Here is a 55175-nt window from a genome sequence, read left to right on the forward strand (position 1 = left end):
AAATAACATCCAAGACCAAATTAATGGGCTGACACTGCATTCAACCCGTATTATCTACCCCCATGATGCCAAAAACGGGGTGACGTACACTATCACCAATAATACGGCGATACCGTATTTATTGCAGGCGCGCCTCTTGCCGTGGGAAGGGAATTCATCAAGCAAAACGGCGAACGAGAATACCGAAGCCGCCGATGAAAATTTGACGGCATTTATTGCTTTACCACCGTTACAGCGCTTCGAACCGGGTGAAACGCTCACATTGCGTATTCTTCAAAAACATCATTTACTCGCGCAAGATAAAGAGTCGATTGCGCAGTTGTCACTGACGGCGATCCCCGCGCAATCAAAAGAGGCGGCGGAAGGCGCGCAAATGATCCTTGCCGTACAAAATAATCTGAAGCTGTTTTATCGCCCCGCGGGATTACCGGAACATCATCTCGACAACATCGCCGAACAGCTGCAATTTCAGCGTACAAAAAACACGCTAACCCTGAAAAACCCGACGCCTTTTTATGTCACGTTAGCGTCACTGTCGGTGGGGAAGAACGCCCTGAATTTAAGTTCCTCACGCATGATCCCCCCCTTTGGGGAGGCGCAGTGGCCCCTTGATGCCAGCCATATGGGAAGCGACATTCATTGGCAGCTCATGGAAGACGATGGCGGAACCGACAAAATGAGAACACGCCAACTCTCAGCAATGTAACCACACCCGACAGATAAACACATTCACCCGATGCGCATTGGCAACGGGAGGATTCTTGCATTCGCAAGATAAAGGAAGACCATGAAAAAAGCCGATAAAATTGCTGAACACCAGCCAAAAAATCCTTTTTTCCGTTATCACCCGCTGGCGTGTGTATTGCTATTGGCGGTCGCGCCAACACAGGCCGAAGATTACTTTGATCCCAGTTTTTTAGGGGTTGCAGGTGAAAACACAGACGTGGATTTATCCGCCTTCTCACAAGCCGGTGGCGTTGCCGAAGGGGAATACACCGTTTCCGTATTTGTGAACCAACAGGACGTGGGGCAATTCACGCTTAATTTTATCAAAAATACCCACGGTGAAATCGCACCGGAATTAACCCCTGAGCAGCTCGACACCTTTGGGGTCAATGTGTCGCAAATTCCTGTCCTGAAAGACTTACCTAACGGCGAGTTTATTTCAGATTTAGGCGCCCTGATCCCACAAGCGACAACCCGATTAGATTTGTCACGCTTACGATTAAACATCAGCGTGCCGCAAGTGGCGATGCAATCTCAAGTCAACCGTAATGCGGATCCGTCATTATGGGACGATGGCATTCCGGCACTCATGGCGAACTATAACGTCAGCGCCGGTCGCACCACGAGCCGCTATGACCACGGCAAAAAAAATCAAAATACCAACGTCTTTGCGTCCGCACGATTGGGTGCCAATGCAGGGCCGTGGCGTCTGCGCAGTAACCTCACCCATTCCCGTTTCGAATACAGCGGGAGCGAGAACCAATCGGCCACGACCAACACCCAAACCTACTTTTCCAATACCACCCTATCACGGGATATTCGTGCATTACGCTCGACATTGTTAGTCGGTGAAAGCAGCACGGGCAGCGATGTGTTTGATGGTGTGCCCTTTAAGGGCGTGCAGCTAACCTCTAACGAGCAAATGCTGCCAAGCCAATTACGCGGCTATGCGCCGGCGATCAGTGGTGTTGCCAACAGCAACGCTCGCGTCACTATTCGCCAAAATGGCAATATCGTGTATGAAGCCTATGTGGCTCCAGGGCCCTTTTATATCAATGATATCCAGCAAGCGGGCTTATCCGGGGATTATGACGTCACGGTCACCGAAGCCGATGGCGCTGAGCGCCAGTTTGTAGTTCCCTACTCATCTTTACCCGTGATGTTGCGCCCCGGTGGCTGGAAATACGAAGTGGCCTCCGGTCGTTACAATGGCAACTTGACCACCAGCTCACGTCGTTCTGACTTTATTCTCGGTACTGCTGTTTATGGGCTGCATAACGATGTCACGGTGTATGGCGGCGCCTTGCTGGCAAAAGATTATCAATCTCTGAGTTTAGGAACAGGAGTCTCTTTAGGTGACTTCGGTGCTGTCTCCACGGACGTCACGCACTCATCGGCTAAATTTACTTATTCCAACCCAGTTACCAGCTCTAGCGAGCGAAAAACGGGGCAATCTTACCGTATCCGTTACTCAAAAAGCTTAATGGCAACCGGCACGTCGGTGGATTTAACTGCATTACGTTACTCCACCGAGCATTTCTATAATTTTAGCGAATTTAACAGCCAAGGTTATCGCCTTGAAGAGGGTCTTAGCCCGTGGACTTTACAGCGTCGTCGCAGCAGCTTCCAAACCCAGCTCAGCCAACAGATGCAACAGTATGGCTCACTGCATTTTCGCGCTAATCGTGATGATTACTGGGGCAGCAGCCGAACGTTAACGGGTTTATCCATGGGCTACAGCAACAGCTTTAAAGGGGTCAGTTACGGTGTGAACTACAATATCGACCGCGTCAAAGACAGTCGCAATCACTGGCCGGAAAACCGCCAGCTCTCTTTTAACTTAAGCGTGCCGTTCAGTGTGTTTACCCAAGACCGTGATTTACAGTCCATTTATGCCACCTACTCCATGAGCCATGACCAAAATGGGCGCACGCAAAATAATAGCGGCCTGAGCGGCAACATGCTGGATGGCAAGCTGTCGTATGGCGCGTCACAAAGCTGGGGAAATAAAGGGCAAATAGCCAACACCAACCTGAATGCGGGCTACCAAGGCGATAAAGGCAGTATCAGTACCGGTTATAGTTATAGCAATAATTCCCAGTCAATCAATATGAATGCCAGCGGCGGCGCCTTGCTCCACGCCGAAGGGCTAACCTTAAGCCGTTCGATGGGGGACTCTGTTGCACTGATTAGTGCACCGGGCGCCGAAGGGGTCAGTGTTAATGGTGGTTCTGCTGTCACGGATTGGCGAGGCTATGCGGTGGCACCTTATCTCTCCGACTATAACAAAAACAGCATTGGCTTAGACCCAAGCACACTGCCTGAAAACGTCGATTTGCCGCAATCCAATACCAACGTTTACCCCACCAAAGGCGCAGTGGTGAAAGCCAGTTTCCGTACCCGTATCGGCTACCAAGTGCTCATGACCTTAAAACAGGGGGCCAAATATGTGCCCTTTGGGGCGATTGCGACCTTAACCTCCGATAACAGCGCTGACAACATTAGCAGCATTGTCGGGGATGCCGGGCAGGTGTACCTGACGGGGTTACCAGAAACAGGAGAATTGTTGGTGAAGTGGGGAGAGACAGCCGCACAGCAATGTCAGGTGAAATTCGATTTACGCCATGTTGATGTCTCCGCGGATATGCCAATCCGTCAAGTCTCTTATCGCTGTGTCAGTGGGCAACCGCAAGCTCAGCCTATGGTATCGAATACACCAGAAACGCGTTAGTTATAGTCACCAGTAGGAGAAAAATAATGCAATTAGATCATCAAAAATGCTGGCGACAGACACCAGCGGAGGAGCACTATTATGCATAAGAATGAATCGTATTCTCGTAATAACACTTATTTGGGCACGGCTTGGAAATTGTTGTATGAGAAAAGTAAGTTAATGATATTAAGGTCTTACATATTAGCAATTTTTTATATTTTCAGTAGTCACTATAATATAGCTATCGCAGCAGAAACTTGGTCCGCCATATCAGGCAAAAGTACTTTGATACCTGATGTCGGATTGCAAAGCGAAAATCTTGAAGTAGGGGGTGGTAATTGGTTGCCTTATAATTACGTTTACCCTACCGCAATATCTATATCAACAATCAGTAATAGTGGTAGTTGTTCGTATCCGGAAAACTATCCTACATTTACTACGATTGATGGATATAGTGGGTTAAAAATTGCAGAGGGAATATTATTGATAATTGATGGTGCTGTTACAGGTACCACTAAGGCAACGACTAATTCAAACGCAACAAAAAACTTTACTATTAGTTTTAATGGAAGTGGTGGTGTTCCATATAGTTTGACTAATACTCTGAATATCCTTAGTACTGGATTATGTTCATCAGGGGTTGTACCACCGTCAGATAATCAATATACAGGGACAAGCAGTGTCAATGTACGTTACTCTTTGTATATTTCACCATCAGCGTCAGCTGGTACTTATGTGATCCCCGACTATTATTGGCGTAAAGAGTCGGGTTCTATTGCCTCGAAAATTTTTACTATTAGTAATAGCACTATTACTATTGAGAAACCAATGATGTGTACCATTAACACCCCGCCTAAGATTGATTTCGGTAAGGTCAATGTTTGGGATTGGGAAGGCAATACTTCCGGTACACCAGGGGGGAATCGTAAGGATGTTTTAGGGGTAGCTGATGGGAATTTTTCCATAAATTGCACAGGTGATAATAACGCTGTTACTCCTGCTAAATTAACACTTAAGGGAAACACTCAAGGTTATGCGAATGACTTAAAAATGACGATGGATGCCACCGGTGAAGTTGCTCCTGCAACCGTACGAGCGTCAATTAAATCAATCAAATCAGCATGCAGCTCTGACGGAATATATTTTGATCCCAGCACAAACCCTGAACCAGGAAATGTCGTGGATTTAGGTGGACTTACCGTCGGTTCACACCAAGTCCCTTACCGTTTTAGCCTCTGTGCGCTTGGAGAAGGCTTTAAATCTGGCGCCGCTTCTGCCACCGCCACCGTCACCATTGATTGGGAATAACCTAGGTGAGTTTTCTGGTCAAACAGTGATTATTCTAAATAATAACTAAAGCGGCTGATCATCATTTAAATTATGTTCTTTCCCTTTAAAAATTAACCATCTCTTTAAATTGTATCTAAAGAGATGGTTACAGCCATTCTCCACTATTCTTCTGAGATAAATTGTTCTTCATAAGCGTCTAGATGATGCTTAAAAAATTTCTCGAACTCTTCTGCTGACTCGACTAAAACCGTTACCTCGATGTATTGCTCACCAAACTTGTCTGAATGATCTTCAATCATGATAGATTTACAAAGGATCTCTTCATGGGTATCACTGCAATACAGTTTGCAGCTCACGGTACTGATATTGGGTTTATAAAACGGTGTTGGTACTAATTCACCAAAGACAAATCCCATTGGCGGGTCACTTTTTTCAAGTTCGCTCATCCCAATAATTTGGTCTTTGTAGATAATTTTATATTTCATTGGGAAGTCCTTTGTATCTCTTCACCATAAAATGTTATTTTAAAAAACCTCAAGCATTAAGAAACAAAATCACATCATAAAATTAACATTAAATAATAAACTTAAACATTACCCTCACAAAATCAAAACTAGCATATTATTTTATCATTACCAAATTAATTAGTTAATTTTAATGTGATAATGGTTTAATCAATATAATTTAGTTACCTTAATATAACTGGCTGATACTAAATATTAGCATTGAATTTTAATCAAGGGTCATACATTAAATGAGATGCTATTAATACCCTTCAGTATCACTATTAAAATTCTCTTACTGACTTTTAAAACTAAAGTATTAAGTCTTATTAAACTTCATGTTTAAGACATATTTTCACCAATAAAACGAGTATTTAATATATTAAAAATAATCATTACCTCCCCCAAGAAAACCCAATCAATAAAAAATTAAAAACCGAATATAATTCCAATAAAAACAACTAAATACAATAACACCACCAACAATTTAAATTATTTTCATCTCAACATTCAGATACATTCAAAAAGAAATATAAGGTACATAGAAAGCGAGCCACCTTATTAGATGCACCATCAAAAATTGCTTTTTATTACTTTTCTATATAACGAATTAAGAATTATCTTAATTTTTAGGCGGAAACATTTTTTACTAAAAAATTTATTACATACGTTTTTCTACTTATCCTAAATTTAAATTAGTCTAACTAAGTTAACTTAGAGTGATTCATTTTTATTTATTTAATTAGCCTTTTGATTTTTCAGAATAATAAGCATCACTTATTTATCATTAATTATTTTTATGCTTTAAGATTTTGTATCAAAATATGTTTAATTGTTTCAAATTGAAAGTATTTACATCCCTAAATTTGTTTTTCACACCTTTTAAGTGAGTATTAGTTATGTTAATATTTTTTTGATTTAAATTTCCTTGTATTTATAGGGATACATTTTTAAATGTGGTAACGATAATAAAGAAATGAAATTCATTCTCATAACTTTATTTTCCTAACAAAGAAAAATTAAACATCTCCTTTAAACATCTCTCATTAACTTATTAATGAGATGGCTTTTAGCATCTTTAATAAATAATGTATTAGTTTTTCTTGTATCAATTTAATACTTTTTTGTAAGCAAATAAAAATTACATATTTTTGAATGGAGAGAATGTAATCATGAATAAATATTTAGTTATCGCAGCCTGTATTGTTTCTTCTAATGCAATAGCTGCTTCTAATAATACAATACGTTTTCAAGGCGAAGTTGCTGATGAAACATGTACTGTAACAATTAATGGAAACACCGCGTTACCTGTTGTTTTATTGCCAACAGTATCAAAGAAAGACCTAGCATCATCAGGTAGTACTGCTGGTGAAACACCATTTACCATCGCAGTGAGTGGCTGTACAGGATCGACAACTACAGATACAAATATCAACACCATTTTTGTTGCTAACAATATTACATCCAGTAACCGCGTTGGTAATACTGGTACGGCAACTAATGTTTCTTTAGAACTCATTGAACCAACTGGTAGTAAAGCCGCACTTGATGTAACAGGTACTAAATCTAATGCTGGATTAGTATTAAAACAAAATGAAAAATCGGCAACTCATGACTATGCCGTTCGTTATTATGCTGAAGGTCAGGCTGAAGCGGGTACTGTGTTAGGAAGTGTTCAATATTCTATTTCTTATAATTAAGCCCCTAATCTCTCTTCTCAAAAAGAAGAGAGATTGTTTTTATAAAAAGAGCCAAATAATGAAAAAATTTATTTTTTTTATTCTTTTTATTTCTGCCTTTGTTTCAAGCGCATCAGCATCTGTCACGATGTTAAAAACTCGTGTTGTTTATCTGTCAGATACCAAGTCAGAAACATTAAAATTAAAGAATAACGACAATACCCCCTATATCATGCAAATCTGGACGGATATCGATAATCCGAATTCAACACCAGCCGATGCAGATGGCCCTTTCATTGTTCAACCGACAGTATTTCGTATTGAGCCAAATACAGGTAGAGACGCGAACTTAATTTATACCGGAGGAAGTTTACCTAAAGATAAGGAATCCCTATTTTATTTAAATTTAGTGCAAATTCCTCCTCGCGATGCTGCTTCAAGTGAGAATGAACTTTCTTTTTTAATTCGCCATCGTATTAAAATTTTCTACCGTCCAACATCACTCTCCTCAGGAGCCGATGACATAGGGAAACATATCTCATTTTCAGGCATAACGTCTTCAGGTATCGAAGTTAAGAACAACTCACCTTATTTTTTATCATTGAACTCTGTAAAAGTATTCGGTCAAGCAGGTGAAAAAATAGAATTAATACCAACAATGATCCCGCCATTTGCCAGTAAAAAATTGCCGCTTAAAGATGAAAAAACCATAAATTCAAAGCAAGACAAAGTCATATTCTCATTTACCAACGATTTGGGTGGTAATGTCGAATACACGTATAAATATAATTAGTGGATAAAAATAAGATGACAATCAGACGTTGTTCCTATTTAAGGAGAGAAAACCTATCGTTTAAATACAAGATTGCATCTTATTGCTTTATTGCTGTTTTATTTATCTCTAAAGCTAATGCTCAACATCATGAGCAATCATTTGTCTTTGACCAAAGTATGTTACTAGGTGGAGGGCAAAATATTGATATTAATAAATTTAGTGAGAATAACTATGTCCCAACAGGGCAATATTTAGTCAATCTTTTTGTTAACAGTAACTTCTATGAAAAAAAAGAGGTTGAGTTCAAGTTAGATAAGACAGATACCACCTCTCCATGTTTTTCACCTGAAGAATTAGAGTCTATGGGCATTTTGCTCAAAAAAGCCAATGCTTCCATAGAAACAGAATCCGCCCAATGCTTGTTTATTCAAGACATTATCCCTGACGCTAAAGTGAGTTTTGACTCTTCTAATTTAAGATTAAATCTCCTCATTCCACAGATTTATATCAAACAAGATGCTAAAGGATTTGTCCCGGAAAGTAGCTTAAATGCTGGAACAGCGATGCTTTTCGCTAATTATGATACCAACTATTACAAAAATAAGTCCAAAGGGTACAACTCTGATTATGCGTTTGCCAGTTTCAACGGGGGAATAAATTTAGGTTTATGGCAGTTTCGCCAACAAGCATCAATGAATTACACATCGACAGAAAATAATAATGGCAAAAAAACGAAATTTAATTGGATAAGAACTTATCTGCAACGTCCTATTGTTTCACTAAAATCGCAATTGTTAGTTGGTGAAATATCTACCGCTGGTTCAATTTTTGGCAGCCTTTCATTTAGAGGCATTCAGTTAATTTCAGATGATCGGATGCTGCCTGACTCGCAAAAAGGATATGCGCCCGTTATCCGTGGTGTCGCCACAACAACCGCTCGCGTCTCAGTAAAGCAAAATGGCGTTGAAATCTACCAAACGACGGTATCTCCAGGCCAATTTGAAATCACAGATTTATACCCAACCAGCTATGAAGGCGACCTGCTTGTTGAAGTTCAAGAAGCAAATGACAAGGTAACATCATTTGTTGTGCCTTTCTCTGCCGTACCTGAGTCTGTTCGCCCAGGATATACTCGCTATGCTATCGCGATGGGTGAATTGAAGAATTTCAACCGAATAAATAATCGGTTTGTTGATGCATCTTTTCAGCATGGTTTAACAAACATGCTAACGCTAAGCAGTGGTATCCGTGCAGCAGATAAATACTATGCGGCTTCTGTTGGAACAGTACTTGCGACTCAATTTGGTGCTTTTGGGCTACAATCCGCCTTTTCTAATGCTGATATCAATGGTGAAACTCATCAGGGCGCGCGAGTTGGCATAAATTACAGCCGTACTTTGTCGACAACAAATACGATTATTACATTAGCTGGCTATAAATATTCAACTGAAGGGTTTCGTGAATTAGCTGATGTTTTAGGTGTGAGAGGAATGAAATCAGAAAATGAAGTCTGGAACTCCAATACCTATAAACAAGAAAGCCAAATGGTGCTACACATCAACCAATCTTTAGGGGAGTGGGGACAAGTTTTTACATCGGGTTCAATCAATAATTATTATGGTAACCGTGAACGCGATACTCAATTCCAACTAGGGTATTCAAACACATATAAAAATATTGGATACAGTATTGTTTATAGCCAACAAAAAGTTGGACATGTTAACGACAATTACACGTATAGTGATCAACGTGATAATTCAAAAACCGATAAAATCGTGATGTTCACGGTTTCAGTCCCTCTGGGAGGGAGCTATGACTCTCCTATGCTGATGCTCGGTGGTACAAATAGCGACAGTAATTCCAGCTATCAAGCCAACCTATCTGGAATTATGGGAGAAGACCAAACACTCAGTTACAGCGTGAATGCCGACTATGATGCGAATAATAGAAATGTAAGCTCAGGAATTCATTTAACGAAACAATTTCCTGAAGCGACAATTTCCGGCAGTGTATCTAAAGGTGAAAATTATACTCAAGGCAGCCTTTCTGCTAGGGGAGCCATCGTTGCTCATGGTGGAGGAGTCACCATGGGTCCGTATGTTAGCGACACATTTGCGTTAGTTGAAGCGCAAGGCGCTAAAGGGGCTAGAGTGATTAATGGTTCTGGCGCTTCAATTGATAGGTTCGGATATGCAATTATCCCGTCTCTCATCCCTTATCAATACAATAACGTTGGCTTAGACAGTAAAGAAATTGAGGATAATCATGTTGCATTAGCTGAAAACTCCCAAAAAATTGCACCTTACGCAGGTGCCAACGTAAAACTGAAGTTTAATACATCCGTAGGTTATCCTATCCTTATTTCTATACCTCAATCTATATCATTACCTCTGGGTGCAGACGTTTATGATGCCAACAAACAAGTCGTTGGATTAGTAGGACAAGGAAATCAGATATACGCTCGAGTTGAACAATTGAATGGCACTCTATCCGTTGCCCAGCAATTAGGCGATTGCCACGTAACGTACAACATTCCTGATGACAAAAAAGCATTGAGTCTTATTTTATTAAATGAAACTTGCGAGTAAGTAAAGGCGATTAAAATGACAACATCTTCTTTTGCAAAAATATTGCTAGCCCTGCTACTTTCTTCTTTTACTACCTATACATTCGCAACATGCTATCGAATCACATCAATAAATACGAACTCTGGTAGCGTATATTATACCGAACCTGGAAAGGGAACGGCTGGTGCTTGGGGAGGGTCTACGGATTCATCGGGTACAATGGGTACAACGCCAAGAGTTATTAATATTAATAATAATAACTTTCAACCTTTAGGGTCTTTAATCGCTACAGGATATGTTTCTTTTTTAGATTCAGGTTCTGCACGTTATGAACCGGAACAAATTTTATTTCGTTGCACCGCTGATGAAGATGGGTTTTTAAAAGAATTCTATGCCACCAATGGTGATTCAGCATATGCTGGCATGTATCAAGCTAACCCTGCTTTAGGGCTCGATCAGACCTATACAACCATCGTTAATGGTGTCGGAATTAGAGTTAAGAATGTCAATACAGGGGAGTATTTTTCTCGCTATTGGAAATCTCGCCCACTAACAAATCTAGATAGAGATAGCCAAGGTTGGATTCTGGTTAAAGCCAAAAACTTTTCCGACTCAAGCATAGAGTTATTTAAAATTGACTATGGTTCAGGAGTTCCCGTGCCAAGCGTAACAACGGGGACTGTTTCTTGGACTCAACCTTCTACCTATACGGCGTTTAAATGTAAGCAATGCTCTTTAAACGTAACGGAGAATGCAGATTCCGCATACTACTATAATGGTTGGTATCTATATTGGCCCGGAGCCATTAATTTGCACCAAAACATCGTTGTTAGACGAGCCGCCACTTGTATGGTTGAAAACGTGACACCAAATGTATTTTTCCCATTAATCTCTAAGAATGAGATCGATAATAATGTGAAAGTCACCGCGCCTATTAATATTCGATTTCAGTGCCAATCCGGCTCCCCTGCAAATAGCGGACTTTCAGGGTTTGTCAGCGGAACCGCAAATACACAAACTGCGATGGGTTTTTTACCTAACCCAGCAAATATTACCTCTGCCATTCAAGAAAACTTAACCGTTAGTTCGGGATCCGGAGTCACGCATTTACTGTCAAATGGGTATGGCATGCCAAACATTGCAACAGGCGTCGGGGTTAGATTGTATCAACTGAACGGCACGGCTTTAAATTACCTATCGTCTTTATCAAACACCGGTCAAGGAGCGGCTAATGGGTGGTACCCTGTTCTGACCGATGCTATTTCTGTTGGTGTAGTCAATGGCGTGACGACGTATTCTAAAACAGTCAATGCCTCACTTGAAAAGATCCCAGGTAAAGTCGTCAAACCCGGAAAGTTTGATGCAACTGTTCAAGTGATTATTCAGGTTCAATGACAATGAAATCTACCTTATTCGCGTTAATGATCTTGCTTTCTTCTTATAGTCAGGCAGCAATGATGATTGAAGGCTCACGGGTTATCATCAAGCATTCTCAAAGAGAAGCAACATTGCCCATTAAAAATACCAGTAAATACCCAGTTATTATCCAAAGCTGGGTTGATGATGGGGCTCCCGATGGCACACCAGAAAAAGCAAGTCACTCTCCTGTCATTGCTATTCCTACTATTTTCCGCCTTAATGAAAACGAATTAAAATACATTCGGTTAGTTAATAAATTTATGCCATCTTCAACAGACAGAGAATCACTTTATTGGCTAAATTTATATGAAATCACACCGACCCCTGACAATGAAAAAGGCAATGCCAGTATTATCAATGTCGCAGTCAGGCTACAAATTAAGGTCTTTTACCGACCTGATAACCTTAACGCGACCATTGGTGAAATAAGCGATCAAATCCAATTTACGTTAGATAAAGGAAGCCAACGCTTAACTATCAAAAACCCCACCCCTTTTTATATTACGTTCAATAAACTACAAATGGGTAAAACAGAAGAACAACTACCGACCATGTTATTGCCCCCCTTTTCGGAGCAACAGACTGAAATTAAAAAAGATAATACTAATAACAAGATACTGTTTAGCCTCATTGATGATTCCGGTGAACAAAATCATTATGAAAAAGAAATAATTGTCCGCTGATAATTCAACTCACCATGCTTCGAATTGGTTTTTGAGTAAAAATAAGCAGTGAAATAGTGATAGATAAATCGCAAATAACCGTATTTTGATGATGAGCCTTAATAGGTGCTATCCCCTTTCGCCCTCTTATGCGGAATGATGTATACTTGCCGGCAGGAAATTTATTCACGGTTAATTAATGATGAAAGAAACTGAAAAAACACAGATTAAAACGCTTAGCGACCGCTTAGACCTTATTCGTCACCAAATGGCAAGTATGCAACTGTCGACCCAAGCGGAAAAATACGCCGAGCTCGAAAAAGAAAAAGCGACGCTGGAAGTTGAAATCGCTCGTCTGAAAGAAATGCGTAACAAGAAGCTAAGTAAAGAAGCACAGAAATTGATGGATATGCCATTCAAGCGCCCTATCACAAAGAAAGAGCAAGCGGATATGGGCAAACTGAAGAAATCCGTACGAGGCCTCGTTATTGTCCACCCAATGACAGCATTAGGTCGCGAAATGGAGTTGGATGCTATGACCGGTTTTTCTAAGACTGATTTTTAATAAGAAAAATTTGTCTTAGATCTTGTTTTGCCTAGATTAAAAAATGCGCGGTTTCTATATTGGAAAGCGTGCAGTTCTCTGACAAATTGTGTGCTGCGAACAGAACGGACGCGGTAACCGACCATAAGAATGGCAAGTAAACTATAGTAATCGACCTCTCTGGAAACCTGACCATTTCCCTCTAATCGAACTATCCGGAACTTCAGGATGATTGAGTTTTGAGCAAGTCTTTATAGATTAAGACAAACTACAAAAAATGGTATTAATACGAAGATAGAGGGAGAAAAGTGGCGGAAGATCACAGGAGTCGAACCTGCCCGGGACTGCTGGCAGCCCCAACTGGATTTGAAATCCAGCCGCCTCACCGGAGACGACGATCTTCCTCTATTTGGTAGGTGTTCGATTATAAACTGAATTATTTATTTTCCAAGGTATTGTGAGAACAACCATTCAAATTATTGATGCACGCCAATAATGCCACGCCATTCTCAAAAACTGATAACAAAAAGCACAAATGTGATATTGAGGTTTATACAATTGCCCCCATATACTTATTCATGTCTACATACGGCGCGCTGATTTCACAAATAGTCACCCCGCCAACACTTTCATTGTCAGCACAGTAAGCCTTGGCTCCCGAGCGCAAGCCTGCATTCAAGGATGTTTTTTTATGACAAACTCATTATTAGCCGATTCCGCATTACCCCGTTTTGAACATATTGAACCTGCACATATTTTCCCGGCAGTTGAACATGTTTTAGGCGAATATCGCCAAACCGTTGAAAATATTCTGGCAGCCAACAGCCACTATACTTGGGACAACCTGTGCCAACCATTAGAAGAAGCGAGCGATAAACTCTCCCGCGTTTGGTCCCCAGTAAGCCATCTGCATTCTGTTAAAAATAGCCCTGAGCTACGTGAAGCTTATGAGCAATGCCTCCCATTACTGTCCGAATTCAGTACATGGATGGGACAACATGAGCCACTGTATCAAGCTTATAAATCCCTCAAAGAAGACGCTGGATTTAATCAATTAAGCCAAGCTCAACGTAAATCTATCGAAAATACCCTGCGTGATTTTGAACTGTCCGGTATTGGTTTACCTGCTGAAAAACAGCAACGTTATGGTGAAATCGTCGCACGTTTATCGGAGATCGCCTCTAAGTTTGGTAATAACGTCCTAGATTCCACAATGGGTTGGTCAAAACTCATTAAAGATGAAAGCGAGCTGGCAGGCATGCCAGAAAGCGCCATCGCCGCAGCAAAAGCCATGGCGGAATCTAAAGGTGAAGAAGGTTATTTACTGACTTTAGATATGCCAAGCTACCTGCCTGTCATGACCTACGCCGATAATGCAGAGCTACGCCGCGAAATGAGCTATGCCTATAGCACTCGCGCCTCCGACCAAGGTCCTAACGCAGGTAAATGGGATAACAGCGAACTTATCGATGAGTTAATGGCGTTACGCCATGAGCTGGCTCAACTGCTTGGTTTTAAAAACTTTGCCGAAAAATCCCTCGCCACCAAAATGGCAGAATCCCCTGAGCAAGTTTTAGGTTTCCTGAATGATTTAGCAAACCGCGCTCATCAGCAAGGTAAAGAAGAACTCGCGGAACTGACCGCATTCGCGAAAGAAAATTATGGTGTTGAAACCCTCGAATCTTGGGATTTAGCCTATTACAGCGAAAAACAAAAACAGCATAAATTCTCACTTAATGATGAGCAATTGCGCCCTTATTTCCCAGAGCAGCGCGTGTTAAATGGGCTGTTTGAAGTCGTTCACCGTATTTATGGTTTAACGGCTAAAGAGCGCCAGGATGTTGAAACTTGGCACAATGATGTCCGTTTCTTCGAACTGTATGATGATACCAATACCCTACGCGGTAGCTTCTATCTCGATTTATATGCTCGCGAGCACAAACGCGGCGGTGCATGGATGGATGATTGCGTGGGTCGTATGGTGCATAAAGATGGTTCACTGCAAAATCCTGTGGCTTATTTAACTTGTAACTTTAATAAGCCGCTAGGGGATAAGCCTGCTTTATTTACCCACGATGAAGTCATCACCCTGTTCCACGAATTTGGTCATGGTCTACACCATATGCTGACCCAGATTGATGTTGCCGATGTGGCGGGTATCAATGGGGTTCCATGGGATGCCGTTGAATTACCAAGCCAATTTATGGAGAACTGGTGCTGGGAACCTGAAGCCCTTGAGTTTATCTCTGGTCACTATGAAACTGGCGAACCTTTGCCAGCCGATATGCTACAAAGCATGTTAGCCGCGAAAAACTACCAGTCGGCGATGTTTGTACTGCGCCAGCTTGAATTTGGTCTGTTTGATTTCACCTTACACGCGGAATATGACCCAGCAAAAGGCGCGCAAGTGATGCCAACGCTGTATGCCATCAAAGAAAAAGTTGCCGTGGTACCATCACCAAAATGGGGGCGTTTCCCGCACGCATTTAGCCACATTTTTGCCGGCGGCTACGCAGCGGGTTATTACAGCTATTTATGGGCGGATGTGTTGGCTGCTGATGCGTTCTCTCGCTTCTCTGAAGAAGGCATTTTTAATCGCCAAACTGGTCAATCCTTCCTCGATAATATTTTAAGTCGCGGGGGTTCTGAAGCGCCTATGGTACTGTTCGAGCGTTTCCGAGGTCGTAAACCAGAATTAGATGCGATGTTGAAGAGCTACGGTATTCATGGCTGAAAATATTGCTATCCAATTAATCTGTGAAGAGGGTGCCGATATTGGCACTCTCAATCAACTTGCTGAAAAATGGCAACTCACACATACACCTGACGCCTTGATGGCATTGGTGTTAACCCCCGAAAACCTGCAATTACGCAAAATGGATGAACCAAAATTAGGCGGCATCTTTGTGGATTTTGTCTCAGGCGCGATGGCGCATCGCCGTAAATTTGGTGGTGGACGCGGTGAGGCGGTTGCTAAAGCGGTGGGGATCAAAAAAGAGTATCTGCCCGATGTAATTGATGCGACAGCCGGTTTAGGGCGCGATGCTTTTGTACTGGCGGCTTTGGGCTGTAAAGTACGGATGTTAGAGCGTCATCCAGTGGTAGCTGCACTGCTTGATGATGGTTTACAACGTGGTTATCAAGACCCTGAAATCGGGGAATGGCTACAATCACGAATGTCACTGATCCACGCATCGAGCATTACCGCATTAGCCGAAATTACTGAAGCGCCGGACGTAATTTACCTCGACCCGATGTACCCACATCGGCAAAAAAGTGCATTAGTGAAGAAAGAGATGCGGGTGTTTCAGTCATTGGTCGGGGCTGATGATGATGCAGATTCTTTACTGGCACCAGCCATTGCGCTGGCAAAACGCCGTGTTGTGGTTAAGCGACCTGATTACGCCGAACCGCTTGCGGGGCAAAAAGCACCTTCAGCAGTCACAACCAAAAGCCATCGATTCGATATCTATCCCTGTATTAAACACAGCGATTAAAACGTAACGGCGAAGGGCGTTTGTACGGTTTATCACAGCGACAAACTTGTACGACCGCCCTTTCGCTTACGTTTTGAGTTAAACCTTACACAACGCCTTGTGCAAACATAGCGTCAGCGACTTTAACAAAGCCAGCAATGTTCGCGCCTTGGACGTAGTTGGTTTGTTTGGCTTCGCCACCGAATTCAACACAGTGGTGGTGAATGTCCAACATAATGTGGTGTAAACGCGTATCCACTTTTTCTGCTTTCCAGCTTAAGCGTGCTGCGTTCTGCGCCATTTCCAGACCTGAAGTTGCAACACCGCCAGCGTTAGCTGCTTTACCTGGAGCAAATAGAACACCTGCTTCAAGGAATAGCTCAGTTGCAGGAATAGTGGTTGGCATGTTTGCGCCTTCCGCGACAGCTTTAACGCCATTTTGGATCAGCACTTTAGCCGCATCTACATCCAGTTCGTTCTGTGTTGCACATGGCAGTGCGATATCCACTGGAACGCCCCAAGGTTGTTTACCCGCTAAGTAAGTTAAACCAAACTCTTTCGCGTATTCTTCAACACGACCGTAGTTGTTTTTAATAGCTTCTAAGCGTGCAAGTTTTTCAGGGGTGAAACCGGCTTCATCCACGACAGTACCGCTAGAGTCGGATGCAGTAACGACTTTTGCACCTAATTCCATACATTTTTCAATGGTGTATTGAGCAACGTTACCCGAACCTGAAACAGCCACTCGCATGCCTTCAAAACCTAAACCGTGGCGTTTGAGCATCGCGTCAGTGAAGTAAACAAGACCGTAACCGGTTGCTTCTGGACGAATTAAGCTACCACCAAATGACAGACCTTTACCGGTGAAAACGCAAGAGGTGTCATTAGACAGTTTTTTCATCATCCCAGTCATAAAGCCAACTTCACGACCGCCCACACCGATATCACCAGCAGGAACGTCAGTATCAGCCCCTAAGTGGCGATAAAGTTCTGTCATTAATGCTTGGCAGAAACGCATCACTTCACCATGGCTTTTTCCTTTAGGATCAAAGTCAGAACCGCCTTTTGCTCCGCCCATTGGTAGGGTTGTGAGTGCATTTTTAAGGGTTTGTTCGAAGCCTAAGAATTTCAGGATGGATAAGTTAACGGATGGGTGGAAACGCATGCCGCCTTTGAATGGACCAATCGCAGAGCTGAATTGAACACGCCATGCGCGGTTAACTTGCACCTTTCCTTGATCGTCCATCCAACATACGCGGAACTGGATCACTCTTTCTGGCTCAACGAAGCGTTCGAGAAGTGCTTGATCGCGATATTTTGAATTTTGTTCAATGAAAGGCCAAAGAGAAGTGAATACTTCACGCACTGCTTGTAGGAATTCAGGCTGTGAAGGATCTCTTTTTTGGACAGACTCCAAGAATGAAGATAGTGTTTGAGCCATCTTTGTCTTCCTTTTTCAATGTGGATATTGTTGTGAGGTGCCTCACTATTTCTTATCTTTTTTTTTAGGAAATGTGAGGTCGATTTGTGTTTGCCTATTGAATATATCATTAGTTTATATTCTCAATTCAAGGTTTTTTTTTACTCATTTGAAAAAAAAATTGCTTGACCTGCCAATCACTCCCTTCAGACGATTATTTTGCCGCAAAAAAAACGCCTGCATAAGCAGGCGTTTTCAGTGAATAATATTTCAATTTATCGATGAAGAATTATTCTTCTTCGTCATTCAGTGGAACAATCAGCATATCCACATGAACAGTATTGATTAGCTGGCGAGCCGAAGACATCAGCTTGCTCCAGAAATCTTGGTGATGTCCGCAAACAACTAAGTCCATGTCGTATTTTTTGATAGCATCCACTAACACCTGACCTAAGTCACCGCTACCGCTAAGGGTTTCTTGGATGTCATAACCCGCACCTGCGGAAAGGTCTCTTAGTGAATTACGAGTTTCGTCAGTGATGCGTTGTTGCATATCACCTAAATTCACATCGATAAGGCCGGTGTACAGATCCGAGTAATTAACATCAACATGGATCATAGAGACTTTGGCTCCGTACGGTTTCGCCATAGAAACTGCTTTATCCAGTAAAACTTTACTTTCAGGTGATAAATCAACCGCGACAAGAATATGTTTATAAGCCATAAGTAAACTCCTTCCAAATGCTGATTTAACTGGTGGTTAACGACGTTCACCAATATCTTATGAATATACTATACCTGCTAATCGCGATAACTAAGTGTCGTTTTGATCACATCTAGCAGATTAATTTTTAAGGATTAAAAGACAGAACATTTGATAAAACAATAACATCATTCATTCAATATTAATATATATCAGTTCAAAATTCGAATTACCGCAATGCCAGTAAGTGTAATCAACAATCTGTAAATTAACAGTTTATGACTCCCACTTTTTTGAAGTCAAAATTTGAACCATCTGCACTTTTTTTAAGCAATGAATTGTGTTTAAGTAACGACATGCCCTACAATGAAAATAAATGATGTTAGTGCAATATTTTGGCGGTATTTCCTTTAGTGACAACGGGGCAATTTAGGTTCGTTCTAAGGAGGGGATTATGTTCAGTGTAATTGCATTATTTTGGGCACTCTGCATTTTGTGCATCTTAAATATGATGCGCTATTTTTCTTCTATTCGCGTTTTATTATCTATTCTGAGGGATTCGGATCCTCTACTTTATCAATCCGTTGATGGTAATGGCTTTTTCACGACTCACGGTCAGCTTAACAAGCAATTGCGCCTTGTCCGTTATATCAATACCAAACAGTACCTTGAGCACTACGATCCTGATGTAATATTCCGTTGTGAACGTATTCGCAAGCAGTTTATGTTGATCAGCCGATTAAGCATTTTAGTCGTTGTGAGTTTGGTCTATATGGTGATAGCCAATTAACCTCGCGTTTGTTATTCCCTTTATTCAAGGCAAAAAAATAGTGATGACCGGAAACCGATCATCACTATTTTAGAATGCTTATGCTTAGAGTGTGCAGGAAGCCCTAACTGGGCTCCCTACCGCTGATTAGATAATCTTCAGCGCAATCCAGTACAGTACACCGGACAGAATGATGGAAACAGGAAGCGTCAGTAACCATGCAAGCGCAATGCTCTTAATAGTTTTACTCTGAACACCACCACCATCAACTACCATCGTACCCGCTACCGCAGAAGAGAGAACTTGGGTTGTTGAAACAGGCATACCTGTATAACTTGCCACACCGATAGATACCGCCGCAGTGACCTGAGCCGATACGCCTTGTGCGTAAGTCATACCTTTCTTACCGATTTTCTCACCGATAGTCACCGCAACACGCTGCCAACCGAACATGGTACCCAATGCCAGTGCTAACGCAACGGCAACGATAATCCATAACGGTGCATACTCAACAGTATACAGCAGGTCATTACTCAGCTTTTTCAGTAAGCTCGCATCTTTTGCGCTAGTTTCTGGTAACTTCGCCACAGCATTCGCAGTATCGGAGATACACATTAACAGGCGACGAGTTTGGTTGCGCTGGTCAGGTGTTAACTCATCATAGCTCTGAATGCCGCTGAGCATCTTCTGAGCTTGATTTAAGATAATTGGCGTACGCGAACTGTCACAATGGAACTCGCCTTCTTCTGGCTTGTTCTCCGCCATCATAGGCGTATTTTCAATTGCGTGGTTTAAGGCTGGTTTATGTGTTTCATAGTATTGTTGCAGATGAACCACCGCATCATGTGTTCTCGCGATATCATAACCGTTTGAATTCATGTTAACGACGAAGCCTGCTGGTGCAACACCAATTAACACCAGCATAATCAGACCGATACCTTTTTGCCCATCATTCGCGCCGTGAGAGAAGCTCACGCCGACAGCAGACAGGATCAATGCAGTACGCGTCCAAAATGGTGGTTTGCGTTTACCATCTTTCTTCTCACGCTCAGCTGGCGTTAAGTGAATACGGCGACGTTTTTTCGTTCCGCTCCAATAACGGCGCAACATGAAAATCATCAGCCCTGCAATCACAAAACCGATAGCCGGAGAAAGAATTAAGGACATGAAAATACTGATCATTTTAGGAATATTCAGCGCATCAACCACCGATGTATCAGTCACTATCGCATTGGTTAAACCAACACCGATAATGGCACCGATCAGCGTGTGAGAACTTGATGCTGGAATACCTAAATACCAGGTTCCAAGGTTCCAGATGATAGCAGCCAGTAGCAATGAAAAGACCATTGCAAGGCCGTGAGCAGAGCTCACGTTAAGGAGAAGGTCTGTTGGTAAAAGATGAACAATGGCATATGCCACGCTCAGCCCTCCCAGCAAGACACCGAAAAAGTTAAATACCCCGGCCATGACAACCGCGAACTGAGCGCGCATTGCTCGGGTGTAAATCACCGTTGCGACCGCGTTAGCAGTATCATGGAATCCGTTAATCGCCTCATAGAACAGCACAAATAACAGTGCTAGAACTAACAATAGACCTGTGTAAAATTCTAAACCTGTAAAAAGATGTAGCATAGACGTTAAGCCATTATTGGTTGGACATGAACGCGGCGCATTATCAGTGACAAACGCTAGCGGTGGAAGCGAAATCTGACCTTTTTTTGATTTAAATACCAATCAAAAAATCATCAAATACAAACTATCCCTTTAATATCATCCAGTTACCACAATTAAAGTTATTCTGAATTTTTGAAACTTTTTTTATGATAATTTGTGAAAATCTGGGGGAAATAGTCTTTTTTCGCGATTTTTCCTAATTATAATACGTCTACCATACTTTTCATTAATTCTTCGATGATCCGCTGCATTACAACCTACGTTAAATCGCGTAAAATAGCGGCATAAATATTCGTAATTACGATAAAAATCAAATATATATAGAGAACCCTGATTGTGAGAAATATTGACGTTATTATTTTAGGTGCAGGCGCGGCCGGATTATTTTGCGCTTCACTCGCGGGTAAGCGCGGTTTAAATACCCTTGTACTGGATAACGGTAAAAAATTAGGGCGTAAAATTTTGATGTCCGGCGGTGGACGCTGTAATTTCACCAATATGTACGCCGATCACAATAACTATCTCTCGACTAACCCTCATTTTTGTAAGTCAGCACTTGCTCGCTATACACAATGGGATTTTATTGAGCTTGTTGGCAAATATCAGATTCCTTATCACGAAAAGACCCTAGGACAGCTATTTTGCGATAATAGTGCGCAAGATATCGTCGATATGCTGAAAAGTGAGTGTGATCAGCCCAATGTCACTATCAAGCTACGCAGTGAAGTCACCCAAGTCGACAAAACGGATGACGGCTATGTTGTCACGGTGAACGGAGATCAAGTAAGTACTCGCTTACTGGTGGTTGCAACTGGCGGACTTTCAATGCCAGGCTTAGGAGCAACTCCGTTTGGTTATCGACTTGCCGAGCAATTTGGGCACAGCATCATCCCTACCCGTGCTGCACTCGTTCCTTTTACCTTACACAAACCTCTACTTGAAGCACTGCAAGCCCTTTCTGGGGTTTCCGTGGCGGCAACCGTTACATCCGCCAGCGGTGTGCTATTTAAAGAAAATATCCTGTTCACTCACAGGGGACTATCAGGTCCGGCAATTTTACAAATTTCGAATTACTGGCAACCCGGCGAGTATGTGAGTATTAACTTACTTCCAGAGATTTCATTGGGGGAATTTCTGACCAATGAGAAACAACAGCGCCCTAATCAATCGCTCAAAAATACCTTAGCGACACTGTTACCTAAACGCTTAATTGAGGTCTTACAACAACTTGGACAGATTCCAGATTGCCCACTCAAACAACTCACCCACGCACAGATTGATGCTCTTGATGACTTGTTGCATAACTGGCAAGTACAACCTAACGGCACAGAAGGTTATCGTACTGCGGAAGTGACTCTTGGTGGCGTTGATACCCATGAAATTTCATCCAAAACCATGGAATCGCTCAAGTCTCCCGGACTTTATTTTATTGGCGAAGTGATGGATGTGACGGGTTGGTTAGGGGGATACAATTTCCAATGGGCGTGGAGTTCCGCTTCTGCTTGTGCGGAAAACTTGCTCCATCAAGCTTAATCGCGCACGCTTTTATGAAATTATTTAATCCATTGAAAAATAATGGATATTATTTAATTTCAACCAAATCAGGCAGTTGAGCATTGAGTTTAAATAAATCTAAAATTGGTTAAAAATAACCCTTTACAAACGATAGTGATAACTATTATCATTATCACATCTTCCGCAGGCGACTTAACTTAGTCAGTCTCTTGTAGGAGGTACGACATTGCTCACATTGCTTCCAGTGTTTACTTTAGCCAGCATATGCTGGCTATTTTTTTATCTGTACCTTGCCATTTCATACCGAAAATCATCTTGGTGATATCCTAGAATCTTATTCAAATTTTTTGGATCCTATGGTTAATGTCGCCTACTTTTCTCTTTCTACAATTTGGCTAAACTGCCATCAACAAGTTAAGCAAGAGCCCAATGAAAATTGGATATCCGCTTTTAAGGAGATGACTCAATGATCTATTTACGCCAAGCAAATGAACGTGGACACGCAAACCACGGTTGGCTGGACAGCTGGCACACTTTCTCGTTCGCTAACTATTACGATGAAAAATTTATGGGTTTCTCAGCGTTAAGAGTCATCAATGAAGACTACATCGCTGCGGGACAAGGGTTTGGTACTCACCCTCATAAAGACATGGAAATATTGACCTACGTGCTGGATGGTGCCGTTGAGCACAAAGACAGCATGGGCAATATGGAACAGATCCCTGCGGGTGAATTCCAAATCATGAGCGCGGGAACGGGTGTTCGTCACTCTGAATACAACCCAAGTAATGAAAAAGAGCTGCGTTTATACCAAATCTGGATCATTCCAGATAAAAATGGCATCGAGCCACGTTACGAGCAAAAACGCTTTGATTTGACAAGTGGTAAGCAATTGGTGTTATCACCAGATGCACGCGATGGCTCGCTAAAAGTTAACCAAGACATGACCTTATGGCGCTGGGCATTACCAGCTAATGAGCAAAGCACTTACGACATCGCAGAAAAACGTGTTGTTTGGATCCAAGTCGTTAAAGGCAACATTGAAGTTAATGGGCAGAAAGCAACGACTAGCGATGGTTTAGCCATTTGGCAAGAAAATCAGCTAACGATTAAAGCTGATGAAGAGAGTGAAATTTTAGTTTTTGACTTGCCTGCTGCGGAATAATTTTTCAGGTAAGTAAACGCTAACACCAATGGGAAAGGCTCTACACGATGATGTTATCTTCAATCGTTGTAGAGCCTTCTTTTATCTGTACTACCCGAAATTACAGTTTAGGACCGGCTTTAACCAGTGCTGCACCTGCAGGGGTATCAGTGTACTTATCGAAATTCTTCACGAAGCGCTCCGCTAAGTCTTTAGATTTTTCATCCCACTGAGATTTATCAGCGTAAGTATTACGTGGGTCAAGGATATTGGTATCCACACCCGGTAATGCTGTTGGGACTTCTAAATCAAACACTGGCAGCTTGATGGTATCCGCTTTTTCGATATCGCCACTTAAGATTGCATCGATGATTGCACGCGTATCTTTAATAGAGATACGTTTGCCTGTACCGTTCCAACCAGTATTGACTAAGTATGCTTTCGCGCCTGCGGCTCCCATACGCTTCACTAACACTTCCGCGTATTGAGTTGGGTGCAGAGATAAGAATGCTGCGCCGAAACATGCAGAGAATGTTGGAGTTGGTTCAGTCACACCACGTTCTGTACCGGCTAACTTCGCCGTGAAACCAGACAGGAAGTGGTACTGAGTTTGTTCTGGCGTTAAGCGAGAAACTGGTGGTAACACACCGAATGCATCTGCCGTCAGGAAGATAACTTTTGTCGCATGACCCGCTTTAGAAACTGGTTTTACGATGTTTTCGATGTGATAGATAGGGTAAGAAACACGCGTGTTCTCAGTTTTAGAGCCGTCATTGAAATCAACTGAACCGTCAGCCAATACCATAACGTTTTCTAATAACGCATCACGTTTGATAGCGCCATAGATGTCTGGCTCAGCTTCTTTAGACAGGTTGATAGTCTTCGCGTAGCAACCGCCTTCGAAGTTGAATACACCGTCATCATCCCAACCATGCTCATCATCACCAATTAACTTACGTTTTGGATCTGTAGACAATGTGGTTTTACCTGTACCAGACAGGCCGAAGAAAATTGCAACGTCGCCTTTTTCACCAACGTTTGCAGAGCAGTGCATTGATGCGATGCCTTTTAATGGCAGCAGGTAGTTCATCATAGAGAACATACCTTTCTTCATTTCGCCGCCGTACCAAGAACCGCCGATTAACTGCATACGCTCAGTTAAGTTGAAAGCAACAAAGTTTTCTGAGTTCAGACCTTGCTCTTTCCAATTCGGGTTAGTGCATTTTGCACCGTTCATCACGATAAAGTCTGGTTCAAAACCAACTAACTCTTCATCAGATGGACGAATAAACATGTTTTTCACGAAGTGAGCTTGCCATGCAACCTCAGTGATAAAACGGACTTTCAGACGAGTATCTGCGTTCGCACCACAGAATGCATCCACAACAAACAAACGTTTGCCTGATAGCTGCTCAGTCACTAAGTGTTTCAGGCTGCTCCAAACCTCTTGGCTCATTGGTTTGTTATCGTTTTTACCTTTACCTTGGTCAGCCCACCAAACGGTATCACGGGTTACATCATCGCGAACGATATATTTATCTTTTGGGGAACGTCCTGTAAAAATACCGGTATCAACAGCAACAGCACCTAACGTAGTGACGGTACCGCGTTCATAACCTTCAAGACCTGGCTTGGTTTCTTCCTGAAATAACAGCTCATAACTTGGGTTATAAACAACTTCAGCGACGTCATGAATGCCGTACTTTTCGAGATCCTTCAGGGTAATGCTTTTAGCGCTCATTATATTGCTCCTGGTAAACATAGCTATTCTGCCGACGATCATAAATCTTTACGACTAATTAACAGCGATAGTTATCAAAGAATTGAAAATGTATAATTTTTTTTAATTCATAATGAGACTTAGAGCACGTTATAATCCTTTAAAATTATAAAAAAAGGGTGCAAAATTGCACCCTCGTCACATAATTAGGTTGCTAAATCGTATCAGTGAAGTTGCTGATTTCGCTCATTATTTAACCCGATGATATCGGATTCAATAAATACATAGTGTGAGCCACAATATTCACACTCCATATCAATTTTCCCATCTTTGTGCAAAATATCCATAACATCTTCATGGGTTAATGTCGCTAAAGACGCTTCACAACGTTCACGTGAACAAGTGCAACGGAACTCAACAGATTGTGGGTCATACAGCGTGACATCTTCTTCATGATATAGACGATGAAGTACCTCTTTCACGTCTAATTCGCTGAGCTCTTTGCCTTTGATAGTCGCAGTCAGTTGCACTAAGTGATCAAAAAACTCGTGGCTAGTCTCTCCTGCAGCTGGTAAAACTTGCAGCAACATCCCGCCAGCAATCGCTTTGCCATCTTGTTCACTAACACGGATAAACAGGCGGGTTGGTAACTGTTCAGATTGGCGGAAATAGGCATCAATACTCTCTTCAATGCTGTTGCCTTCAATCGCCACAATCCCTTGATAACGCTCACCTTGTTTTGGTGTAATTGTGATGACAATGAACCCGTTACCAATCATTTGCTGCAACGTACTTCCCGCGACAACAGGACCCTCAACACGGGCAACACCGCGCATTTGTTGTAGGTTATTACCGTTAATCACGGCTAACTTCACAGGGCCATCACCTTGGATTTGAACGGTAATGTCACCATCAAATTTTAAAGTTGCAGTCAGTAAGCTGGTCGCAACCAGCAGTTCTCCCAGCAGCATTTTGACGGCTTCTGGGTAATCATGATTTTCTAGAATATGATGAAAAGTCTCATCGACAGTAATCATTTCTCCACGTACCGCATGCTGTTCGAACAGGAAACGGTGGAGTTGGTCTTGTTTAGCCATAATTTCTCTCTATTACTCAGGCAGTCTATTAAGACGATTCATGGGAATTCGTGTGTTTAAATTTTAGCAGAGTCCGACGCTCTTTTTTATCGGGACGTCTGTCAGGATGTGGCATCGTGAGTGCATTCATCTTACGTGCCATCGCCATCTTTTCACGTTGTTCAAGGCTTTCTACGGTTTCACGGTAGAGTAACTGAGCTTCTGGTGCGCCTTTACGTTGATTGCTGATCTCGAGCACTTCGATAATCCGCTCATCATTTCCTTGACGCACTTTTATCATCGCACCCAATTCAACAATTTTGCCCGGCTTACTTCTTTGCCCATTGTAATGGACTTTTCCGCCATCAATCATCTCACGAGCAATGGAACGTGTTTTATAAAAACGTGCAACCCATAGCCATTTATCAAGGCGAACTTGTTCAGCGGATGATGGCTTTGTTGAAGATTGATTTGTCGATAACGGCTTCATGGTGCCTCCTCACACTTAGTTTGAATGCCAAACCAAAATGAGGCTCCATGGTCAGGGAAGGATAATACTATCTAGACTCGGAAGGATTATCTGCCTCATAGCATTTATCGTAATATTCAGTGATTTTACGCAAACGCCGTTTGTTATTCAAAACTCGAATAATAATTAATGTTCCATTTATCAAGGTACAAATGATTAAGAAGAAAACCAACATTGAACGGCAGACATATTCTGATAACACATCTTCATCCAAGCGTTCATGAACCACCACTTGCAATGTGCCATTGGCATCTGTCGAAATGTTCGTGATAACCCCTTCAACATCAAATGGGGTATTAATCAGAATGCTAGATAAGCGCTTTAACTCATACCATCGCTGAACTTGGTTCATTTCGCTCAGTGAACTTACTGGCATTATATCTACCAGCGGGCGGTTTTCATCGCTGATCAACAATACCCCACCTGGTGGTGGGCTATTGAGTTTACGAACTTCCTTCTCAAGTTCTTTCTTGATGAAATCATATGTGGTGTCTTCAACGAGGTTTTCCAAGGCATCAGCACTTCCTGCACGTAATAAAACATGCGCACCACTTAATTTTCCTGAAGACGCTTTATTTACCAATCCCGGCCAATCATCCACACTTCCACCCAAGTTAGACAATGCGCTTTTGAGTTTAATGCAATGATCTTGTTGATCACACAACGCGTTGGTTTTTAATACGATTTCTGAAAAATCGAAAATAATATTCATTCCCGATTTCATGATTTCACGCTGCAATCTTGGGTTAATTCCCGGGGCATCTTTATCTGGATGTAATTGATTTTTTACGCTATTCAATAAATCTATGGCTCGATTCACAATCTCAGATTGCGGCTCAGTAATCAGGTTAATATTATTCCAATACACACCCGAACAATCAAAAGGCACAAACAACGCTTGATTGGCATCATTCAAATTAGGAGGACGATAACACATCCCCATTCCCTTCGCTGATAATGTATCTCCAACTCTAATTTTACGCGCTGTTAAATCTGAAGGGTCAACAACACTGACTTTTTTCGCACCTTCAATCCACGCAAAACCTAATTTTACTGGCAAACTAATCGATTGATAAGAAAACACCATCGCCAAAACGAGCAATGCACTGAAAAACATCAGCACATTCTTTTTAAATCGTTTATAGGGGTAATAGCGTTCCTCTTCATGAACTGAGAGATATCGACCATACCGTAGCACTTCTCCCGTCGAATAGAGGTCAATATTCGTAGGATGGTTTAGCTCATATTTTAGGTAAGGGAGCCAATAGGTGGGGTAGTGCAAATCTACACCCCCTATCGAAATGGTGGATGAGTATTTTTTATCTAACTCTCCGTACAATTCCCAGCGTTTGGCTTGCCCATAAATACATTGCACATCTTGATAGGGTCTAGGAAAAAGACGTAAACGGAATAATAAAAACATTCCGAGGATAAAAACCACCGCAGCTAATGTCAGCCCCCATCCTTGAAAAATGGGAATAGAAACAATCGTCAGATAGCCGATAAAAAAACTGAGGCTCACCACAATCGCCCCTAACCACCCGGAAGAATTATGGAGTCGATGCTCCTCTTTACTTTCCTTACGCATCTTCAGCAATTGAATGGTGTTCGGTTCACCTTCATGGATATCAGCCTCAGGTTGAGTCCTAGGCTCCTCTGAAAGGACTTCCCATTCATAGCTAAATTCCTTCAATGAGTGACCATTGAGAGCCACAATTAAAGGCAGATGATCCGTTTCTACAATTTCCATGGCATTTTGTCGTTGTAAGAACGGTTCTAGTTGAGAAGGTAACTGAACTTCAATCGTATCAATAAAATAACGCCAACCCTGCCCTTGCTCTTGACGCAAATTAAATCGCGTAATGGCATTACAGATGGTAGCAACAGTCGCATTTTTTCGTATTTGCCATGCAGCTTGGGAAGGCGAATGAAGGTTTTTAGATGCACTGTGATTAAGATACTGGGTGATAGTCTGGAAATCAGACTCAATCATTTTTTTAAACGCGGGTGTTGCTAGAGAGGGTATTTGATAGACACTAGAACGCCGTCCCCGCCGGAAGAACAGAACGGAAACCATTATAATTAGGCTAGCTATTATCAGAGCCAGTATAATGACGGTGTTTAGCATTTTTTTCTCAACAGAATTGTCTACTTAAAAAGCATAGCAACGTAATGCTATTCACTATATAAGCCAATTCCTATTCTCTTTCAGTTTTTGTTTTATTTTACAATATGTTGTAAATAAAATGTTTTACTTATTAATCAGTGCGATTTTCATAAGTAGATTATACTAACAGCATTTTCTCCACCCTATAATCTCTATCATTTTTTTTTGATATGCGTCATAGTTAAAGACAATGTATGCTTGCCCTCATGGATCCCATTCACCTGATTCGGAAATCGTTATGACAGAGTTAAAAAAACCAAAAATCCTGAATATTCAAGATGTTGCTAAATCTAAACTATTCAGTATCCAATCTGTTGACCTCGAATTTAGTAATGGCGAAAAACGTGTTTATGAAAGAATGCGCCCCGCAAAGCGTGAAGCAGTTCTTATCGTCCCCATCATTGATGATCACCTGATTTTGATCCGTGAATACGCCGTGGGTATCGAAAACTATGAGCTAGGCTTCCCTAAAGGAGCCGTAGACCCAGGAGAAGCCCCTCTTGAGGCAGCTCAGCGCGAACTCAAAGAAGAAATCGGTTATGGGGCTCGCCAAATTACCCCTTTGGCAAAACTCACCATGTCCCCATCTTACTTTTCCAGCAAGATGAACATACTTATAGCTAACGACCTATTTAGCGAAAAACTTGAGGGGGATGAGCCAGAACCGCTCCAACAAGTCAAATGGCCGATTGCACGTATGATGGAGCTCCTCGACCACCCTGACTTCAATGAAGCCCGCAATATTAGCGCGTTGTTTTATGTGGAACGTTACTTAAAAAATAACGCGAAATAACGCCACTCGATATTCAATCTATCCAATACCCTAAATAAGTACACCCCATGCCAAACGGCGATGGGGTGCAGTTTATTTACACTCAAAACAGCTCATTAGAATAGCTCTTGGCTGGCTCCATTTTCCGTTGAAATGGTCGTTCCAACCTCTTGTACCGCGCGCTCTTTCGGCTCAGTTCCTTCGATAAAGTATTCACTACGAGAAGGTCCACCGGATGAGAGTTTACCTGTACGGGTATCGATAGAGACTGAAATAATTCCTTTTGGTGGTTGCATAGTTTTCACCGGAACGCCGTCAAGGGCGGCTTTCATAAAGTCATCCCAAATCGGCTGAGCACTCTTCGCACCTGCTTCACCACCGCTTATTCCGGTACGACCTAATGTGCGCTTGTTATCATCAAAGCCAATCCATGCTGAGGCAACAATATCAGGACCATAACCGGAGAACCACGCATCTTTCGAGCTATTCGTGGTTCCTGTTTTCCCGCCAATGTCACGACGACCGCCCAGATCACGCCCCGCACGCCAACCGGTACCTGACCAACCTGGCTCACCATAAATATTTGTCACCATCGCATCGCGAATTAAGAACGCCAGCGGTGTGCTAATAACATGCGGGGCATATTGGTCTTCAGGGCTCTGCTGTTCTGCGGTCGTAGACAGTGCCATCGTTGGCTCTTGCTCCACCACATTATTATTCGATTGAGTCACTTCCTCTGTTGCGTCTTCGCCTTCAGAATCACTCAGCGCAATCGTACGCGCCGTATCCCCATAAATGACCGGAATATTTGTACACTCAGGACACGCAATTTTTGGTTTCGCTTCGAAAATTACTTCATCGCTGTGATTCTCAATCTTCAAGATATAGTAAGGATCAACAAGGTATCCCCCGTTCACCATCACGGCGTAACCACGCACCATTTGCATTGGGGTAAATGATGGAGCACCCAGCGCCAACGCTTCTGTACGGTTAATATTCTCTTTCGGGAAACCAAAACGCGTTAAATAATCTGCGGCATAATCCACACCCATGGCGCGCATCGCACGCACCATCACCACGTTTTTCGACTGACCTAAACCTTGACGTAAACGGATAGGACCATCATAGCGCGGTGGTGAGTTCTTCGGACGCCAGTCTGAACCAGCTCCCGCATCCCAACGGCTAATCGGCACATCATTGAGTAATGACGATAACGTTAAGCCTTTATCCATCGCAGCCGTATACAAGAATGGCTTAATGTTTGAGCCCACTTGGCGCAATGATTGCGTCACGCGGTTAAATTCACTCATATTAAAATCAAAACCACCCACAAGGGCTATCACCGCCCCATCATTCGGATTCAATGCAACAAATGCTGCGTTCACATCAGGGACTTGTGCTAACCACCAGCTATCTTTAACCTGACGAACCCAAATTTGCTCACCAGGCTGCACAACTTTATTCACGGCAGATGGCGTACCACCTTGCTGAGTATCTGAAATAAATTTACGCGCCCAGCGCACACCCGCCATCGTAATTTGGATGTCCGATCCATCCGCCAGCATGACTTTTGCATCGCTGCTGCTCGCAGACGTGACAACGGCTGGAACCAATGAACCATAGTTTGGTAATTTTTTCAGTTTCTCAACGATTTGTTCTTTATCCCATGCGGCTTGGCTACCGCTCCATAACACTTCTGCAGGACCGCGATAACCATGGCGAATATCGTAATCTATCAAATTATTACGTACGGCTTCGGTCGCCGCTAACTGGTCTTTACGCACAACCGTGGTGTACACCTTATAACCATCGGTATAGGCATCTTCACCGTATTTTTCATACATCGTTTGGCGTGCCATTTCTGCTAAATAAGGCGCAGAAAAATCCACTTTTGGTGCGTGATAAGAAGCGACAATTTTTTCACTTTTCGCTTGCTCGTACTGATCTTGCGTGATGTATTTTTCTTCTAACATCCGCATTAATACGACGTTACGGCGGTTAACCGCACGGTCATAAGAGTAAAGCGGGTTGAATGTTGATGGCGCTTTCGGTAAGCCGGCAATCATTGCCATTTCACTTAGCGTTAACTCATTGACTGTTTTACCAAAATAAACATAAGCGGCTGCACCCACACCATAAGCACGGTTACCTAAATAAATTTTATTCAGGTACAGCTCCATAATTTCATCTTTGGTAAATAATTGTTCGATACGAATCGCCAAAAATGCCTCTTTTGCTTTACGCATCAAGGTTTTTTCTGGGCTTAAATAGAAGTTTCTCGCCAGCTGCTGAGTAATGGTACTCGCCCCTTGCGATGCATGACCCGATGAAGCCATCACAGTCACAGCACGGAAAATACCAATTGGATCAATACCATGGTGCTCATAGAAGCGGCTATCTTCTGTTGCAATAAAGGCATGCACTAACATTGGAGGAATGTCAGTTAATGGCAATGGAATACGGCGCTTTTCACCATATTGGGCGATCAGTTCATTATCTGCACTGAATACCTGCATTGGCGTTTGCAGACGAATGTCTTTCATTGTTGCGACATCAGGCAGCTCACCTTCGACATATTTGTACATGCCATAAATCGAGGCGCTTCCCAAAAAAATGCAACAGAAAATCAGAATTAAAAAATATTTTACGAACTTCACCGAAGAATTCCCATATGCAACTGACAGGCGGGTTTAGATATCACTGCTGCATAGTATAAAGCTTATACAGCACAATAGAAAACGTAATTTAATTGTTAATGATAAGGATATTATGTATGTATTCACCAAAATGGCACATCGGGATTGAGCTATCTCAGCACCACATTCAGTTAGTTGCTGCAAAAAAACATCGCAAACTCTGGTCGTTATGTGAATGTTGGCAACAAGCGCTACCTTTTGACAGCGCATCACATACCCTTGATGAACACCGCGTAATTTTACGCAATATTTTGCGACAATGGCGTCAGAAATTACCTAAAAACTGCTCTGTTTCTATCGCATTACCCTCACTAAGGTCTCTCCAAAAACAGGTCCCACTTCCCAACCAAATGAGCTTGCAGCAACCCGAGCTAAGCTGGTATTTACAAGCGCAAGTTGACCAACTTTTTCCCATGCAAGCCCAAGAGCTTGCTGTAGATTATCGGATCATTGGGCAACAAGTTTACTTCAATGCCGCACGCCAATCTGATATTACCTTCTGGCAAGATTTATTACTGGAGAGCGGCTATCACCTGCTGGCTGTAGATATTGCCCCCATCGCGCTGCGTTACCTTGCTCGGCATGCTCAGCTGCCTAACGAATGTTGGCTTGTTTACTATCGCCAAAACGAATGGTTTTGGTCAGGGCCTATCAGCCAACCTGCAAGTTATAGTCATATTCAAAACGATAATCCGAATCAAGATAATCAACCAGTGCACATTAACCAGATTCAATCCTTATTAACTGACGATCCTGAAGCCTTAAAATTACCGATTTACTACATTAGTGACCACGATATTCAAGGCATAGAGTATCGATGGGATTTACTGCAAGCTTTTCATCAATACCCCATCAAATTACCCCGTCAATTGGGGGACTTTGTGATTGCCGCGGGGCTGGCTCTGCGTCATGGGGATCTTTAATATGTATCAGGTTAACTTCCTACCTTGGCGAACCGATAAGCTCACTCGCCAGCGACGCTATTTTTTAATGGTGACGTGGGGCAGCTGTATTTCCGTCATCATTATCTTTGGTTATTTAATCAGTTTGCTTCTAGAGGATATATCGCAAGCCCACTTATACCTTGCTACTCAGCAGCAACATCAACAGCACATTGAACAACTAAAAACACAATTACAAGCGCAGCAACAACAGCTAGAAAAATTCACGTTTCAGCAAAATCAGCGTCAATCCTATGCGCAACATAACCATGCCTTACTCAACCTATTAAGGTCGCTATCCAATCTCACGCCACCTAAAAGCTGGCTATCCACCTTTCAGCTACGTGAAGGTCGTTTAGAAATCAAAGCGCTCAGTTATCGCTTTCAAGATCTGAATTTGCTGTTAACTCAATTTAGCCAAACACCTCAGGTCGATAACGTGCAACTGCGCACGTTACGGCGGGTTGCTACCGTTAATCAATTGTACCTAACAGCCGATTATCGAGGTGTCATTGATGAATAACCACTTTGCCGCTTTTTGGTACCGACCCCTTTGGCAGCAATATCTAACAATACCATTGATTTTGGTGGTGAGCATTGCCGCTGGCTATACCTTCATTTGGCAAGACAAGCGAAATCAATGGGCAGATTTACAACAAAACAGCTCTATCTTGCACCTACAAAACCAAGCCAGTAGTCAATTTTTCGCCCAAAATCCGACTCGCGTTTGGCTAGAACAGGAACTTGCTTCATTCCCTTCTAATGAGGAAATCACCTTAGATCCTCATTTCTTTATTCTTCACTTACAGCAGCTTATTGCGAATAACAATATTGTCTTAAATCAGCTTCAGCCATCGGATCCGTTGAATTCTCATTACCAACTTGAGATCCAAGGGAAATTTAAGGATCTCCTCGAATTTATGCAATCACTCACCCATACGCTCCCTCAGCAATATTGGCAATTTTCTGATGTCATTTTGACTACCAAAAACCAGCAACTGACCGCCAATTTATCGCTCTTATTTATCAAGGATGAACAACCTAATGAGTAAAACTAATTTTTTTGTCCCCTTATTAATGTTAATGCTATGCAGCTCCTTCTTCGTGTATGCCGAAACACCCCGAGACCCTTTTGAACCCATACTCCCAACAGAAGAAGATACTCAGCTCTTAGACACCATCGTTCCACCTAAAGTACCGGAGATAATTCTCACCGAAAAAATTTTTCCATTAGTCTCTATCGACGCTCAAGCTGTTCATCAACAGATCACGGAGCCTGACATGCGCCTACTATCCGATAAAGGCATAGCCCACTTTGATGCCACCACCAACAGTTTGATCATTACGGACACCAAAGAACGCTTGGCATTAATTGAAACATGGCTTGCCCAAAAAGATATTCCCCAGCAGCAAGTACAAATCACAGCCCACATCATCAGCAGTTCACGCACCGCTTTACAAGCGCTAGGTTTAGAGTGGGGAATGCTAGGTGAGTCAGCAACTGATGGGCACCATAGCCGCTATAACCGTTACAGCAGCCAATCAGGACAGATGGCATTAAATGTATTACGGCTCGGAGAAGGCCTACTTGAAATGAAGCTTAACGCCCTAGAAAAAGAAAATTTATTGTCAATTATTGCGAGCCCACGTTTGGTTGCATCCCATAAACAGCCCGCCAGCATCCAACAAGGCAGCGAAATTCCCTATGTCACCACCTCTGATAAAAAAAGCCACGTTCAGTTTAAAGATGCGGTATTAGGTATGGAAGTTACGCCAACCATTGCTCGGGATGACAGAGTCGAAATGGTATTAAAAATCAGCCATAACTCCCCAGATACCGCTCTCACCGTCAATCCAAACCAACATCTCGCCATCAACAAACAAGAAATTGCGACGTCAGTGACTATCAAAAATAATAACACCCTAATATTGGGTGGCATTTTTCAACAGAAGCAAGAAAAAACGGATTCAGGTATCCCATTTTTTTCACAAATCCCACTATTAGGAAGTTTATTTATCAATAAGACGCAACACGTTGATAAGCGTATTTTACTGGTATTTATTACACCAAAACTTATTAAGATTTAGCGTAAAAAATAACGCCTATACATTCAATTAGTTGAATGTTTAATTCCTCAAAGTACCGTGAAATTATTACTTTTTGTGCCATAAACATACCGGATAAATTTGACGCTGAGGTCGTTTTAGCATACAAGGTTATCCATTGAGTGTTCTAACTATCGGTAGATGAAAGAACAAACTATCAGCCGCTTATAAAATAGCTACAGAAATTTTGCTTTATAATTAACAGGTTCCATTCATTTAGTGGAATAAACAACCTGTTAATAAGCTCGCTAAACAGTGCATTATGTAATGTAGACGGCTCAAATATATAGAAACCCGCAACGAAGAATATGGCACTTTGTTTTCTAAGTGCCATATTTATATAGTTGCAATTCAGGTTGATGTATTGAGATAATTTTCTTATCTGATCTCACATCATCACTTATGAGGTTTCAGTTTAGGTCCCGCCGCTAATTTGATTGGCGGGGCGGGTGATCATTAACGAATAATCGTAGTAATACCAAAAAACATGGCAGAGAAACGCAATATCTTTCTGGTTGGACCAATGGGAGCCGGAAAAAGCACTATTGGTCGTCAGTTAGCTCAACAGCTTAATATGGAGTTCTTTGACTCCGATCACGAGATTGAAAAACGCACTGGCGCAGATGTAGGTTGGGTATTCGACCTAGAAGGTGAAGAAGGCTTTCGCGATCGCGAAGAGAAAGTCATCAATGAACTCACTGAAAAGCAAGGCATTGTCTTAGCGACAGGTGGTGGCTCTGTTAAATCCAAAGAGACGCGTAACCGCTTGTCCGCTCGTGGGGTTGTCGTGTATCTCGAAACCACCATTGAGAAGCAATTATCCCGCACACAACGCGATAAAAAACGTCCTCTTTTACAAGTGGATGAGCCCGCTCGCGAAGTTTTAGAAAAATTAGCCGATGAACGCAATCCTATGTATGAAGAGATAGCGGATATAACAATTCATACTGATGAGCAAAGCGCAAAAGTTGTTGCCAATCAAATCATTGAAATGTTAGAAAAAAACTAATTTTTATACATCAGAAGTCATGAATTCAAGGTAAAGCAAGATGGAAAAAGTCACTGTTACTCTGGATGAACGCAGTTATCCAATCAATATTGCACCTGGTTTGTACCAAGGCAAGGATGCATTTTGGCCACTAACTGCGGGTCAGCGAGCAATGATAGTGACTAACGAAACTCTCGCTCCACTTTACCTACATAAGATCCAAGCCGTTCTTGAAGCCTCAGGTGTCAAAGTCGATTCTATCGTCTTACCTGATGGCGAACAGTATAAATCTTTATTTATCATGAATGATGTTTTTACGGCATTACTCGAAAAGCACCATAACCGTGACACGACCCTCATCGCCCTTGGTGGGGGAGTAATCGGTGACTTAACTGGATTTGCAGCAGCTAGCTATCAACGTGGCGTACGCTTTATTCAGGTTCCAACTACATTACTCTCCCAAGTGGACTCTTCGGTTGGTGGAAAAACCGCCGTTAACCACCCATTGGGGAAAAATATGATTGGGGCATTTTATCAACCGGCCTCCGTCGTGATTGACCTCGATTGCTTAAAGACCTTACCTAAGCGCGAACTCTCTTCTGGTCTGGCTGAAGTCATTAAATACGGCATCATTCTTGATGGTGAATTTTTTAGCTGGTTGGAAAAAAATATCGATGCCTTAATGGCATTAGATAACCAAGCCATGGCGTACTGTATTCGCCGTTGTTGCGAGCTGAAAGCACAAGTGGTCGCCGCCGATGAAAAAGAAACCAGCGGGCTACGTGCACTATTAAATTTAGGGCATACCTTTGGTCATGCTATCGAAGCCGAAATGGGCTACGGTGTATGGCTCCATGGAGAAGCTGTTGCTACTGGTATGGTCATGGCTGCTAAAACCGCTGAGCTGATTGGCCAATTTACCCCAGAACAAACAGAACGCATCATCGCCCTTTTAAAACGCGCCGAGCTACCTGTTACTGGTCCTGCAAAAATGCAACCTGATGACTATTTACCTCACATGATGCGAGATAAAAAAGTCATGGGAGGCAAATTGCATCTTATCCTTCCAACCACTATCGGTAGTTCAGAAATGCGTTCCGATGTGGATGCCTCAACAGTAATTGCCGCTATTTCGGCTTGTATGCCATAAATTATTACTGAACTAAGTAAAAATCATTAATTGGCTCCTGAATATTTTCAGGGGTTTTAAAATGTTACTGGCAGATATCAACTAAAGCCGTTAAATTATACGCACGCCTAGCACCTATAACGAGTAACGAAGTAAGGTGGTCGCAATCTCATTGAAATTGGAATGAAATTGCTAAACAATCTATTCTTTAAAAGTGAGCAGAAGCAATTGCTTAGTCGTGAACAGGTCGTAATGATAAGAGACATTTCATCTCTACACAGGCGAACTAATTTCGGGAGAGGAAAATGGACGAATTTAAACCAGACAATCAGCCTCAAGTACAGAATGATTTAAGGCCTGATACATCAGATAGACCAACCGGACGTGCGCGTCCTGCTGCGGCAGCTAAGCCAAAAATTGCGTTATCACGTCAACACATCATGATCGGTGTCGGCGTTTTAGTGCTGCTTCTGCTGATCATTGCAATCAGTTCCGCATTAAAAGCACCAACAGAACATGAGAAATTACAAAATGATAGCGCTAATCAGCGTAATATCGATTTATCAGGTTCTTCATCACTGACCAACTCAGATACTCAATCCACAACGCAACCGCAAACAAGCCAAGCGCAAGAGTTAAATGGTCAGCAAATTAACCCAATGCCAACTCAAGCAGACACTCAGACTCAACAAAATGGTCTTGGTGAACGTATTGAAATTCCAGGTGATGTTGCCGACGCTCTCAACCAAGGTCAAAACCTGCCGTCTGAAAGCACCACGACGCCACCACAAAATGTGACACCGTTGACACCACCACAAGTCAAACCTGTGGAAAAACAGCCAACAGTTAAACCTGTCACCCCAGAAAAAACACAACCAAAAGCGACTAAGCCTGTTGAACAAAAACAACCTGCTCAGCCAAAAACAACTACTAAGCCAGCAACTAGCACAAGCCAAAGTGGTAGTACCGTTGCAGCCCCCTCTGGAAGCTATACATTGCAATTAAGTAGCGCAAGTCGTTCAGATACACTGGAAGCTTTCGCAAAAGAGAATAAACTTGCTAACTATCAAGTGTATAAAACCATTCGTAATGGCCAAACTTGGTATGTATTGATCCACGGAAATTACAGCTCAGTGAGCGAAGCAAAAAATGCAATTGCAGCCTTACCTGCCGCAGTGCAAGCGAAAAAACCGTGGGTGCGTAATATGAAACAAGTTAAACAGGATCAAAAATAACAACGTTTTTCCCCGGGCGCATAATGTTGTCCTGAAAGAGCCGCCAAGTGGCGGCTCTTAAACGATTGTAATAATAAGACGGCATGAAAAAAAAACGCGCTTTTTTAAAATGGGCTGGGGGTAAATACCCGCTTGTGGACGAGATCAAAAAACATCTTCCACAAGGAGATTGCTTAATAGAACCTTTTGTTGGTGCAGGATCGGTATTTTTAAATACCAACTACGATTCGTACGTACTTGCAGATATTAACAGCGATCTTATCAACCTCTACAACACGGTTAAATATCGCTCTGATGCTTTTATCGAAGAAGCTCAGCAACTGTTCACACCTGAATTTAATACCTCTGAACAGTATTATTTAATGCGCCGAGCATTTAACCAATCAGATGACCCAGCTAAACGTAGCATTCTCTTTTTGTATCTTAACCGCCACTGTTATAACGGACTATGCCGCTATAATTTAAGTGGTGAATTCAATGTGCCTTTCGGGCGCTATAAAAAACCCTATTTTCCGAAAGACGAATTACTGTGGTTTGCTGAAAAAGCTCAGAAAGCGACCTTTGTGACGCAGTCTTACAGCAAAACATTACTCGATGCGCAGGATGGCTCAGTCATCTACTGCGATCCACCTTATGCACCGCTGTCTGATACCGCTAATTTTACGGCCTATCACACCAACGCCTTTAGTGCGCAAGAACAACAGAATCTGGCTTTTTTGGCACATAAGTTGTCATCTGAGCGCAAGATCCCAGTTCTTATCTCAAATCATGAGACCCCGGTGACTCGAGAGTGGTATTATCAAGCACAGTTACATATCGTAAAAGTGCGTCGCACCATTAGTAGAAATATTTTGAACCGTGCCAAAGTCAACGAGCTTTTGGCTTTATATGCGGGAGCGGGAGCATCTAAAAAATCATAGGTGCTGTCAGATAACGACGAATAATCGGAGACAATTATGAAAGATTTTCTCATTGCCCCATCTATTTTATCTGCTGACTTTGCACGTTTAGGCGAAGATACCGCCAAAGTTCTTGCTGCGGGCGCAGACATTGTCCATTTCGACGTGATGGACAACCACTATGTACCGAACCTCACGTTCGGTGCACCAATCTGTAAAGCCCTGCGCAATTACGGTATCACCGCCCCGATTGATGTTCACTTAATGGTTAAACCGGTCGATCGCATTATTCCAGATTTCGCTAAAGCGGGTGCGACTCACATCAGTTTCCACCCAGAAGCCAGCGAGCACATCGATAGAACCTTACAACTCATCAAAGAGAATGGTTGTACTGCGGGTCTGGTATTTAACCCAGCGACCCCACTTAGCTATCTCGATTATGTGATGGATAAAGTTGATATGATCCTACTGATGTCTGTTAACCCAGGATTCGGCGGTCAATCTTTTATCCCACAAACCCTGAACAAATTGCGCCAAGTTCGTAAATTGATTGACGAAAGTGGTTATGATATTCGCTTAGAAGTCGATGGTGGCGTGAAGGTCAATAACATTGCAGAAATTGCCGCAGCAGGTGCAGACACCTTCGTTGCTGGCTCCGCGATTTTTGATCAGCCAGATTACAAAAAAGTCATCGATGAAATGCACCAAGAATTGAAAAAGGTATCTCAATGACATATGCGGTTTTAGAGAGTATTAAAGCGATTGCGTTTGATTTGGATGGAACCCTTGTTGACAGCGCCGGCGGTTTAGCCGACGCCATCGACAAGACCCTCGAAGAGCTTAACTTACCACCAGCAGGCAAAGAGCGTGTCTCCATCTGGGTAGGTAACGGCGCTGATATGCTCGTAGAGCGTGCGCTAGAATGGGCGGGAATGACTGTAACGCCAGAGCTGAAAAAGCAAGCTCGTATCCGCTTCGATGAACATTATGCGACGACCGTTAATACCGGTAGCCAGCTGTTCCCTGAGGTCAAAGAGACCCTTGAAACCATTGCGAAACACAACTTGCCTATGGCGATTGTAACCAACAAACCAACCCCATTTGTGGCGCCATTACTCGAAAAGCTGGGCATCGATAGCTACTTTTCATTAGTACTTGGTGGCGATGATGTGGTAAAAACCAAACCGCACCCAGCGCCACTCTATTTAACAATGGGTCAGTTCGGTTTACGCAAAGAAGAATTGCTTTTTGTCGGCGATTCCCGTAATGATATTATCGCAGCCCACAATGCAGGCTGCCCAAGTGTAGGGTTAACCTACGGCTACAACTATGGTGAATCAATCGCAATTACCGAGCCCGACTACGTGTTAAGCCACTTTTCTGAGCTACTCTCCGTTATTGATTTATCAAAATAAAATCCCCAATAATTCGAGTCACCAACGGCGTGGCTCGAAACTTAACAGGGTATAAAAATACTACAAGGACATACAAAGAAATGAGCACACCCACTGAGAAATCTAAACAAACCCAGAAACCTATTGTATTCAGCGGCGCACAGCCTTCCGGTGAATTAACCATCGGTAACTACATGGGTGCGTTACGTCAGTGGGTTAAAATGCAAGATGATTATGATTGCATCTACTGTATCGTTGACCAACACGCCATTACCGTTCGCCAAGACCCTGTTGAACTGCGTAAAAGAACCCTTGATACATTAGCGCTCTACTTAGCTTGCGGTATTGATCCTAAGAAAAGCACCATTTTTGTTCAGTCACATGTGCCACAACATGCACAACTGAGCTGGGCACTAAACTGCTACACCTATTTCGGTGAACTGAGCCGCATGACCCAGTTCAAAGACAAATCTGCTCGCCACTCAGAAAACATCAACGCCGGTCTGTTTGACTACCCAGTTCTGATGGCTGCCGATATTCTGGTTTACCAAACTAACCAAGTTCCTGTTGGAATTGACCAGAAACAGCACCTTGAACTGAGCCGTGATATTGCTCAGCGCTTCAATGCCATTTACGGAGATATTTTCACCGTACCTGAGCCATTTATCCCAACTGATGGCGGCGCTCGCGTGATGGCATTACAAGAGCCAACCAAGAAAATGTCTAAGTCTGATGACAACCGCAATAACGTGATTGCGCTGTTGGAAGATCCGAAATCCGTTGTGAAGAAAATCAAGCGTGCCATGACTGACTCTGAAGAGCCACCACGTATTTGCTACGATGTTGAAAACAAAGCGGGTGTTTCTAACCTGCTAGATATTCTTGCTGGCGTGACAGGCAAAAGCGTGAAAATGCTGGAAGCCGAGTTTGAAGGCAAAATGTACGGTCATCTGAAAGGTGTGGTCGCGGAAGCAGTTTCCGACATGCTGACTAACTTACAAGCTCGTTACCATGAGTTCCGCAATAATGAAGCGCTGCTAAACCAAATTATGGATGAAGGCGCGACCAAAGCAGCGGCTCGCGCTCAAGAAACCTTAGACAAGGTTTACGATGCAATCGGCTTTGTAAAACGCCCACAGCTTTAATCTTACATCGCTATTCAATAGCAAAAAGCCAATTAACTTTCTCACAGTTAATTGGCTTTTATTTTATCTGTAATCCACTTACTTCGCGGTATATAACTTACCGTCTTTAATCAGACCCTGCTTTAATAGCTCGCCATCCTGTCCGCGCTCTTCAAGAACACCTTCCGCAACCCCATTAACAAAACTCGTTTTAAGATGCAGATTATTCTTTGGCGTGTCGTAATAGGATTTATAATCGCCGTTGAGTCGGTCATTGCTATATCCCATCTCGGTATCTAAATTTCCATTAGGATGGTAAGACTTAATGACACCATCCACTTTGCAATTTTTTATAGGAATAAACATTTTTGGCTGACCATTTTTATAATAAACCGTAATGCTTTTATCTAAGCAGTTGTTTTTCACCCACGATTTAAACTGAATGGCACCATTTCCATAACGTTCAATATAGTCCCCGTCCGGCGCCCCTTCAGGAATATCCAGCTCTGGCATTCTCAAGCTTTCTAGCTCTTTAAACTCTTCTAACTGTATACCATTGTTGTCATACTGAGGCGCTGGCTGAGAAAGGCAGCCAGACAACATGAAGGCAACAGAAAATGCCATGGCGATATTAGTTGTTTTCATAACAATCCTTTTATCGGAATCACAGGTTTACTCGGAGACATCATACCTATTTAGTATTCTTGATCGTTCATGTTTAAGATGAATAAATGAAGAGGAACGCTCCGATTTTTGCTAACCCGAAGCATACTAGAAACCGACATTTAACTCACTCATCCATGACTACATTGTTCTATTTATAGAACAATCAAACCTATTTTTGCCTCTACTCACCCTGCTTTGGCTCTTCTATTATTGGTTCATCGAAATGATTAGTTCATAACACTGATCAGTTTATAAAACCAGTTTGGAGTCTCACCATGAAAAAGATTATTGGTATTTATCAATCCCTACGTAGCCACTGGGTTGGTGATGGTTTCCCTGTTCGCTCCATGTTTAGTTATAGCAACCACGGGAAATACCTGAACCCATTCTTACTGTTGGACAGAGCGGGTCCGCACCCATTCCCAGCATCTGAAGGGGATAATCGTGGTGTTGGCGAGCATCCACATAAAGGCTTTGAAACCGTCACCATCGTGTATGACGGCGAAGTGGCTCACCACGACTCTACGGGAGAAGGTGGGGTTATCGGACCGGGTGATGTGCAGTGGATGACAGCGGCATCAGGAATACTTCATCAAGAATATCAGTCTGATAACTTTATGAAAAATGGCGGTACTTTGGATATGGTGCAGTTGTGGGTCAACTTACCCGCTAAAGATAAGCTGGCTGCACCGGGTTACCAATTGCTGACTCGCGATGCTATCCCGACCATTAACTTACCGAATGAAGCGGGCACATTACGGGTCATTGCAGGCGACTATCTAGGCAACACAGGCGCCGCACGCACATTTACCGCCCTTGATGTCTGGGATCTGCGTCTGAATAAAGGGAAAGTCGTGGGATTGCCAACCAAAACTGGTCGCAATGTTGGACTGGTGATGTTGAAAGGCAGCCTATTTGTGGATGGTCATACTGCATTGAATGAAGGTGAGTTGATGATCCTCGATGCTACTGATAGCAATGTGCTGTTAGAAGCCACCACCGATGAGGCTTTAGTACTGCTGCTTAGCGGTGATCCTATCGATGAGCCAGTGGTGGGATATGGCCCATTTGTGATGAATACGAGCCAGGAAATCAACGAAGCCGTGAATGATTTTAATAGCGGTAAATTTGGTCGGATCGCGAATGCCAGATAACCATAAAGTCCTCTGAATTTTTTCAGGGGACTTTATTTTTTCCCAGCCACCATATTCTCAGCCAAATAAGTTAGAAATAACTGAACTGCGGGTAACAACCCTTTACGGGAAGGGTACACAGCATGAATGATATCTTCTGGAAATTGCCAATCTGGCAACACTTCCACCAATTCACCACTTTTTAACTCATTTTCAACCACACCTCGGGGTATACGGGCGATCCCCAGCCCTCTTACCGCAGCACGGTATAACGTTAAAATATCGGTGGTGGCTAGCTTGGGAGTGACATGCACAGTTACACTCAGCTCATCACTGTTTTTTAAAGATAGAGTGTAACGCTGTGAATGCTCCGTATTGGCAAGAACTGGGTAATCCACCAGCTGTTCAGGGGTTGATGGTTCCCCTTTTTCACGGAATACGCTTGGATTTGCAACTAATATCCGCCGAGAATACCCCAACACTTTCATCATCATTCCAGAATCATCCAGGGGTAATGAACGTACGCGTAATGCCAAATCCAACCCTTCACTGATCACATCGACGGGGCGGTTAACTGCCAGAATTTGCACATCTATATCAGGGTATTTTTCCATAAAATCAATCAGTAAATCCTGCAAATAGACTTGTAATAAAGTAACGGGGCAAGAGAGCTTAATAGTACCTTTGGGATGTGTTTGTACTGAGCAAATCAGTTCATGGGCGATATCCGCTTCTTCCACGACATTCTTACATTGCAGATAAAAAACTTGTCCAATATCAGTGACATGAAATTGCCGTGTTGATCGATAAATCAGTGAGACATTTAGTTTTTGCTCTAAGTCGGCAATACGACGACTGAGTTTTGATTTTGGGATCCCAAGCGCCGCACCTGCTTGAGAAAAACCACCATATTCAACGACTTTAACGAAATAATAGAGGTCATTTAAATCGTACTGCATGCTGTTTTCCTCAATCCTAATGACAGTGATAAACCATCAGCCGCGTCGACCAAATAAACGGTGGCTAAACTCTTCAATTTTATGATGCTCTAACCGATTTTGCATCGTCAGGCTCCAACTCGCCGATAGCCCCGCCGCAGACAATAATCGACGATACAACTCTTCATCATACGGTGCATGGAAAGCTATCATAATCGCTTCTTGCATAGAGACATCACTATTACGGCTCAAGAGTTTAAGTGGGGTATCCATACCGACACTACCGCCTTTAATGACTCGATATAACCAACCACAGCGACCTTCGTCCTGCATGACTTGAGCAAAATTTTCCACTCCCGTTAACCCATTGAGTTTATAACAAGGGGAACGCGGTTGAGTGACTTGAATACGTGCGTCACCCCAAGCATAAATATCACCGATAAAAACGTTTTCTTCGGTCATTCCTTGAGTTGACAGGTTTTCACCAAAAGCGGAAGGAAGGAATAAATCCTCTAATTGCGGGTATCGTTGTCGCCAAAATTCATAATGTTCTTGCGGGTAATGACATAACGCTCTATCAGGCCCACCGTGAAAACGCGTTTCTGCTTGTTCATCCCCTTCAATGCCTAAGCTGTTTAAAGTTAATACCCCATCCACTGCTCGCTTATGAATAGCGCTAACTCCACAATGGGCAGTGCTTTGAATGGTACCAATAAAAACTTGAGGATGTATTTTCACCGTTTTGCTCCCGATAACCCAGCCAGAAAGAGTTTTCATCATAAAGAATGACCGTAGAGATAACAACGTTATACCGACGGTAAAAACAAAAAACGCGACTCCTAAGAACCGCGCTTATTAAAAAAATCAGTTAGCAAAAAAATTACTTGGTTTTTTCTGCGAAGCGTTTTGCTGCTTCATCCCAGTTCACAACTGACCAGAAAGCTTTGATGTAGTCAGGGCGACGGTTTTGATATTTCAGGTAGTAAGCGTGCTCCCAAACATCTAAACCAAGGATTGGGTAACCTGAAGCGCCGGAAATTGCTTCACCCATTAATGGGCTGTCTTGGTTTGCAGTAGAAACCACAGCCAGTTTGCCATCGGCTTTTAATACCAGCCACGCCCAGCCAGAACCAAAACGGGAAGCTGCGGCTTTTTCGAACAGATCTTTAAAGGCATCAACGCTACCAAAGTCACGCTCAATAGCGGCTTTCAGTTCGCCTTGCAGGTCAGTACCTAATTTTAACCCTTTCCAGAACAGGCTATGGTTTGAGTGGCCGCCCGCGTTATTACGTACAAAAGTACGTTGATCTGCGGGGATTTGGTCTAATTTTTGGATTAACACATCAATATCCAAACCCGCCAATTCAGGCAGTTTTTCTAAGGCGGTATTGGTGTTATTCACGTAAGTTTGGTGGTGCTTGGTGTGATGGATTTCCATGGTTTGTTTATCAAAATGAGGTTCCAGCGCATCGTAAGCATAAGGTAAAGCAGGTAATGTATAACTCATATTGTTTGTCTCCAGTGACTTATCTTTCTACCTCACAGACTGAATTAGGATTTCAGTAACTGCGTGTTTTTAACCACGCACCCATTATAGTTATTTTAGTGTTAATGAAAATGATTATCATATCCATGTGAATTCTGTGGATTTTTCCAACAACTATCATCAATAGATTATTCAGTAACTAATACCACTATAATTCGCCTTTGTTTTTCTTTAATTCTAATGTTAGTTATATTTTTGAATTTTTATTTCAATCATGGATTTAGCATCAAATGATCATACTGCAAATCCCATTACTATTAATACGTGATCTTCCGCTCAAAAGAAAAACAAAGTAACCATCCATACTTCAGTTAACTGTTTTTTGACATACTATTAACATCTGCAAGGAGATAATAATATGACACAAATAACTAAACATCCCGTTCCTGCTAATATTGCTAAAAATGCCCTGATAAACGAACAACAGTATAACGATGAGTACCAACGCTCGATTCAAGACCCCGAAGGATTTTGGGGCGAAAAAGGGAAAATCGTTGATTGGATTAAACCTTACACTCGCGTTAAGAACACCTCATTCGATCCAGGGCATGTCAATATCCGCTGGTTCGAAGATGGCACCTTAAACCTGAGCGCTAACTGTTTAGACCGTCACCTAGCCACTCGTGGCGACCAAACCGCTATCATCTGGGAAGGTGATGACCCTAACCAATCAAAAAATATCACTTACCGTGAGCTGCACCATGATGTGTGCCAGTTCGCAAACGTTCTTAAGAAGCAAGGCATCCGCAAAGGGGATGTCGTCGCTATCTATATGCCAATGGTGGTTGAAGCCGCTGTCGCGATGCTGGCATGTGCGCGTATCGGTGCTATCCATACCGTCATCTTTGCGGGATTCTCCCCTGAGGCAGTCTCTGGGCGCGTTATTGACTGTAAAGCTAAGCTTATCATCACCTCTGATGAAGGCTTGCGTGCAGGTCGCGCTATTCCACTGAAAAAGAACGTGGACGATGCACTGCAAAACCCACAAGTCACTACCGTCGCGAATGTGATTGTTTACCGCCGTACAGGTAATGCACCAAGCTGGGTTGAAGGCCGTGACCTTTGGTGGCACGACGTTATCCAAGGCGTAAGCGCAGATTGCCCACCGGAAGAGATTAATGCAGAAGATCCGCTGTTTATTCTCTACACTTCCGGCTCCACAGGTAAACCTAAAGGGGTTCTCCACACCACGGGCGGTTATCTGGTTTATGCAACGCTGACATTCAAATACACCTTTGATTATCATGAAAATGAAGTCTACTGGTGTACGGCGGATGTGGGCTGGGTAACGGGTCATAGCTATCTGCTTTATGGACCGTTATCTAATGGTGCAAAAACCTTAATGTTCGAAGGTGTGCCAAATTATCCAGCGGTTAACCGCATGGCTCAAGTCGTTGATAAGCACCAAGTCAATATCCTATATACCGCACCAACTGCTATTCGTGCACTGATGGCGGAAGGTGATAAAGCGATTGAAGGTACCCAGCGCGATTCTCTACGTATTTTGGGATCGGTCGGTGAGCCAATCAACCCAGAAGCGTGGGAATGGTTCTACAAGAAAATGGGGAACAGCCGCTGCCCAGTGGTTGATACATGGTGGCAAACGGAAACCGGTGGTTTCATGATCACACCACTGCCGGGTGCAACGATGTTAAAACCAGGTTCAGCAACACTGCCATTCTTTGGCGTTCGCCCTGCATTGGTTGATAACCTTGGTGAGCCGCTCGATGGCTCAACGGAAGGTAACTTAGTCATTGTGGATTCTTGGCCGGGTCAAGCTCGTACCCTGTTTGGAGACCATGAACGTTTCGAACAAACCTATTTCTCCACCTTTAAAGGAATGTACTTTAGTGGTGATGGTGCGCGTCGTGATGAAGATGGCTATTACTGGATCACAGGTCGTGTTGATGACGTCCTGAATATTTCAGGTCACCGTTTAGGGACAGCAGAAATTGAATCTGCCCTCGTTTCACATCCGAAGGTTGCTGAAGCTGCTGTCGTGGGTATTCCTCATAGCATCAAAGGGCAGGCAATCTATGCCTATGTCACGTTGATTTCTGGCGAAGAACCATCCCCAGAGTTGTACACTGAAGTGCGTAATTGGGTTCGTAAAGAAATTGGTCCGATTGCCACGCCAGACGTTTTGCATTGGACAGATTCTTTACCGAAAACGCGTTCCGGTAAGATTATGCGCCGTATCCTACGAAAAATTGCATCAGGTGATACCAGTAATTTTGGAGATACTTCCACACTGGCAGATCCAGGTGTTGTCGAAAAACTGCTCGAAGAAAAACAGTCAATGAGTATCTCGTAGCTATATAAATAGTTGTGTAGATAGCTCATGGCACTACAGGTCGCCTTCGGGCGACCTAAAATCAATACTCAGCATCACTCAATCAGCAGAAAATAGAGTCTGACCGAATACCCAGTTAATTCCTTGGGTAGCCATGTGTCGCCCTAAAATCCGCCTTTGAGCTATCAGAGTATGCCAATAATACAATAACAGAGGAGAACTCTGATGAATGCTACTGCTTACGAAAAGGTCGAGGCGAACCCTCTCTTTCAAGAATTAGTGAGAAAACGTAGTCGCTTTTCATGGTTGTTATCTGCAATAACGTTAGTTCTGTATGTTGGTTTTATCTTTCTTATCGCGTTTGATCCAAGCTGGCTAGGAACCCCAATAACTGAAGGTTCCTATATCACCCGCGGTATTCCTGTAGGCGTTGGGCTGATTGTGATCTCGTTTATCTTAACGGGTTTATATGTCATCCGTGCTAACAGTGAATTTGACCGCTTAACCGCCGAAATCTTAAAAGAGGTAGAAAAATGAAAGTCTTGCTCTCACTTATTCTGTTTTTTACCTCGTCAATGGCGTTCGCTGATGCCCTGACAGGCGATGTTGAGCGTCAACCTGTCAATATTCAAGCCATTGTGATGTTCTTGCTGTTTGTGGGTTTTACGCTTTATATCACTTACTGGGCTTCAAAAAGAACTCGCTCTCGCTCTGATTACTATACTGCCGGCGGAAAAATTACGGGTTTCCAAAATGGAATGGCAATTGCGGGTGACTTTATGTCCGCAGCTTCATTCTTAGGGATCTCGGCTCTAGTTTATACTTCGGGATACGATGGGCTTATCTATTCCATCGGCTTCTTAATTGGCTGGCCAATTATTCTGTTCTTAATTGCCGAGCGCTTACGAAATTTAGGTCGCTATACTTTCGCGGATGTCGCGTCATATCGATTACAACAAAGACCTATCCGCATTCTGTCTGCAATGGGCTCCTTAGTGGTTGTGGCACTGTACCTAATCGCTCAGATGGTTGGGGCAGGAAAGCTGATAGAGCTGTTATTTGGGCTTAACTATCATATTGCTGTCGTGATTGTTGGGATATTGATGGTGCTGTATGTCCTATTCGGTGGGATGCTCGCAACCACATGGGTACAGATCATCAAAGCCATTTTGTTACTCGCAGGCGCAACCTTTATGGCTGTTATGGTCATGAAACATGTCGGCTTCAACTTCAATACGTTATTTAAAGAAGCCGTTGAAGTACATAAAAATGGTATCGCCATTATGAGCCCCGGAGGACTGGTTTCCGACCCAATATCCGCCTTGTCTCTTGGATTGGCCTTGATGTTTGGTACAGCAGGTTTACCTCACATCATTATGCGCTTCTTCACCGTTAGCGATGCAAAAGAAGCCCGTAAGAGCGTGTTCTACGCGACTGGATTTATCGGTTACTTCTACATTCTGACATTTATCATCGGTTTTGGAGCTATCGTTCTGGTTAGCTCAAACCCTGACTTTAAAGATGCAGCTGGCGCCTTAATCGGTGGTACCAACATGGCAGCGGTACACCTCGCCGATGCTGTAGGTGGAAACTTCTTCCTTGGGTTTATCTCTGCGGTTGCTTTCGCCACCATTCTCGCGGTTGTTGCTGGTTTAACGTTGGCGGGTGCGTCTGCGGTTTCCCACGACCTGTATGCGATGGCGATTAAAAATGGTAAAGCCGATGAACGCGATGAATTGCGCGTATCAAAAATTACCGTGGTGATCCTTGGCTTCGTAGCAATTGGTTTAGGAATTTTGTTCGAGAAACAAAATATCGCCTTCATGGTGGGCTTAGCCTTCTCTATTGCGGCAAGCTGTAACTTCCCAATCATCCTACTATCAATGTATTGGAGCAAGTTAACCACGCGAGGTGCTCTTGCGGGTGGTTGGTTAGGCCTGATTACAGCGGTTGTTCTGATGATTTTAGGCCCAACAATCTGGGTGACTATTCTGCATCATGAAAAACCGATTTACCCTTATGAATACCCAGCATTCTTCTCCTTGATTGTCGCGTTTACGGCATCTTGGCTATTCTCAGTCACCGATAATTCAGAGAGAGGTAAAATGGAAAGAGCCCGCTTTAAAGAGCAGTTTGTACGCTCACAAATTGGCTTAGGTATTGAGCAAGGCAAATCTCACTAAATTCATCGATAGAAACAAAAAAGCGACTCAAATGAGTCGCTTTTTTAATGCTTAGACTTAATTGGCGTAAGCGCGTTTTTCTATTGCTAACCAATCTTCTACTAAAGCATAAAAGCCTTGAGGGTTACTTTGCTTTTCAACGAGTAACTTTTGATACTCCGCTTTATCTTTAGGTGTATAACGCGAAAGCAATTGCTCCAACATAGGGCGTTTATCGACAAACTTAGCCCCTATTCTAAAGCTTTTATATAAACCAGCGGCAATTCCAATACTAAGAACAACCACTGAAACAATTGCCATAGCATTGTTCTCTAACCCAAGGTGATTTTTCACCATCACGAGTAAAGAGAAGGGTATAAAAAACATAACTAACAGTGAAAGGATAATGGCGCCATCTTGTCCATTGTTAAATTCATTCTCTTGCTGTTTATTCACAGAAATAATCTGCTCAAAAATCTGGCTATTGCTGCTTTTCATTTTATTCATATAACCCACCTATTTGATGAATGCTCATCTTCTTTCCGCTAAATTTAACAATTCAACATCTTAATTGATTAAAAATAACCATTTTTAATAGTATATGAATAATGGAATTAAACATCAATTTAACAATACTTACCTATTATATTTTACATTAGAGTAATTGAGGGGGAATTCTGTGTAAAAAATAGAGAAAGAATAATGTGTTAGATGCTTAAATGATAATCAATTAATTTCGATGAGCGATTATTAATTTTAATCAATTGTGAAAATAATGGTTTTTATAACAGAGTTTTTATAACTAGGGTCACAATAAGCCAATGTATTACCAATTATTCATTTCCCCCAAACGCAAAAAAGCCACCCAATGGGTGGCTTCTCGGCTAATTTAATGTCTGGCAGTTCCCTACTCTCACATGGGGAGACCCCACACTACCATCGGCGCTACGGCGTTTCACTACTGAGTTCGGCATGGGGTCAGGTGGGACCACCGCGCTATTGCCGCCAGACAAATTCTGTTTATTCCCGTCTAAGTTTTCTCTTAAACCAGAACTTCAATCTTGAACAAGCTGTGTGTCCTTCACCTTTCGGCTTCTCACTTGCTTTGAAAATCAACTTAATCTCTCATCTCGAAAACACCTTCGGTGTTGTCAGGTTAAGCCTCACGGTTCATTAGTATTGGTTAGCTCAACGTATCGCTACGCTTACACACCCAACCTATCAACGTCTTAGTCTTAAACGTTCCTTTAGGACCCTTAAAGAGTCAGGGAAGACTCATCTCAAGGCAAGTTTCCCGCTTAGATGCTTTCAGCGGTTATCTCTTCCGCACTTAGCTACCGGGCAATGCCATTGGCATGACAACCCGAACACCAGTGGTGCGTCCACTCCGGTCCTCTCGTACTAGGAGCAGCCCCTTTCAATCTTCCAACGCCCACGGCAGATAGGGACCGAACTGTCTCACGACGTTCTAAACCCAGCTCGCGTACCACTTTAAACGGCGAACAGCCGTACCCTTGGGACCTACTTCAGCCCCAGGATGTGATGAGCCGACATCGAGGTGCCAAACACCGCCGTCGATATGAACTCTTGGGCGGTATCAGCCTGTTATCCCCGGAGTACCTTTTATCCGTTGAGCGATGGCCCTTCCATACAGAACCACCGGATCACTAAGACCTACTTTCGTACCTGCTCGAGCCGTCACTCTCGCAGTCAAGCTGGCTTATGCCTTTGCACTAACCGCATGATGTCCGACCATGCTTAGCCAACCTTCGTGCTCCTCCGTTACTCTTTGGGAGGAGACCGCCCCAGTCAAACTACCCACCAGACACTGTCCGCACCCCGGATTACGGGGCTACGTTAGAACATCAAACATTAAAGGGTGGTATTTCAAGGTTGGCTCCACGCAGACTGGCGTCCACGCTTCAAAGCCTCCCACCTATCCTACACATCAAGGCTCAATGTTCAGTGTCAAGCTATAGTAAAGGTTCACGGGGTCTTTCCGTCTTGCCGCGGGTACACTGCATCTTCACAGCGAGTTCAATTTCACTGAGTCTCGGGTGGAGACAGCCTGGCCATCATTACGCCATTCGTGCAGGTCGGAACTTACCCGACAAGGAATTTCGCTACCTTAGGACCGTTATAGTTACGGCCGCCGTTTACTGGGGCTTCGATCAAGAGCTTCTCCTTACGGATAACCCCATCAATTAACCTTCCAGCACCGGGCAGGCGTCACACCGTATACGTCCACTTTCGTGTTTGCACAGTGCTGTGTTTTTAATAAACAGTTGCAGCCAGCTGGTATCTGCGACTGGCTTCAGCTCCATGAGTAAATCACTTCACCTAATGCCAGCGTGCCTTCTCCCGAAGTTACGGCACCATTTTGCCTAGTTCCTTCACCCGAGTTCTCTCAAGCGCCTGAGTATTCTCTACCTGACCACCTGTGTCGGTTTGGGGTACGATTAATGATAATCTAGAGCTTAGAGGCTTTTCCTGGAAGCGGGGTATAAGCTACTTCGCCACCGTAGTGACTCGTCATCAGACCTCAGCATATAGTGAACCGGATTTGCCTAATTCACCTGCCTACATCCTTAAACCGGGACAACCGTCGCCCGGCCAGCCTAACCTTCTCCGTCCCCCCATCGCAATTATCACCAGTACGGGAATATTAACCCGTTTCCCATCGACTACGCATTTCTGCCTCGCCTTAGGGGTCGACTCACCCTGCCCCGATTAACGTTGGACAGGAACCCTTGGTCTTCCGGCGTGCGGGTTTTTCACCCGCATTATCGTTACTTATGTCAGCATTCGCACTTCTGATACCTCCAGCATACCTCACAGTACACCTTCACAGGCTTACAGAACGCTCCCCTACCCAACAATATTTACATATCGCTGCCGCAGCTTCGGTGCATAGTTTAGCCCCGTTACATCTTCCGCGCAGGCCGACTCGACCAGTGAGCTATTACGCTTTCTTTAAATGATGGCTGCTTCTAAGCCAACATCCTGGCTGTCTGAGCCTTCCCACTTCGTTTCCCACTTAACTATGACTTTGGGACCTTAGCTGGCGGTCTGGGTTGTTTCCCTCTTCACGACGAACGTTAGCACCCGCCGTGTGTCTCCCGTGATAACATTCTTCGGTATTCGTAGTTTGCATCGAGTTGGTAAGTCGGGATGACCCCCTAGTCGAAACAGTGCTCTACCCCCGAAGATGAGTTCACGAGGCGCTACCTAAATAGCTTTCGGGGAGAACCAGCTATCTCCCGGTTTGATTGGCCTTTCACCCCCAGCCACAAGTCATCCGCTAATTTTTCAACATTAGTCGGTTCGGTCCTCCAGTTAGTGTTACCCAACCTTCAACCTGCCCATGGCTAGATCACCGGGTTTCGGGTCTATACCCTGCAACTCATTCGCCCAGTTAAGACTCGGTTTCCCTACGGCTCCCCTATACGGTTAACCTTGCTACAGAATATAAGTCGCTGACCCATTATACAAAAGGTACGCAGTCACACCACAAGGGTGCTCCCACTGCTTGTACGTACACGGTTTCAGGTTCTATTTCACTCCCCTCGCCGGGGTTCTTTTCGCCTTTCCCTCACGGTACTGGTTCACTATCGGTCAATCAGGAGTATTTAGCCTTGGAGGATGGTCCCCCCATATTCAGACAGGATAACACGTGTCCCGCCCTACTCGTCGAGTTCACAACACTAACACCTTCGGATACGGGGCTATCACCCTTTACTGCCGGCCTTTCCAGACCGTTCTCCTGATGCTAATGCTGATTAAGACTCTGGGCTGCTCCCCGTTCGCTCGCCGCTACTAGGGGAATCTCGGTTGATTTCTTTTCCTCGAGGTACTGAGATGTTTCAGTTCCCTCGGTTCGCTTCGTTTGACTATGTATTCATCAAACGATAGTGCAACGAATTGCACTGGGTTTCCCCATTCGGAAATCGTCGGTTGTAACGGTTCATATCACCTTACCGACGCTTATCGCAGATTAGCACGTCCTTCATCGCCTCTGATTGCCTAGGCATCCACCGTGTACGCTTAGTCGCTTAACCTCACAACCCGAAGGTGTCTTT

The 55175-nt window shown here is 43.2% G+C and carries 45 protein-coding genes, 1 tRNA gene and 2 rRNA genes; 30 read left to right on the forward strand and 18 right to left on the reverse strand.

The annotated features are described in order from the left end of the window. The 3 genes from GKR61_RS07885 to GKR61_RS07895 form a co-directional block, all read left to right on the forward strand. A partial coding sequence (locus GKR61_RS07885; protein WP_154599736.1) for a fimbrial biogenesis chaperone occupies nt 1–706 on the forward strand: 706 nt, incomplete at its 5' end. A gap of 81 nt (nt 707–787) precedes the next feature. Beyond that, complete coding sequence (locus GKR61_RS07890) at nt 788–3457, forward strand: fimbria/pilus outer membrane usher protein (protein ID WP_154639712.1); 2670 nt, start codon at nt 788–790, stop codon at nt 3455–3457. Between the two features lie 81 nt (nt 3458–3538). Then, entirely contained in the window at nt 3539–4747 is a 1209-nt protein-coding gene (locus GKR61_RS07895) for a hypothetical protein (RefSeq protein WP_154639713.1), read from the forward strand. A 143-nt stretch (nt 4748–4890) separates the two neighbouring features. On the opposite strand, the gene GKR61_RS07900 is transcribed toward GKR61_RS07895, so the two are convergent. Then, complete coding sequence (locus GKR61_RS07900; protein WP_154599738.1) at nt 4891–5214, reverse strand: hypothetical protein; 324 nt, start codon at nt 5212–5214, stop codon at nt 4891–4893. Between the two features lie 1190 nt (nt 5215–6404). On the opposite strand from GKR61_RS07900, the gene GKR61_RS07905 reads away from it, so the two are divergent. From GKR61_RS07905 to GKR61_RS07930, 6 genes are all read left to right on the forward strand, one after another. Beyond that, on the forward strand, nt 6405–6932 hold the full coding sequence (locus tag GKR61_RS07905; protein WP_036950066.1) for a fimbrial protein: 528 nt from the start codon (nt 6405–6407) through the stop codon (nt 6930–6932). Between the two features lie 58 nt (nt 6933–6990). Further along, entirely contained in the window at nt 6991–7704 is a 714-nt protein-coding gene (locus tag GKR61_RS07910; protein ID WP_154599740.1) for a fimbrial biogenesis chaperone, read from the forward strand. A 14-nt stretch (nt 7705–7718) separates the two neighbouring features. After that, the gene (locus GKR61_RS07915) at nt 7719–10274 is read left to right on the forward strand and encodes a fimbria/pilus outer membrane usher protein (RefSeq protein WP_051422589.1); all 2556 of its coding nucleotides are present in this window, start codon (nt 7719–7721) and stop codon (nt 10272–10274) included. 15 nt (nt 10275–10289) lie between these two features. Further along, a complete protein-coding gene (locus tag GKR61_RS07920; RefSeq protein WP_036950069.1) occupies nt 10290–11648 on the forward strand; it encodes a fimbrial protein in 1359 nt (452 codons plus the stop codon). A 2-nt stretch (nt 11649–11650) separates the two neighbouring features. Then, on the forward strand, nt 11651–12355 hold the full coding sequence (locus tag GKR61_RS07925) for a fimbrial biogenesis chaperone (protein WP_051422591.1): 705 nt from the start codon (nt 11651–11653) through the stop codon (nt 12353–12355). Between the two features lie 181 nt (nt 12356–12536). Next, nucleotides 12537–12899 (forward strand): YibL family ribosome-associated protein, encoded by a 363-nt coding sequence (locus GKR61_RS07930; RefSeq protein ID WP_036950146.1) that lies wholly within the window; start codon nt 12537–12539, stop codon nt 12897–12899. Here the strand turns inward: GKR61_RS07930 and rhuM are convergent. Both rhuM and GKR61_RS07940 read right to left on the reverse strand, forming a co-directional pair. Further along, the gene (rhuM, locus tag GKR61_RS18030; RefSeq protein WP_442959310.1) at nt 12896–13111 is read right to left on the reverse strand and encodes a RhuM family protein; all 216 of its coding nucleotides are present in this window, start codon (nt 13109–13111) and stop codon (nt 12896–12898) included. The two genes, GKR61_RS07930 and rhuM, sit on opposite strands and share 4 nt — an antisense overlap. A gap of 76 nt (nt 13112–13187) precedes the next feature. Further along, a tRNA-Sec gene (locus GKR61_RS07940) sits at nt 13188–13282 on the reverse strand. 287 nt (nt 13283–13569) lie between these two features. Here GKR61_RS07940 and prlC point away from each other — a divergent pair. After that, the gene (gene prlC, locus GKR61_RS07945) at nt 13570–15612 is read left to right on the forward strand and encodes an oligopeptidase A (protein ID WP_036950074.1); all 2043 of its coding nucleotides are present in this window, start codon (nt 13570–13572) and stop codon (nt 15610–15612) included. Further along, nucleotides 15605–16375 carry a 16S rRNA (guanine(1516)-N(2))-methyltransferase RsmJ gene (gene rsmJ / locus GKR61_RS07950; protein WP_036950077.1) on the forward strand — a complete coding sequence of 257 codons (771 nt, stop codon included), beginning with the start codon at nt 15605–15607 and terminating at the stop codon, nt 16373–16375. The genes prlC and rsmJ overlap by 8 nt, the downstream gene beginning before the upstream one ends. Before the next feature lie 85 nt (nt 16376–16460). Here rsmJ and gdhA read toward each other — a convergent pair whose 3' ends face one another. Together gdhA and uspA are read right to left on the reverse strand one after the other, a co-directional pair. Next, nucleotides 16461–17795, reverse strand: a complete 1335-nt coding sequence (gene gdhA, locus GKR61_RS07955) for an NADP-specific glutamate dehydrogenase (RefSeq protein WP_036950079.1) — start codon at nt 17793–17795, stop codon at nt 16461–16463. A gap of 268 nt (nt 17796–18063) precedes the next feature. Next, nucleotides 18064–18498, reverse strand: a complete 435-nt coding sequence (uspA, locus tag GKR61_RS07960; RefSeq protein WP_036950081.1) for a universal stress protein UspA — start codon at nt 18496–18498, stop codon at nt 18064–18066. A gap of 433 nt (nt 18499–18931) precedes the next feature. Between uspA and uspB the strand changes: the two genes are divergently transcribed. Further along, nucleotides 18932–19267: a universal stress protein UspB gene (gene uspB, locus GKR61_RS07965; protein ID WP_036950083.1), complete on the forward strand. Its 336-nt coding sequence runs from the start codon at nt 18932–18934 to the stop codon at nt 19265–19267. A gap of 126 nt (nt 19268–19393) precedes the next feature. Here uspB and pitA read toward each other — a convergent pair whose 3' ends face one another. Then, nucleotides 19394–20881, reverse strand: coding sequence for an inorganic phosphate transporter PitA (gene pitA / locus GKR61_RS07970; protein ID WP_036950148.1), 1488 nt, complete (start codon nt 20879–20881; stop codon nt 19394–19396). 378 nt (nt 20882–21259) lie between these two features. On the opposite strand from pitA, the gene GKR61_RS07975 reads away from it, so the two are divergent. Together GKR61_RS07975 and GKR61_RS07980 are read left to right on the forward strand one after the other, a co-directional pair. Next, nucleotides 21260–22456 (forward strand): NAD(P)/FAD-dependent oxidoreductase, encoded by a 1197-nt coding sequence (locus GKR61_RS07975; RefSeq protein WP_036950085.1) that lies wholly within the window; start codon nt 21260–21262, stop codon nt 22454–22456. Nucleotides 22457–22904: 448 nt separating this feature from the next. Next, entirely contained in the window at nt 22905–23603 is a 699-nt protein-coding gene (locus GKR61_RS07980) for a pirin family protein (protein ID WP_154639714.1), read from the forward strand. Nucleotides 23604–23703: 100 nt separating this feature from the next. Here the strand turns inward: GKR61_RS07980 and pckA are convergent, their stop codons facing one another. The 4 genes from pckA to GKR61_RS08000 all read right to left on the reverse strand — a co-directional run bounded on the left by pckA (nt 23704) and on the right by GKR61_RS08000 (nt 29035). Further along, nucleotides 23704–25323 carry a phosphoenolpyruvate carboxykinase (ATP) gene (pckA, locus tag GKR61_RS07985; RefSeq protein ID WP_154639715.1) on the reverse strand — a complete coding sequence of 540 codons (1620 nt, stop codon included), beginning with the start codon at nt 25321–25323 and terminating at the stop codon, nt 23704–23706. A 203-nt stretch (nt 25324–25526) separates the two neighbouring features. Continuing rightward, the gene (gene hslO / locus GKR61_RS07990) at nt 25527–26399 is read right to left on the reverse strand and encodes an Hsp33 family molecular chaperone HslO (protein ID WP_036950091.1); all 873 of its coding nucleotides are present in this window, start codon (nt 26397–26399) and stop codon (nt 25527–25529) included. Nucleotides 26400–26427: 28 nt separating this feature from the next. Then, nucleotides 26428–26868 (reverse strand): ribosome-associated heat shock protein Hsp15, encoded by a 441-nt coding sequence (gene hslR / locus GKR61_RS07995; RefSeq protein ID WP_036950093.1) that lies wholly within the window; start codon nt 26866–26868, stop codon nt 26428–26430. A 67-nt stretch (nt 26869–26935) separates the two neighbouring features. After that, the gene (locus tag GKR61_RS08000; protein WP_154599743.1) at nt 26936–29035 is read right to left on the reverse strand and encodes an IgaA/UmoB family intracellular growth attenuator; all 2100 of its coding nucleotides are present in this window, start codon (nt 29033–29035) and stop codon (nt 26936–26938) included. Between the two features lie 277 nt (nt 29036–29312). Here GKR61_RS08000 and nudE point away from each other — a divergent pair, with 277 nt between their 5' ends. Further along, the gene (gene nudE, locus GKR61_RS08005) at nt 29313–29867 is read left to right on the forward strand and encodes an ADP compounds hydrolase NudE (RefSeq protein ID WP_108479672.1); all 555 of its coding nucleotides are present in this window, start codon (nt 29313–29315) and stop codon (nt 29865–29867) included. 95 nt (nt 29868–29962) lie between these two features. Here nudE and mrcA read toward each other — a convergent pair whose 3' ends face one another. After that, a complete protein-coding gene (gene mrcA / locus GKR61_RS08010; RefSeq protein WP_036950099.1) occupies nt 29963–32503 on the reverse strand; it encodes a peptidoglycan glycosyltransferase/peptidoglycan DD-transpeptidase MrcA in 2541 nt (846 codons plus the stop codon). Nucleotides 32504–32619: 116 nt separating this feature from the next. Here mrcA and pilM point away from each other — a divergent pair, with 116 nt between their 5' ends. The 11 genes from pilM (at nt 32620) to trpS (ending at nt 42379) form a co-directional block, all read left to right on the forward strand. Further along, nucleotides 32620–33465, forward strand: a complete 846-nt coding sequence (pilM, locus tag GKR61_RS08015) for a pilus assembly protein PilM (protein WP_154599745.1) — start codon at nt 32620–32622, stop codon at nt 33463–33465. A 1-nt stretch (nt 33466) separates the two neighbouring features. Continuing rightward, the gene (locus GKR61_RS08020) at nt 33467–34006 is read left to right on the forward strand and encodes a PilN domain-containing protein (RefSeq protein ID WP_080675619.1); all 540 of its coding nucleotides are present in this window, start codon (nt 33467–33469) and stop codon (nt 34004–34006) included. Continuing rightward, nucleotides 33999–34535 carry a hypothetical protein gene (locus GKR61_RS08025; RefSeq protein WP_154599746.1) on the forward strand — a complete coding sequence of 179 codons (537 nt, stop codon included), beginning with the start codon at nt 33999–34001 and terminating at the stop codon, nt 34533–34535. The genes GKR61_RS08020 and GKR61_RS08025 overlap by 8 nt, the downstream gene beginning before the upstream one ends. Next, a complete protein-coding gene (locus GKR61_RS08030; RefSeq protein ID WP_154599747.1) occupies nt 34528–35571 on the forward strand; it encodes a secretin N-terminal domain-containing protein in 1044 nt (347 codons plus the stop codon). Before GKR61_RS08025 ends, GKR61_RS08030 begins: the two co-directional genes overlap by 8 nt. A 505-nt stretch (nt 35572–36076) precedes the next feature. After that, complete coding sequence (gene aroK, locus GKR61_RS08035; RefSeq protein WP_036950109.1) at nt 36077–36598, forward strand: shikimate kinase AroK; 522 nt, start codon at nt 36077–36079, stop codon at nt 36596–36598. Between the two features lie 40 nt (nt 36599–36638). After that, nucleotides 36639–37727 (forward strand): 3-dehydroquinate synthase, encoded by a 1089-nt coding sequence (gene aroB, locus GKR61_RS08040; RefSeq protein ID WP_036950111.1) that lies wholly within the window; start codon nt 36639–36641, stop codon nt 37725–37727. A 284-nt stretch (nt 37728–38011) separates the two neighbouring features. After that, nucleotides 38012–38941 carry an SPOR domain-containing protein gene (locus GKR61_RS08045; RefSeq protein WP_036950113.1) on the forward strand — a complete coding sequence of 310 codons (930 nt, stop codon included), beginning with the start codon at nt 38012–38014 and terminating at the stop codon, nt 38939–38941. Between the two features lie 83 nt (nt 38942–39024). Then, complete coding sequence (gene dam, locus GKR61_RS08050; RefSeq protein ID WP_108479678.1) at nt 39025–39861, forward strand: adenine-specific DNA-methyltransferase; 837 nt, start codon at nt 39025–39027, stop codon at nt 39859–39861. Between the two features lie 36 nt (nt 39862–39897). After that, nucleotides 39898–40572, forward strand: a complete 675-nt coding sequence (gene rpe / locus GKR61_RS08055; RefSeq protein WP_154639716.1) for a ribulose-phosphate 3-epimerase — start codon at nt 39898–39900, stop codon at nt 40570–40572. Next, nucleotides 40569–41255, forward strand: coding sequence for a phosphoglycolate phosphatase (locus GKR61_RS08060; protein WP_036950119.1), 687 nt, complete (start codon nt 40569–40571; stop codon nt 41253–41255). Before rpe ends, GKR61_RS08060 begins: the two co-directional genes overlap by 4 nt. A gap of 80 nt (nt 41256–41335) precedes the next feature. Beyond that, nucleotides 41336–42379: a tryptophan--tRNA ligase gene (trpS, locus tag GKR61_RS08065; protein ID WP_108479680.1), complete on the forward strand. Its 1044-nt coding sequence runs from the start codon at nt 41336–41338 to the stop codon at nt 42377–42379. A 78-nt stretch (nt 42380–42457) separates the two neighbouring features. Here trpS and GKR61_RS08070 read toward each other — a convergent pair whose 3' ends face one another. Then, nucleotides 42458–43003 (reverse strand): toxin-antitoxin system YwqK family antitoxin, encoded by a 546-nt coding sequence (locus tag GKR61_RS08070; RefSeq protein WP_036950123.1) that lies wholly within the window; start codon nt 43001–43003, stop codon nt 42458–42460. 296 nt (nt 43004–43299) lie between these two features. Between GKR61_RS08070 and GKR61_RS08075 the strand changes: the two genes are divergently transcribed. Continuing rightward, a complete protein-coding gene (locus GKR61_RS08075) occupies nt 43300–44178 on the forward strand; it encodes a pirin family protein (protein ID WP_154639717.1) in 879 nt (292 codons plus the stop codon). Nucleotides 44179–44210: 32 nt separating this feature from the next. Here the strand turns inward: GKR61_RS08075 and GKR61_RS08080 are convergent, their stop codons facing one another. The 3 genes from GKR61_RS08080 to sodA all read right to left on the reverse strand — a co-directional run bounded on the left by GKR61_RS08080 (nt 44211) and on the right by sodA (nt 46602). Further along, nucleotides 44211–45116, reverse strand: a complete 906-nt coding sequence (locus GKR61_RS08080) for a LysR substrate-binding domain-containing protein (RefSeq protein WP_154639718.1) — start codon at nt 45114–45116, stop codon at nt 44211–44213. A 36-nt stretch (nt 45117–45152) separates the two neighbouring features. Next, nucleotides 45153–45833 (reverse strand): 6-hydroxyaminopurine reductase, encoded by a 681-nt coding sequence (gene yiiM / locus GKR61_RS08085; protein WP_272537411.1) that lies wholly within the window; start codon nt 45831–45833, stop codon nt 45153–45155. 142 nt (nt 45834–45975) lie between these two features. Beyond that, complete coding sequence (sodA, locus tag GKR61_RS08090) at nt 45976–46602, reverse strand: superoxide dismutase [Mn] (protein WP_036950130.1); 627 nt, start codon at nt 46600–46602, stop codon at nt 45976–45978. A gap of 397 nt (nt 46603–46999) precedes the next feature. On the opposite strand from sodA, the gene acs reads away from it, so the two are divergent. From acs to actP, 3 genes are all read left to right on the forward strand, one after another. Further along, nucleotides 47000–48955: an acetate--CoA ligase gene (gene acs / locus GKR61_RS08095; protein WP_036950132.1), complete on the forward strand. Its 1956-nt coding sequence runs from the start codon at nt 47000–47002 to the stop codon at nt 48953–48955. Nucleotides 48956–49159: 204 nt separating this feature from the next. Next, a complete protein-coding gene (locus GKR61_RS08100; protein WP_006663518.1) occupies nt 49160–49471 on the forward strand; it encodes a DUF485 domain-containing protein in 312 nt (103 codons plus the stop codon). Then, entirely contained in the window at nt 49468–51117 is a 1650-nt protein-coding gene (gene actP, locus GKR61_RS08105; RefSeq protein ID WP_036950135.1) for a cation/acetate symporter ActP, read from the forward strand. Before GKR61_RS08100 ends, actP begins: the two co-directional genes overlap by 4 nt. Before the next feature lie 57 nt (nt 51118–51174). Here actP and GKR61_RS08110 read toward each other — a convergent pair whose 3' ends face one another. From GKR61_RS08110 to GKR61_RS08120, 3 genes are all read right to left on the reverse strand, one after another. After that, nucleotides 51175–51603, reverse strand: a complete 429-nt coding sequence (locus GKR61_RS08110) for a hypothetical protein (RefSeq protein WP_036950136.1) — start codon at nt 51601–51603, stop codon at nt 51175–51177. A 387-nt stretch (nt 51604–51990) separates the two neighbouring features. Next, nucleotides 51991–52106, reverse strand: a 5S ribosomal RNA gene (rrf, locus tag GKR61_RS08115). 142 nt (nt 52107–52248) lie between these two features. After that, nucleotides 52249–55154: ribosomal RNA gene (locus tag GKR61_RS08120) — 23S ribosomal RNA — on the reverse strand. Nucleotides 55155–55175 lie beyond the last annotated feature (21 nt).

It is taken from the genome of Providencia sp. wls1916, assembly GCF_009706585.1.
Classification (GTDB): Bacteria; Pseudomonadota; Gammaproteobacteria; order Enterobacterales; family Enterobacteriaceae; genus Providencia; species Providencia lanzhouensis.

Bases quoted from the DNA above. Each gene is read 5' to 3' on its own strand.
- GKR61_RS08110 (WP_036950136.1), bottom strand. From the start codon at position 51,603: ATGAATAAAATGAAAAGCAGCAATAGCCAGATTTTTGAGCAGATTATT.
- prlC (WP_036950074.1), top strand. From the start codon at position 13,570: ATGACAAACTCATTATTAGCCGATTCCGCATTACCCCGTTTTGAACAT.
- GKR61_RS08045 (WP_036950113.1), top strand. From the start codon at position 38,012: ATGGACGAATTTAAACCAGACAATCAGCCTCAAGTACAGAATGATTTA.
- GKR61_RS07925 (WP_051422591.1), top strand. From the start codon at position 11,651: ATGAAATCTACCTTATTCGCGTTAATGATCTTGCTTTCTTCTTATAGT.
- GKR61_RS07905 (WP_036950066.1), top strand. From the start codon at position 6,405: ATGAATAAATATTTAGTTATCGCAGCCTGTATTGTTTCTTCTAATGCA.
- hslR (WP_036950093.1), bottom strand. From the start codon at position 26,868: ATGAAGCCGTTATCGACAAATCAATCTTCAACAAAGCCATCATCCGCT.
- GKR61_RS07890 (WP_154639712.1), top strand. From the start codon at position 788: ATGAAAAAAGCCGATAAAATTGCTGAACACCAGCCAAAAAATCCTTTT.
- GKR61_RS08000 (WP_154599743.1), bottom strand. From the start codon at position 29,035: ATGCTAAACACCGTCATTATACTGGCTCTGATAATAGCTAGCCTAATT.
- pckA (WP_154639715.1), bottom strand. From the start codon at position 25,323: ATGAGCGCTAAAAGCATTACCCTGAAGGATCTCGAAAAGTACGGCATT.
- trpS (WP_108479680.1), top strand. From the start codon at position 41,336: ATGAGCACACCCACTGAGAAATCTAAACAAACCCAGAAACCTATTGTA.
- aroK (WP_036950109.1), top strand. From the start codon at position 36,077: ATGGCAGAGAAACGCAATATCTTTCTGGTTGGACCAATGGGAGCCGGA.
- pilM (WP_154599745.1), top strand. From the start codon at position 32,620: ATGTATTCACCAAAATGGCACATCGGGATTGAGCTATCTCAGCACCAC.
- sodA (WP_036950130.1), bottom strand. From the start codon at position 46,602: ATGAGTTATACATTACCTGCTTTACCTTATGCTTACGATGCGCTGGAA.
- GKR61_RS08020 (WP_080675619.1), top strand. From the start codon at position 33,467: ATGTATCAGGTTAACTTCCTACCTTGGCGAACCGATAAGCTCACTCGC.
- acs (WP_036950132.1), top strand. From the start codon at position 47,000: ATGACACAAATAACTAAACATCCCGTTCCTGCTAATATTGCTAAAAAT.
- GKR61_RS07920 (WP_036950069.1), top strand. From the start codon at position 10,290: ATGACAACATCTTCTTTTGCAAAAATATTGCTAGCCCTGCTACTTTCT.
- uspA (WP_036950081.1), bottom strand. From the start codon at position 18,498: ATGGCTTATAAACATATTCTTGTCGCGGTTGATTTATCACCTGAAAGT.
- GKR61_RS07980 (WP_154639714.1), top strand. From the start codon at position 22,905: ATGATCTATTTACGCCAAGCAAATGAACGTGGACACGCAAACCACGGT.
- nudE (WP_108479672.1), top strand. From the start codon at position 29,313: ATGACAGAGTTAAAAAAACCAAAAATCCTGAATATTCAAGATGTTGCT.
- dam (WP_108479678.1), top strand. From the start codon at position 39,025: ATGAAAAAAAAACGCGCTTTTTTAAAATGGGCTGGGGGTAAATACCCG.
- GKR61_RS08075 (WP_154639717.1), top strand. From the start codon at position 43,300: ATGAAAAAGATTATTGGTATTTATCAATCCCTACGTAGCCACTGGGTT.
- GKR61_RS08025 (WP_154599746.1), top strand. From the start codon at position 33,999: ATGAATAACCACTTTGCCGCTTTTTGGTACCGACCCCTTTGGCAGCAA.
- hslO (WP_036950091.1), bottom strand. From the start codon at position 26,399: ATGGCTAAACAAGACCAACTCCACCGTTTCCTGTTCGAACAGCATGCG.
- GKR61_RS07895 (WP_154639713.1), top strand. From the start codon at position 3,539: ATGCATAAGAATGAATCGTATTCTCGTAATAACACTTATTTGGGCACG.
- GKR61_RS08030 (WP_154599747.1), top strand. From the start codon at position 34,528: ATGAGTAAAACTAATTTTTTTGTCCCCTTATTAATGTTAATGCTATGC.
- actP (WP_036950135.1), top strand. From the start codon at position 49,468: ATGAAAGTCTTGCTCTCACTTATTCTGTTTTTTACCTCGTCAATGGCG.
- uspB (WP_036950083.1), top strand. From the start codon at position 18,932: ATGTTCAGTGTAATTGCATTATTTTGGGCACTCTGCATTTTGTGCATC.
- gdhA (WP_036950079.1), bottom strand. From the start codon at position 17,795: ATGGCTCAAACACTATCTTCATTCTTGGAGTCTGTCCAAAAAAGAGAT.
- rsmJ (WP_036950077.1), top strand. From the start codon at position 15,605: ATGGCTGAAAATATTGCTATCCAATTAATCTGTGAAGAGGGTGCCGAT.
- GKR61_RS07930 (WP_036950146.1), top strand. From the start codon at position 12,537: ATGAAAGAAACTGAAAAAACACAGATTAAAACGCTTAGCGACCGCTTA.
- rpe (WP_154639716.1), top strand. From the start codon at position 39,898: ATGAAAGATTTTCTCATTGCCCCATCTATTTTATCTGCTGACTTTGCA.
- aroB (WP_036950111.1), top strand. From the start codon at position 36,639: ATGGAAAAAGTCACTGTTACTCTGGATGAACGCAGTTATCCAATCAAT.
- GKR61_RS07915 (WP_051422589.1), top strand. From the start codon at position 7,719: ATGACAATCAGACGTTGTTCCTATTTAAGGAGAGAAAACCTATCGTTT.
- GKR61_RS08070 (WP_036950123.1), bottom strand. From the start codon at position 43,003: ATGAAAACAACTAATATCGCCATGGCATTTTCTGTTGCCTTCATGTTG.
- GKR61_RS08080 (WP_154639718.1), bottom strand. From the start codon at position 45,116: ATGCAGTACGATTTAAATGACCTCTATTATTTCGTTAAAGTCGTTGAA.
- GKR61_RS07900 (WP_154599738.1), bottom strand. From the start codon at position 5,214: ATGAAATATAAAATTATCTACAAAGACCAAATTATTGGGATGAGCGAA.
- pitA (WP_036950148.1), bottom strand. From the start codon at position 20,881: ATGCTACATCTTTTTACAGGTTTAGAATTTTACACAGGTCTATTGTTA.
- GKR61_RS07910 (WP_154599740.1), top strand. From the start codon at position 6,991: ATGAAAAAATTTATTTTTTTTATTCTTTTTATTTCTGCCTTTGTTTCA.
- GKR61_RS08060 (WP_036950119.1), top strand. From the start codon at position 40,569: ATGACATATGCGGTTTTAGAGAGTATTAAAGCGATTGCGTTTGATTTG.
- GKR61_RS08100 (WP_006663518.1), top strand. From the start codon at position 49,160: ATGAATGCTACTGCTTACGAAAAGGTCGAGGCGAACCCTCTCTTTCAA.